This window comes from Pseudomonas sp. A39, assembly GCF_058145955.1.
Window position 1 is genome coordinate 1 of the sequence record NZ_JBYVMD010000052.1, and the last position, 40,496, is coordinate 40,496.

Here is a 40,496-nt window from a genome sequence, read left to right on the forward strand (position 1 = left end):
TTTCTTTCAGGCAGATCTATGTCGCTGGTTTTAGGGCCGCTGCGCAGCCCAGCGCGGGGCAAGCCCGCTCACCACAACAACCCGCTCACTCCCGAAAGGTATTTCAGCTTTTGGCACCGCGCTCAATCGCAAACCCAGCCCAGGTCTGACTCACCGGCATCAGCTCCAACCGATTGATATTCACGTGCGCCGGTGTGTTCATGACCCAGAAGATCGTGTCGGCAATATCCTGCGGCTGAATCGGCTCGGCACCGGCATAGGTCGCGTCATACCGTGCCTGGTCGCCACCGAAGCGCACCAGCGAGAACTCGCTCTCGCACAGGCCTGGCTCGATGTTGGTGACGCGCACGCCGGTACCTTGCAGGTCGCAGCGCAGGTTCAGCGAGAACTGCTTCACGAACGCTTTGGAGCCGCCATACACGTGGCTGCCTGGGTACGGGTAGCTGCCGGCGATGGAGCCCAGGTTGATGATCCCGGCGCCACGGCCGTGCGCAATCAGGCGCGGCAGCAGCAGGCTGGTGGTGGTCAGCAGGCCCTTGATGTTGGTGTCGACCATGGTTTCCCAATCGTCGAGGCTGCACTTGGGCGCAGGGTCAGTGCCCACGGCCAGGCCGGCGTTGTTGATCAGCCCACGCAACGTGGCGAACGAGGGCGGCAGGTTGGCGATGGCGTCTTCCATGCCCTTGCGGTCACGCACATCCACGACCAGGCCATGCACTTCGGTCTGCTTGGAAAGCTCTTCGACCAGCGCATTCAGGCGGTCGGCGCGACGGCCAGTGAGCACCAGTTTCCAGCCGGCGTCGGCAAAGCGACGGGCGCAGGCTTCGCCGAAGCCTGAGGTTGCGCCAGTAATAAACAGCGTGTCGGACATGGTGTTCTCCTTGCGGGCATCGGGAAAAAAATCAGCCAGCAGAATGCCTTTACGCGGCGCTTGCGGCAACCGCTACGCACACCCGTCCACGCCCAGCTGATCATTTTTTAATCGGCCCGAGCAACGCCATATGAACCGTGGCTTGCAGCCATATGCGCGCAGGTTATCCACAACTGCGCCCACAGTCTTTGGGGGCAAGTGCAAAAAGCCTCAGGCCTCTATACACAAGGCCTACAGGCGGTTTTAGAAAGTTTTTTGCTTGACCTCGGCCGGAGCGTATGTAGGCCCATGGGCATGAGGAAATTTCAGACGATGGCTCCAGGCCAGTCATTCCGGCCTCTGCGGCCGTCTTTCCAGAGTTTAGTCACAGACTTATCCACAGGATGAACAGACTTTTTCCGGTCACATACCTGTGTCTTTAAACAGGTTGACAAACCCCTCGATCGGTCGCAAAAAAGCCACTGATCAAAAAACAACCACAAGCCTGAAAGCCACGGTTTTAAAGGCGCTCAGCCAGCTACTCCCACGTTACCCACAGCCGGTTCCACAGTGGATGGGGACAAGTCAAAACTGTGACAAAACAGGGATTTGCGGCGGCTATATGTCGCGCTTTGGAGGCGGGCTGGATTTGTTTTCCACAATTTGGTGGAGCGCGTGTGGACACCCTAAAAACAAATCTGGATCTGCTCAATGTGGGAGGGGCACCGCCCCTCCCACAGGGGTCCTGCATTATGAGTTAGATCAGTGACCGCCGAGGTAGGCGTTGCGCACTTCCTCGTTCACCAGCAATTCCTTACCGGTACCGGTCAGGCGAATCTCGCCATTGACCATCACATAAGCCCGGTCCGACAGGCGCAGCGCATGGTTGGCGTTCTGCTCCACCAGGAAGATGGTCATCCCGGTGGACGCCAGCTCACGCAGTGTGGAAAAGATCTGCTTCACCACAATCGGCGCCAGCCCCAGGCTCGGCTCGTCGAGCAGCAGCAGCTTCGGCCGGCTCATCAGCGCACGGGCGATGGCGAGCATTTGCTGTTCGCCGCCGGACATGGTCATGGCACGCTGGTTACGCCGCTCCTTGAGCCGTGGAAACAGCTCGAACATGCGCTGCATGTCTTCCTGGGCAAACTTGTCGCCAATGGGGATGGTGCCCATCAGCAGGTTTTCCTCGACGGTCATGTCGGGGAACACCCGCCGCCCTTCCGGCGACTGCGCAATGCCGTTGGAGGCGATGTAGTGGGACGACTTGTGAGTAATGTCCACGCCGTTGTAGAGGATCTGCCCCGACTCGGCCCGTGGCTGGCCGAAGATCGACATCAGCAACGTGGATTTGCCCGCGCCGTTAGAGCCGATCAGGCTGACGGTTTCGCCTTCATTGATGTGCAGCGAGACTTTTTTCAGGGCCTGGATCGGGCCGTAGAACACGTCCAGGTCCTTCATTTCGAGGATAGGTCCGCTCATACCAGCTCCTCTTCGTCGGCGCCCAGGTAGGCAGCAATCACTTTCGGGTCGTTGCGGATCGCGTCCGGCCCCCCTTCGGCGATCACGTTGCCGTGGTCGAGCACCACGATGTGGTCGGAAATACTCATCACCATGCCCATGTCGTGTTCGATCAGCACCACCGTGAGGTCGTGTTCGTCGCGCAGCAGGCGAATCATCGCGCTGAGGGCTTCGGTTTCCTGGGGGTTGAGGCCCGCAGCGGGTTCGTCCAGGCAGATGATCTGCGGCCGGGTGCACATGGCGCGGGCGATTTCCAGGCGACGCTGCTGGCCGTAGGAGAGCTCACCGGCCAGGCGGTTGGCGCAGTCCACCAGGTCGACGACTTCCAGCCAGTAGAAGGCGTGGTCGAGGGCGTCGCTTTCAGCCTTGCGGTAGCCCTTGGTGTTGAGGATACCCGCGAGCATATTGCGGTTGACCCACATGTGCTGGGCCACCAGCAGGTTTTCCAGCACCGACATTTCCTTGAACAGGCGAATGTTCTGGAAAGTCCGCGCCAGACCGGCACGATTGACCAGGTGGGTGCCGCCGAACATCTTGTAGTACACGCGGCTGAAAAAGCTTTTGGGTGACACGAAGTCGATGGCCTTGAAGCGCTCGCCCAACAGCTGGATCACGTTGGTCTGCTGGCCACGGATGTTGAGTTCGATCTTGCCGCCACTGGCTTTGTAGAAGCCGGTGAGGCAGTTGAACACCGTGGTCTTGCCGGCACCGTTAGGGCCGATCAGGGCGAAAATCGAGTTGCGTTCGACCTTGAGGCTCACATCGCTCAAGGCCTTGATGCCACCGAAGTGCATCATCAGGTGTTCCACGGAGAGCACGACTTCCTTGCTCATGGCGCCACTCCTTTACGTGGGGTCACACCGGTACGGCTGATGCGGATCAAGCCGCGCGGTCGCCAAATCATCATCACCACCATCAACACGCCAAACAGCAGCACGCGGTATTCGGAGAAGCTGCGCAGCAGTTCAGGCGCAACGGTCAGCACGAACGCCGCAATCACCACGCCCACCGTCGAACCCATGCCCCCCAGCACCACGATGGCCAGGATCAGCGCTGATTCGAAGAAGGTGAACGACGACGGGTTGACGAAGCCCTGGTAGCTGGCGAAGAACACACCGGCCAAACCGGCAGTCGATGCACCGATAGTGAATGCCGAGAGCTTGACCAGCACGTGGTTCAGGCCCATGGAACGGCAGGCGATCTCATCTTCGCGCAGGGCTTCCCAGGCGCGGCCGACCGGCATGCGGGTCAGGCGGTGCTTGATGTACAGCACGGCCAGCACCACCAGGAACAGCACGATGTAGATGAACAGGAATTTGATATTGGGGTTGTAGTCGATGCCGAAGAACTCATGGAAAGGAATCCCGCCATCCTTCGCGCGCTTGCCGAACTCCAGGCCGAGGAAGGTCGGCGACGGCACCGGCATGCCGTTTGGCCCACCGGTAAACGACAGCCAGTTGTTGAGCACCAGGCGGATGATTTCACCGAAGCCCAGGGTCACGATGGCCAAATAGTCACCGTGCATTCGCAACACCGGGAACCCGAGTATGCACCCCGCCAACGCCGCAGCGATGGCCGCCAGTGGCAGCACCGTCCAGAAGCCCAGGCCCAGGTATTGATAACCTAATGCCAGCCCGTAGGCGCCGATGGCGTAGAACGCCACGTAACCCAGGTCGAGCAGGCCGGCCAGGCCCACCACGATGTTCAGGCCCAGGCCGAGCAATACGTAGATCAGCCCGAGGATCACCACCGTCAGCAGGTACTTGTTGGCGAAGATCGGGAACACGATGGCGATCACGATCAGTGCCGGGATGATCCAGCGCAGTCGCGACTTGTAGTCCGGGGCGAGCACGTGCACGCCAGAGCCACTGGTCTCGAAGCCCTGCAGGATCTTCAGGCCCTTGGGGGTTTGCAGGAACAGGCTCATGGCAAAGCGGCCGACCATGACGATGGCCACCAGCAGGCCCACGCGGGCCGGTTCCAGGTTGAAGCTGTAGCCGTCGAGTACAACGCCGACGATCGGACCGAACACGATCAACGAAATCAGCCCGGCGAGGACCGTATCAACCACACTTTTCTTGATATCGATGGGTTTGGCAGCAGACATGTTTACACCTTCGCCACGAGTGGGCGACCAAGCAGGCCCTGAGGACGGAAAATCAGAATCACCACCAGCAGGGAGAAACTGAACACGTCTTTGTAGTCAGAGTTGATCAACCCCGAGAACAACGACTCGGAGATACCGAGGATGATCCCACCCAGCATTGCCCCAGGCAGGGAGCCGATGCCGCCGAGTACCGCCGCAGTAAACGCCTTGATGCCGATGATGAAGCCGGCATAGAAGTCGAAGGTGCCGTAGTTGAGGGTGATGAGCACACCGGCCAATGCCGCCATGGCGGCACCGATGACGAACACGTAGGAGATCACCCGGTCGGTGTTGATGCCGAGGATCGAGGCCATCTTGCGGTCTTGCTGGGTTGCGCGGCACATACGGCCGAGCTTGGTGTACTTGATGATGTAAGTGAGCAGCGCCATGCCGGCAAACGCCGCCACGAGGATGAACACCTTGGTGTACGTGAGCTGCACGAACCCGCTGCCGATATCGACACGCCAGGCCCCGGCCAGCAGGGTGGGAATACCTTGTTGTTTCGCGCCCTGGGCGATCTGCGCGTAGTTCTGCAGGATTAGGGAGATGCCGATGGCGCTGATCAGCGGAGCCAGGCGGGTGGAATTACGCAGTGGTTTGTAGGCGACACGCTCGATGACCCAACCGTAGACGCCAGTGACGACGACAGTGAAGACCAAAGTGCCAAGAATGAGCAGCGGGAAGGATTCGATGCCGAAGTAAGCCAGCAGTGCCAGACTGATCGCCGCGAGGTAAGCGGAAATCATATAAACCTCGCCGTGGGCGAAGTTGATCATGCCAATGATGCCATAGACCATTGTGTAGCCGATGGCGATCAGGCCATAGACCGACCCGAGGGTCAGGCCGTTGACCAGTTGCTGCAGGAAAATACCATCCATAACGCAATCTCACGCGGTGAGCACCTGCACACCGGTGGGTGTGCGGCGCTTCTGGAGGAAAACAGAGGTTTGCTCCTGTCGGAGCATGCTTGTGTGGCGAGGGAGCTTGCTCCCGCTGGGCTGCGAAGCAGCCCCAAACTGGGCGATCGAGATACACCAGGTGTAACTCGTTGAATGGTTTGGGAGTGCTACGCACTCCAGCGGGAGCAAGCTCCCTCGCCACAGCAAGCCCGCTCCTACAAGGGATCAGGCGTTCTGCTTACTTCTGCTTTTCCAGCTGGTGGTATTTGCCGTCTTTATCCCACTGGTAAACCACGTAGTCGGAGACTTTCAGGTCGCCCTTGGCATCCCACGTCTTCTCGCCCATGACGGTTTTCACCGGGTGAGCCTTGAGCCACTTGGCGGCGTCTTCGCCTTTGTTGGATTTGGCACCGTTGAAGCCGGCAGCCAGGGCCTGGACCGAGGCGTAGGCGTAAAGGGTGTAGCCTTCCGGCTCGTAGCCAGCCTTACGGAAGTCATCAACGACCGCCTTGCTGTCTGGCAACAGGCGTGGGTCGGCACCGAAGGTCATGTAGACGCCATCGACGTACTGGTTGCCACCGGCGGTTTTCGCCAGTTCGTCGGTCACTACGCCGTCGTCGGACATGAATGCGGCCTTGAGACCCGCTTCACGGATCTGGCGAACCAGTGGGCCGGCTTCAGGGTGCAGGCCGCCGAAGTAGACGACGTCGGCACCAATGGAGCGGATCTTGGTGACCAGGGCGCTGAAGTCTTTCTCGCCACGGGTCAGGCCTTCTTCCAGCACCGGCTTGACGCCGCGCTTGGTCAACTGGGCAGCAGTGGCGTCGGCCAGGCCTTTGCCGTAGGTGTCCTTGTCGTTGATCACCGCGACTTTCTTGCCCTTCAGCACGTCGACGATGTAATCGCCGGCGACGATGCCTTGCTGGTCGTCGCGGCCGCACATGCGGAACATGGCGCCCAGGCCGCGCTCGGTCACTTGTGGGTTGGTGGAACCTGGGGTGATCGCGATGATGCCCGCTTCGTCATACACCTCGGACGCCGGAATGGTGTTAGAGGAGCAGAAGTGCCCGACCACGCCGATCACTTTGTCCTGGTCCGCCAGGCGGTTGGCCACGGCCACGGCCTGCTTGGGTTCGCAGGCATCATCGCCGGCAACCAGCACGATTTTCTCGCCGTTGATACCGCCGGCCTTGTTGATCACATCGGCTGCCGCCTGGGCACCCTTCATGTACTGCTCACCGAAAGCGGCGTTGGCACCGGTCATCGGCCCCGCAACGCCAATCTTCACATCAGCTTGAACAAACGTAGAAACACCCAGCGCCGCAGCAACGGCGAGGGCCAGAAAACCTTTCTTGTAAAACGTCTGGGACATGAGTGGTGCTCCGATATTTTTGATTTTTGGCACGACAACTTGCGTTCAAACTTTTCACTGAAAGCCCAGAGCAAAGCGCGTGCCATTAGGTTTTTATTCTTCAAAAAGACACGGTGTCATTGTTATTGCAGGCGTTTCGGCGCCTTTTGCCAGGACGTGCAACCGCCTGGCACACGGAGGTGCAACCAATGACTGCAAAAAGTACAACCCTGGAAGGTGGCACCTGCAACCAGAGGGATAAACGACAGCTCCTGCAGCTGTAACAGCATGCGTAACGGAACTGCACATTTACAGTGCGTGATTGCTACGACTTGCACCAATACAGATTAGTAGCCTGCTAAGAAAATGCAGGCTTTTGAGCGGTATTTCGTTGATCAGATCACGATCCTCAGGCATTGCCCGGCGTGATACAGCGAAAACCCAGCTTCATATAGACAGCTACGCAGGCCTACGCCGGCCAACGGTTGCATCGGCGCGAATGGAATCGGCAGCGCCTGGGGATTCTGGTGACACACATAGTCGGCAAACGCCTTGCCGACCACGCTGCCAGTGGTCACGCCGCGCCCGTTATAACCGGTGACGGCCAACAGTCCCGGAGCGGGTTCGAACAGGCGCATCAAGTGATCCGGGGTGAAGGCGATACAACCGGTCCAGGTGAACTCCCACTGCACCGATTTGAGGTACGGGAAGTAATGCCGCTGCACCCGATCAGCCCACGCCTTGAGGAACCAGGCGGGTTTCTGGTTGCCGTTGCCCAAGCTGCCGAGCAACAGGCGGCCATCGGCATCGCGGCGGATGCTGCTCAAGACCTGGCGTGTGTCCCAAGAGCCTTGGCCGCCGGGGAGGATTTGCCTGGCGGCGTCGTCGATCAGCGGGGCCGACGCGACCTGATAGTAATAGCCGGGGAAGAAATTACGCCGCAGCTCGGTCCATTCGCCTTCGGTGTAGGCGTTGGATGCAATCACCACCTGTGCAGCCTGCACTGAACCTTGCGCGGTTTGCACCGACCACTGCGCACCCTGGCGCTCAAGTTGGGTGACGGGAGAATGGTCGAACAGCTGCCCGCCCAGGTCGACTGCCGCGTTGGCCAAACCACTGGTGTAAGCCATCGGATTCAAGGTGCCGGCACGTCTATCCAGCAAGGCAGCGGCGATTTTGCGCGTGCCCGTAGCGTCCTCGCAGGCCTGGCCGGTGAGTAATTCCACCGGTGCGCCACGACGCTTCCATTGTTGTTCACGGCTGCGCAAATCTGCCTCGCCACGGGCGTTGTGCGCCATGTGCAAGGTGCCCTCGCGGCGCAATTGGCAATCAATGTTGTACTTGTCGATCAGGCTGAACACCAGCGACGGCGCCGCGCCCAACATCCGGTTGAGCTGACTGCCCACCGCCTCGCCGAAACCGGCTTCGATCTCGTCCGGCGGGATCCACATCCCCGCATTCACCAGCCCCACATTGCGGCCCGAACCGCCGTGGCCGGTACGATGGGCCTCCAGCACGGCAACGCTTTTACCCTGTTCCAACAAATGAATGGCCGCCGACAGGCCGGTGATGCCGGCACCAATCACGCACACATCGACCTTGACCTCGCCGCTGAGCGCAGCGCGATCCGGCCGGCTGGGGGTGAGGTGTTCCCACAAACATGTTTCGCGCAGTGCCATTGCCAGACTCCGATGAGACCTAACAAACAACAATCTTGATGTGTAAATGAGATCAAATGTGGGAGGGGGCTTGCCCCCTCCCACATTTTGACCTCACTCCAACTTAAGGGATCAGTCGAAGGTGATGCCTTGAGCCAAAGGAAGCTCCAGCGAGTAGTTCACGGTATTGGTCTGGCGACGCATGTACCCGCGCCACGCATCCGAACCCGACTCACGTCCGCCACCGGTCTCTTTCTCACCGCCAAACGCGCCGCCGATTTCCGCGCCACTCGGGCCGATGTTGACGTTGGCGATGCCGCAGTCGCTGCCGACCGCCGACATGAATTGCTCGGCTTCACGCACGTCGGTGGTGAAGATGCACGACGACAAGCCTTGCGGCACGGCATTGTTCAGGCGCAGGGCTTCGGCGAAGTCGCTGTAGCCCACCACATAGAGAATCGGGGCGAAGGTTTCAGTGCACACCACATCGCTTTGCTCGGGCATTTCCACAATGGCCGGCGACACGTAGTAGGCGTTGGGGAACTTGTCTTCCAGTTGACGCTTTCCACCGAACACCTTGCCGCCTTCGCTCAAGGCTTGCTCCAGGGCGTCCTGCATAGCGTCGAAACCATGCTTGTCGATCAGCGGGCCGATCAGGTTGCCTTCCAGCGGGTGGCCGATGCGTACTTTGGAATAGGCTGCCTTGAGACGCGTGACGATTTCTTCTTTGACCGACGCGTGGGCGATCAGGCGGCGCAAGGTGGTGCAACGCTGGCCGGCGGTGCCGACGGCGCTGAACAGGATCGCGCGTACGGCCATGTCCAGGTCGGCGCTTGGGCCGAGGATCATCGCGTTGTTGCCGCCCAGCTCAAGAATGCTGCGGGCAAAACGTGCGGCGACCTTCGGCGCCACTTCACGGCCCATGCGCGTGCTGCCGGTGGCGCTGATCAGGGCGACGCGCGGGTCATCCACCAGCGCGGCACCCGCGTCGCGGCCGCCGATGATCACTTGGCTCAGGTACTCGGGAGCGCCGTCGAATTGCTTCAACACGCGCTCGAACAGCGCCTGGCAGGCCAGGGCGGTGAGCGGGGTCTTTTCCGACGGTTTCCAGATCACCGCGTTGCCGCACACCAGGGCCAGGGTGGTGTTCCACGCCCACACGGCCACCGGGAAGTTGAAGGCGCTGATCACGCCGACCACACCCAGCGGGTGCCAGGTTTCACGCATGTGGTGGCCCGGACGCTCGGAGGCGATGGTCAAACCGTACAACTGGCGCGACAGGCCGACGGCGAAGTCGCAGATGTCGATCATTTCCTGCACTTCACCCAGGCCTTCCTGGGTGATCTTGCCGGCTTCCCAGGACACCAGCTCGCCCAGGTCGGCCTTGTATTCACGCAGTACATCGCCAAATTGACGTACCAATTCGCCACGGCGCGGTGCCGGCACTTTGCGCCAGGCTTCGAATGCATGCTCGGCGCGACTGACCTGTTGCTCCACCTCGGCCGCGCCCTCCCAGTCCACGGCGCCGATGCGACTGCCATCAATCGGCGAATGCACAGGCTGTTTGCCCGACTGGTACAGCGCCGGGTTTACCCCGAGACGATCAAGCAATGCGGCAACCATGGGTCACTCCTTCAATCTGCAAACAAAAAATTGCGCCGCGGCCCGCACGGCGATCCAGGCCTTATTTGTAGCTGGCCCAAGACTTGCCAACAAACGACGATTAGGCGAGATATCATTCCGTTTATTCATGCAAAGAATAAAAAGAGGCGTGCCGTGCTGAACAAAAGACATTTGCCCTCGATCACTGCCCTGCAGTGTTTCGAAGCCGCGACCCGCCACCTCAGCTTTACCCGCGCGGCCGAGGAGCTGAACCTCACGCAAAGCGCAGTGAGCAAGCAGGTGGCGCAGTTGGAAGAACTGCTGCAACACCTGCTGTTTCGTCGGGTGCGCCGCCGCTTGCAAATGACCCCGGCGGGCGACCTGTACCTGGTGGAGGTGCGCAAGATCCTTACGCAGGTGGAGATGTCCACCCACTATTTGCGCTCATATGGCGGCGAGACAGAAGTGTTGCGCGTCTCCACGCCCTACACCTTCGGCGCGCGCTGGCTGGTGCCGCGACTCAAGGGCTGGCGGCTGCGTCATCCGCAGATCCACCTGGACCTGTGCAACGAGCAGGACGCGGACGACCTGCTGCAAGGCAAGGCCGATATGGCCTTCTACTTCGGCCAGGGCTCACGTCCCGGCACCGAGAGCCTGAAACTCTTCAGCGAGGAGCTGGTGCCGGTGTGCGCGCCGGAGAGCTTGCCGGCGCAGCCGTTCACCGATCCCACGCAACTGAGCGACCTGGTGCTGCTGCAAAACGCCTCGCGGCCACAGGGCTGGCATGACTGGTTCGCCAGCCAGGGCTTCCACACCGAGCACAGCTATCACGGGCCGCGTTTCGACACCTTCTATATGTGCATTCGGGCCGCGCAGGTAGGGTGTGGTGTCGCGCTGCTGCCGCGGTTTCTGGTGGAGGAGGAATTGGCCGACGGTAAGTTGGTGATTCCTTGGCAGCATGCGATGCCGAGCCAGGACGCGTATTACCTGGCCTACCCGGAGCATTCGGCGGAAGTGCCCAAGGTGCGGGATTTTGTGAAGTGGATGATGGAGCAAGTTATTTAGTGCCTGGAATACCGCTATCGGGAGCAAGCTCCCTCCCACATTTGGAATGCATTTCAACTGTGGGAGGGGGCTTGCTCCCGATGGCGCCGGTGGCCTTGGCAAAAAAATCACTGGCAAACCGACCCACGTCTATGCGCCACTAGCCCCCTTCCTTAATTGTGCGTAAAGGTCGGCACCCATCGCCGACCTGTCTGGAGATTCCCGTTATGAGCGAGAGTGTGTTTGCCGATCGCATCGTGCAGAACTTGCTCGACACCGACTTCTACAAGCTGACCATGATGCAGGCGGTGCTGCACAACTACCCCAACGTGGAAGTTGAATGGGAGTTTCGTTGCCGCAACAGCGAAGACCTGCGCCCGTACCTGGCGGAGATCCGTTACCAGATCGAACGCCTCGCCGAGCTGAGCCTGAGCCCGGATCAGTTGGGCTTCCTGGAGCGCATCAGCTTCATGAAGCCGGACTTCCTGCGGTTCCTCGGGCTGTTCCGCTTCAACTTGCGTTACGTGCAGACCGGCATCGAGAACGGCGAGCTGTTCATCCGCCTGCGCGGGCCGTGGCTGCATGTCATCCTGTTTGAAGTGCCGATGCTGGCCATCGTCAGCGAAGTGCGCAACCGCTACCGCTACCAGACCGTGATCCTCGAACAGGCCCGCGAACAGCTGTACCGCAAGTTCGACTGGCTGACCGCCAACGCCAGCAGCGACGAGCTGTCCGAGCTGCAAGTGGCCGACTTCGGCACGCGCCGACGCTTCTCGTACCGGGTGCAGGAAGAGGTGGTCAGCGTGCTCAAGCATGACTTCCCTGGGCGCTTTGTCGGCACCAGCAACGTGCACCTGGCCCGCGAGTTCGATATGAAGCCGCTGGGTACCATGGCCCACGAATGGATCATGGCCCACCAGCAGCTCGGCCCGCGCCTGATCGACAGCCAGATCGCCGCGCTGGACTGCTGGGTCCGCGAATACCGTGGCCTGCTGGGTATCGCCCTGACCGACTGCATCACCACCGACGCGTTCCTCGGCGACTTCGACCTGTACTTCGCCAAGCTTTTCGACGGCCTGCGCCATGACTCCGGCGACCCGGTGCAGTGGGCGGAAAAAGCCATCGCCCACTACCACAAGCTCGGCATCGAACCGATGAGCAAGACCCTGGTGTTCTCCGACAGCCTGTCGCTGCCCAAGGCCCTGGAAATATTCCGTGCGCTGCGCGGTCGGATCAATGTGAGCTTTGGCATCGGCACCAACCTGACCTGCGACATTCCAGGTGTCGAGCCGATGAGCATCGTGCTTAAAATGACCGCCTGCAATGGCCAGCCCGTCGCGAAGATCTCCGATGAAGCGGGCAAGACCCACTGCACCGACCCGAATTTCGTCGCCTATTTGCGTCATGTTTTCAAAGTACCTGCCATCTCTAGCAAGGAGTGAATCATGCAAGCCGTACAGCGTGAGATTGCTGAACAGCTCAAGGTCCAAGCGCCGTTTAACGACCAGGCCGCCCTTGAGGCCGAGGTTGCCCGCCGCGTGACCTTTATCCAGGATTGCCTGCGCAATTCCGGGCTCAAAACGTTGGTGCTGGGCATCAGTGGTGGCGTCGACTCCCTGACTGCCGGCCTGCTCGCCCAACGCGCGATGCAGGAACTGCGCGCCAGCACCGGTGATGAGGCCTACCGTTTTATCGCCGTGCGCCTGCCCTACGAAACCCAGTTCGATGAGCTCGACGCCCAGGCCTCGGTGGACTTTATCGAGCCCGACGAGCGTCACACCGTGAACATCGGCCCAGCGGTGAAAGCCCTGGCCAATGAAGTGGCGGCGTTCGAAGGCAAGGCGGCGGTGTCCCGCGATTTCGTGCTGGGCAACACCAAGGCGCGCATGCGCATGGTGGCGCAGTACACCATCGCGGGCGCGGCGGGTGGGCTGGTGATCGGTACCGACCATGCGGCGGAAGCGGTGATGGGTTTTTTCACCAAGTTCGGTGATGGGGCCTGCGATTTGGCACCGTTGAGCGGGCTGGTGAAGAACCAGGTGCGTGCGATTGCACGGCACTTTGGGGCGCCGGAGTCGCTGGTGGAGAAGGTTCCGACGGCCGACCTGGAAGACTTGTCGCCGGGCAAGCCGGATGAAGCGTCCCATGGCGTGACCTACGCCGAGATCGATGCCTTTCTGCACGGTGAGCCGGTGCGTGAGGAAGCGTTCCAGATTATCTGCGAGACGTACCGCAAGACTGAGCACAAGCGGGTCATGCCGTTTGCGCCGTGAGGTGAACCAGATAGGCTGGTGTTGACTGTTATACCGCTATCGCAGGCAAGCCAGCTCCCACAGTTGACCGGCTTCCAGCATGAGAATGCGGTGGAATGTGGGAGCTGGCTTGCCTGCGATGAACGATGACGCGGTTCAACTGACCGCCCACAAAAAAGCGCCCTTCAGGGCGCTTTTTTTTCGACCGGCGTCGGCTTACTTAACGGTCACAGTGCCTTTCATCATCGAGATGTGGCCTGGGAACGAGCAGAAGAACGCATAGTCAGTCCCGGCGGCCAGCTTCGACACGTCGAAGGTCACCGAGTCTTTCTCGCCGGCACCGATGATTTTGGTGTGGGCGATGATGCGGTCGTCACCTGGCTTCAGGTAGTCCTTATCAATACCGGCAGCCATGCCATCGGTGGCCACCGGCTGCATGTTGGCCGCACTGGTCAGCACCCAGTTATGACCCATGACGTTTTTCGGCAAGTTGCCGGAGTGAGTCAGCTCGACGGTGAATGTCTTGCAGCTCTTGTCGATTTCAATGGCTTTGGTGTTGAAGGACATCTGGTCAGTGGAGTCGACGGTGACCTTGCACTCTGCAGCAAGCAACTGGCCGCTCGCCAGAGTCAGCAGGGAAACAGCAACGAGTTTGGCAAACATGTGAATCTCCAAGGCAGGGTTTAAACAATACGTCATGCGACAAGGGTGCCTGATACAGGCATAAATTCTTATGATCTGAATCAACAGATTGTATACAACTTTAGGCTATCAGACTGATCAACACAATCAACCAGCCAAAGTACTGCGACCTGCCTATGATCGGCCCATCACCCACTGGAGTCCGAGCCATGCACCTCAATCAACTGTTCAACGGCCTGTTGGCTGCCTACGCCTGCGGTAAGTGAAGGCCAAGCGCACCTTGAAGCTGCTACCATGTCGTCCCAAGGCAGCTGCGTGCCGCCACCCTCACCTTCGACCCTAGAGGATCGCCCATGGCCAAACCTAATTACTCCTTCGCCAAACGTCAGAGAGACTTGGCCAAGGAACAGAAGAAAGAGGAAAAACTGCAACGCAAGAAAGCCGCTGCAGATGAAGAAGCCGGCGCACTGAACCCGGATGCTGAGGGTGATGTTGAAGTAACGAATGACGCGACCGAAACACCAAAAGATCCGGCTGAATAATTTCCTTTGTGCTGAGCCGGCGCCTCCGGCTCGGCACAATCAACCGTTATTCCAACGGCATCACCGTCACCCGCACCTCCGGGTCATGGTTCCCCCCTCCCAGAATCACCCCTCGCAACGGCGACACATCAGAGAAATCCCGGCCCCAGGCCAGGGTGATGTGCTCCAGTGCCGGTTGCACATTGTTCGTCGGATCAAAATCCACCCAGCCCGACACCGGGCAATACACTGACACCCATGCATGGGACGCATCGGCGCCGATCAGCCGTGGCTGGCCGGGCGGTGGCTGGGTGAGCAGGTAGCCGCTGATGTAGCGCGCCGCCAGCCCGCGCGAGCGCAGGCAGGCGAGCATCAGGTGGGCGAAGTCCTGGCAAACACCGCGTCGGCGCTCCAGCACCTCTACCAGCGGCGTGGCAACCTGGGTGGCTTCGGCATCGAAGGTGAACTCGCTGAAGATTTTCTCCATCAGCGCCTGCACGCCCAGCAACAACGGTTTGCCCGGCGGGAAACAACTTTCTGAAAACTCGACGAAGGTTTTTTTCAGGTGCACGTAGGGCGATTCAAAACGGTAGCGGCAAGCCTCGATCAGCTCAGCGGACATGGCCTGGCTGCTGTAGGTGAGGCTATCGCGGGTCTGGTCCCAGGGCGGCGACTGCCGGAAATCCAATGCCGGCCGCGCCAGCACTTCCACGGTCAGCCCGGCGTTCACCAGCAATTCATCATGGGGTCGCTCAAAGGCCAGGCGCGTTATCGGGTTGCCGAACACATCCAGCTCATCGCGACGTGACGATGGCTGCGGGCTGATCTCCAACTGCTGCGAACTGCAGCGCTGCCAGGCGCACGGCCGAGGCCACAGGTGCGCCAACTGCTGGGCCAGGGACACCGCGCTGTCGTAGTGGTAATGGGTATCGTGGAAAATCTGGTAGCGCGCACTCATCACACCGACACCGTTTGCTGGCTGACATCATCCACATGGGCGAAATGGCGCAAGGCCAGGCGATCCGACACTTGCCCACTCTCATCGGCGACCGCTTGCAGCAGGTCCGCCAGGCCATCCAACGCGGCACGCACACTGGACTCGCCAAACAACGGGTTCTCCAGGCAGCCCAGGTCGAAACGCGCCAAACGTTCGATCAACGGGGCGAGACCGGTTTCCCGAGGCACGCCGAAATCATCGTTGAGCCGCCGCAGGGTGCGGCTCACCAGTTTCAATTGGAACAACACTGCATGGGGGTTCTGCTCGTCCAGCAGCAGCAGGTCGAGCACCGGGATCAACTGCGGCACGGCCAGGTAACGCGAGCGGTAAGTGATGCTGCTGTTGCCCAGCTCCAGCAACCACTCCAACCCCGCCTGATCAAACACCGCCACGCCACGCAAAAACGCCGCGAGGCTGCTGCTGAGGAATTGCAGGCGCTCGATGCGCCGGCCCATCATCAAGAAGCGCCAGCCTTCGTCGCGGGTCATGTCGTCCAGGGCAAACCCGGACAGCGCCGCCAGGGACATCACCAGGCGGTTGAGGAAATCCAGCAATTCGCCAAAGTCCGGGGTGTCGCTTTCCAGCTCCATGGCTTCGCGCTGCAGCTCTACCAAGGCCTGCCAGTTCTCCCTGGACAACTTGCCGCGCACCTGAGATGCCGCCCACTGCAAGCGTTGCAGGTTGGCGCGCAAGCTCGACGGCCAGTCGTCACCGAGCAGCGCAGCCAGCAGGCGTTCGGGCAACTCGCCCTCCTCCGGCAGCAGGCGCAGGTTTTCACCCAGCTCGACGGCCGCTTGCAAGGCCAACGGATCGTCGCCGTCCACATAGCGCGCCAGCACGATGCGCAACCAGCGCGCGCTGTCATCACAGCGCTCGCAGTAACGACCAAACCAGAACAGGTTTTCCACCACGCGGGACGGCAGATAAGGATCGCGGCGCACCAGGTCGTGGGCGCCGATCGCGCGCTGCGCGCGCCACTGCTCGCCACCGGCGGCGCGTTCACCCAGCACCCACGTGTCCTTGCTTGCCCCACCGCGCTGCATCGACACCACTTCGGCATCAGCCTCGGCGGCCACCCGCGTCAGGCCACCAGGCAGCACACGGTAACCCTCGGCGCTGGCCACGGCGTACACGCGCATGCCGATGGCGCGGTGCTGCAGGTGGTCATCCACGGTGTGCCATACCGGCGCCTGGGACAATTGCGCCAGTTCCTGGGCGACGTAGGCGTAAGGGCGCGCGCGCATGCGCTCGGCCAGGGCCTGGCGTTGTTCATCGTTCAGGTCACGGCCGAATACCGGGGCGAAACTTTGCGACGGAAACGCGGGCTTGATCAGCAGTTCCGGCAGTTTCTCCAGGGCTTCGGCAAGCACCGGTGCTTCACCGCACCACCACGTGGCGATAGACGGCAGGATCAGCGTTTCACCGAACAGGAATTCGTTGATCTTGGGTAAAAAGCCAAGCAAGCCCGGTGATTCCAGCACGCCACTGCCCAGGGCGTTGGCCACCAGCACATTGCCTTGGCGCACGGCATCGAGCAGGCCAGGCACGCCGAGGGCCGAGTCGGTGCGCAGTTCCAGCGGGTCGCAGAAATCGTCATCCAGGCGGCGCATGATCGCGTGTACCCGGCGCAGGCCGCTGAGGGTTTTCAGGAACACGGTGCTGTCGCGCACGGTGAGATCGCCGCCTTCCACCAACGGGTAGCCGAGTTGGCGCGCGAGGTAGAGGTGTTCGAAGTAGCTTTCGTTGAAACGGCCTGGCGTGAGCAGCACGATCAATGGCGGCTGGTCATCACTGGGCGCCTGGCGGGCCAGGGTTTCCTGAAGCGTGCGGAAAAAACCGGTGAGGTGCTGCACCTGCAGGTCACGGTACAGGTCCGGAAAGGCACGGGACACGATGGTGCGGTTTTCCAATGCATAGCCAGCACCCGACGGTGCCTGGGTACGGTCCGCGGTGACCCACCAACGGCCATCCGGGGTGCGCGCCAGGTCCACGGCGTACAGGTGCAGGAACGCACCGTCCGGCGGCTGGATGCCCTGGCACGGCCACAGGAAATTGTTATGCCCGAACACCAGTTCGGCCGGCAGCAAGCCCTCTTTGATCAGGCGTTGCGGACCGTACAGGTCGGCGAGCACGGCATTGAGCAGGCGCGCACGCTGGGCGATCCCGGCCGACAGGTGCCGCCATTCATCAGCGGCCAGCACATGGGGCAGCAGGTCCAGTTCCCACGGACGGTCGGCGCCCTTGGGGTCGGCGTAGACGTTGTAGGTCACGCCGTTTTCCTGGATCTGCCGCGTCAGCAGCGCCTGGCGCTGGGCCAGTTGCGCGGGGGTGCTGCGTTGCAGGTGGTCAAGCAGGCGTCGCCAATGAGCACGTACCGCGCCGCTGTCGTCCAGCAATTCGTGATAGGTGCCCGCGGTCAGCGGGTAACGGTCGAGCAAGTCGGACATGGAACGCTCGGCAGGGGCAAGGGGGCTCAGTTTAATTCAAATTCACCGAAATCTAATGTGGGCGGGGGCTTGCTCCCGACGGCAGTGAGTCAGTCAACTCATGTATCGGCTGATTCAGCGCAATCGGGAGCAAGCCCCCTCCCACATTTGTATCGTGTTTAGTCTTTTTTATTGGGGAAACGCCGTAGATCCAGGGTCATCGGCAACTCGTCGTTGATCACCAGGCTTGGCACGGGGAGTTTCCCTGGGCTGTGCCCCAAGCGGAAAAACCGCGCCATGCGCCGGCTTTCGGCCTCGTTGGCATTCACCGGCAAGCTGTCGTAATTGCGCCCGCCCGGATGGGCGACATGGTACTGGCAACCGCCCAGCGAGCGTTGCATCCAGGTGTCCAGCAGATCAAACACCAACGGCGCATGCACCGCGATGGTCGGTTGCAGGCAGTTGGCCGGCTGCCAGGCGCGATAACGCACGCCTGCGACGAACTCACCCACGCGCCCGGTCGCGTGCAGCGGCACCGGGATGCCGTTGCAGGTCAGCAGGTAGCGTTGCGGTGGCAGCCCGGTCAATTTGACTTGCAGGCGCTCCAGGGACGAATCCACATAGCGCACCGTGCCGCCCACCGCGCCCTCCTCGCCCAGCACATGCCAGGGTTCCAGGGCCTGGCGCAGTTCCAGTTCGATACCGCTGACGGCATAGTCGCCGACCTTGGGGAAACGGAATTCCAGGTGCGCGGCGAACCATTCGGCGCGCAGCGGGTAGCCGGCCGCGTTGAGTTCGACGATCACGTCGGCGAAGTCCTGCTCGATAAAGTGCGGCAACAGGAAACGGTCGTGCAGCTCGGTGCCCCAGCGCGCCAGCTTCGGCGGTGCATAGGGTTCGCGCCAGAAGCGCGCGACCAAGGCGCGCAGCAGTAGCTGTTGCGTGAGGCTCATGCGTGCGTGGGGCGGCATCTCAAAGGCGCGCAGCTCCAGCAGGCCCAAGCGGCCGGTGGCGCCATCCGGCGAGTAGAGCTTGTCGATGCAGAATTCGGCGCGATGGGTGTTGCCCGTTACGTCGATCAGCAGGTTACGCAGCAGGCGGTCGACCAACCATGGCGGGCATTCTTCACCGGGTTCGGGCATTTGCGCGAAAGCGATTTCCAGCTCGTACAGCGCATCGTTGCGCGCCTCGTCCACACGCGGCGCCTGGGACGTCGGGCCGATGAACAGACCGGAGAACAGGTAGGACAACGACGGGTGGTTATGCCAGTAGCTGATCAGACTGCGCAGCAAATCGGGTCGGCGCAGGAACGGCGAGTCCTTGGGCGTCGCGCCGCCGAGCACAAAGTGGTTACCGCCGCCGGTGCCGGTGTGGCGCCCGTCGATCATGAATTTCTCGGTGGTGAGGCGGGTTTGCCGGGCCTCTTCGTAGAGGAATTCGGTGCGCTCCACCAACTCATCCCAGGTGGCGGACGGCTGCACGTTGACCTCGATCACACCGGGGTCCGGGGTGACGCGGAAGTTGCTCAGGCGGTTGTCGGCTGGCGGTTCATAGCCTTCCAGCAACACCGGACAGTGCAGTTCCTCGGCCGTCGCCTCGATAGCAGCCACCAGTTCCAGATAGTCTTCGACGCGCTCCAGGGGCGGCATGAACAGATAGAGGCGCCCTTCCCGTGCTTCGGCGCACAGGGCCGTGCGGGTCAGCCAATCGGCGGACTCGTCCACCTTGGGCACGCGTTCATCAACCGGCGCGGGTTCGCCGTGGCTTTGCAGTTGGGAGGTGGTCGGCAGCTCCGGCTGGTCCTGGTTAGGGTCCGTCGGGTGCACAAATGGATATTCCGCCGCCGTCACCCAAGGCTGCGAGGCCAATGGCAGGCGGTAGCCCAGCGGCGAGTCGCCCGGCACCAGGCGGCAATGGTTGTCGCGCAGGTACCAGCGCCCGCTTTGCCAGCGGTCATTGGCCGCCGTGCGCGCCAGGGGCAGCACTTGGCCGATGATTTTATCCAGGCCCTGGGCGAACACTTTGCGCAGGCGCTCGCGTTCCAGGTCATCGCTCAGGCGCGGGTCCTGGGCGGTGACGTTTTGCGGCAGCGCGCCTTCACGCCACAGGTAGTAGAAATTGTCTTCGAAGGCCGGGAACACAAAGCGCGCCGGCAGTTTAAGGCGTTCAGCGACGCTGGCCAGGAAACGCCCGGCCAGCGCGCCGTCCGCACCATAGTCCTGCTGTTCATCGGCGATCAACGCGCTGTTGTGCCAGATCGGCACACCGTCGCGGCGCCAGTAGCAATTGAGCGACCAGCGCGGCAGCTGCTCGCCGGGGTACCACTTGCCCTGGCCGAAGTGCACCAGGCCCTTGGGCGCGTAGTGCTTGCGCATGCGCTGGAACAGTTCGGCAGACAGGCGGCGTTTATCCGGCCCGAGCGCAGCGGTGTTCCATTCGGCACCGTCGGGGTCGTCGATGGACACGAAGGTCGGCTCGCCCCCCATGGTCAGGCGTACGTCGTCCTTGAGCAGGTCACCGTCGATCTGCCGGCCCAAGGCCTGGATCGCCAGCCATTGGTCTTCGGTGTAGGGCTTGGTGACCCGTGGGGCTTCCCAAATCCGCTCTACCGACATTTCGTGGGTGAATTCGCACTCGCACGGCTCCACCAGCCCACTGATCGGTGCGGCAGACGAGGGATCGGGACTGCAGGCCAATGGAATATGGCCTTCACCCGCGAACAGCCCGGAGGTGGCATCCAAGCCGATCCATCCGGCGCCGGGCAAATACACTTCGCACCAGGCGTGCAGGTCGGTGAAGTCCACTTCCGTGCCGGATGGCCCGTCAAGGGCTTTGACGTCAGCGGTCAGCTGGATCAAATAACCGGAGACAAACCGTGCCGCCAACCCGAGGTTGCGCAGCAATTGCACCAGCAGCCAAGCCGAGTCGCGGCACGAGCCGGAGGCGTTTTCGAGGGTGAATTCCGGCGTTTGCACGCCCGGTTCCATGCGGATCAGGTAGCCGATATCGGCCGCCAGGCGCTGGTTGAGGCCCACCAGAAAGTCCACCGCCGGCAAAGGTGTGCGGTCGATACCCGCCAGGTACGCGGCAAACTTCGGCGTCAGCGGCAGGGTTTCCAGGTACGGCGCCAGCTCACGCTGTTCATCGGCGGCGTAGCGGAAGGGGATTTTTTCGGCATAGGGCTCGAGGAAAAAGTCGAACGGGTTGAACACCGCCATCTCGGCGACCAGGTCGACCTCAATGCGCAGTTCATCGGTCTTTTCCGGAAACACCAAGCGCGCCAGGTAATTGCCCTGAGGGTCTTGCTGCCAATTGATGAAGTGCTGCTCGGGCAGCACTTTCAGTGCGTAGGACAAAATCCGCGTACGGCTATGGGCAGCCGGACGCAACCGCACAATCTGCGGGCCGAGTTCGACCGCGCGGTCGTAACGGTAATGCGTAACGTGGTGCAACGCGACATGAATCGACACGGCGGCCTCCTGCGAGCCAGGGCATGGACACAAACCGCGCAAGACTTATGCCAGAGCGGCCGTCGTTGCGCTTTATCGTAAGACCCGGTGCAGTACAGCACCAAAACGGCGCCAGCGGGGGGTGCCATGATGCAAGTAACGCACATATTTGTGGCGTGCGTGTGAGGATCAGTGGTGAATCTACCCAGCTAGCGCGCTTTTTGCGTTGCGATGATGGCTTGGCGCAGCCGTCGCACTTCAACCAGTTTCTGGCGCATTTCGCGGTGACGCCTGCTGTTGAGCAACAGCAATCCCAGCAGGGGGAACAACACGCTCAAGCCATAGGACAGCCAATGCGGACCAAAGGCGATAGTGGGCAGCGCCGCCAGAACACAAAGCGCGAGCAGCATCACCAGCGGCCATACCCACTGCGGCCGCCCGCGCGCGATCATGAAATTGCACTGCACGATGCCCCACGTCAGCGCGAGGCCACCCAGGAAGGAATACTGGAGGTTATCGTCCAGCGGCAAGCGTGGGAAATAACTGTCGACAATCAGCGGCACCGCAAACACCAGGCTAAACACGGCCGCGAAAATCGCGCCCATGAAGACCGGAAAATAGTGCGCCAGAAAACTACGAATGCTGGGCAGCTCACTCATCGCTCATTTCCTCATACAACCCCACGGCAATGGTGCGCACATTCCCCGAAAGCGCACTGCCGGTAAACCCGATGGCAGCGCCAAGGGCATCCTGTATCTGGGTCACCGTTGCATGCTTGACCTGCGCCGGCGTGAAACGCTTGGTCGCCTCGCCGGACAACTGTTTCAACTTGAGCATTTTGGCGCTCATGCGCGGATCCTGGATGCTGAGCAGCTCCTTCGTCAGCTTGGCACGCTCTTGCCGGTTCAATCCGCGCAGCACTTCCCTCACGCTTTTACCGGTGGTGGCCTGGTTCAACCGCACCAGTTTTACCGTGGTCAACGTCGAGGCACCGACCCCGATCAAAGACGCAGCATCCAGCGCGATCATCGTGTATTGATACCACTCCGAGCTGTCGAGCTTGTCATTTTTGGCGGGATTACTGATCTCATTACTGACGCGATAGCCACTGGCAAAACACTGGAGTGTGCTGGCGGTGGCAGCGGTATAGCCGATAACCGTCACCACGCTGCTAGCGCCCGCCGTGAACGGCACGGCGACGGTGCCGCTGAGCACCACAAGCCAACCGAGGATCGCGCCTGCACAGGATAGGGAGGTGTTGATCGCCTCTCCCACCAGGCGCGATTCGCGGGGATTGTCCTGCACCTGTTGCGCAAACTGCGCCGGGGCGATGTATTTCTGCGCTTCACGCAAAATAATGCGTTTGGGGGCAATGCTGCAGATTGGCTGGAATTCGCGCAGGGTGACCACGTTGAAATCGGCGTCGATATACACAACACCCGCACCAACAATGCCGGGGTCGGCATCGATGGCGGCGAACAGGCGCGGCAGGTTGATCTGGCTTTCAATGCGCTGGCGCGCCATGAACTGCGAGCGGTTGGTGTCCATGCCGATGCCGGCCAGGGGGTTGCCCATGGGTGTTCTTCCTTGAAAGTAATAGTGGCCGGTGGGGCCTCATCGGGGGCAAGCCCCCTCCCACAGTTGACCGAGTTCCAGCATGAGAATGCGGTCGAATGTGGGAGGGGGCTTGCCCCCGATAGCGATTCAATGGCCGCCACCTTAACAAACAGGCTACCCATCGACTAGAAAGCAAAACGCCAGCACGAGGCTGGCGTTTGGCAGGTTCAGGCTGGACTCAACGCGGCACGACCGGCTTGCGCGCAGGCTTGCCACCCTTGCCCTTGGCCGCATCAGTGCGCTCTTTGGCTGCCTGCTTGTTGCGCGCCTGGGCCGCGGCCTTGGCTTGTTCCCGCTTGTCCCACGGGTTGCTGCCATCGCTGCCGCGAGGTGGCAGGCCCGTGTGCTGGGTGAGGATCTTGGTCGTCGTTTCCTTGGCCACTTTGTGGCTGCCGGCCGGCGTCGAATTCTTACGACGCGCACTCTGGTAGCTGTCCGTAGACGGCTGGTGCAACGGGATCAACTGGTCCTTACCCGGCCCAATCAGGTCGGCGCGGCCCATGCGGGTCAACGCTTCACGCAGCATCGGCCAGCCTTTCGGGTCGTGGTAGCGCAGGAAGGCCTTGTGCAGACGGCGCTGTTCTTCGCTCTTGACGATGGTCACCGCGTCACTCTTGTAGGTGACCTTGCGCAGCGGGTTCTTGCCCGAGTGGTACATCGCGGTGGCAGTGGCCATCGGCGACGGGTAGAACGCCTGCACTTGGTCGGCGCGGAAGCCGTTACCCTTGAGCCACAGGGCCAGGTTCATCATGTCTTCATCGGTGGTGCCCGGGTGGGCAGCGATGAAGTAAGGAATCAGGTACTGCTCCTTGCCCGCTTCCTTGGTGTACTTCTCGAACATGCGCTTGAACTTGTCATAGCTGCCAATGCCCGGCTTCATCATCTGGTTGAGCGGACCTTCCTCGGTGTGTTCCGGGGCGATCTTGAGGTAGCCACCGACGTGGTGGGTGACCAACTCTTTGACGTACTCCGGCGACTCAACGGCCAGGTCGTAGCGCAGGCCGGAAGCGATCAGAATCTTCTTCACACCCGGCAAGGCACGAGCGCTGCGGTACAGCTGGATCAACGACGAGTGGTCGGTGTTCAGGTTCGGGCAGATGCCAGGGAATACGCACGACGGCTTGCGGCACGCGGATTCGATCTCAGGGCTCTTGCAGGCGATGCGGTACATGTTCGCGGTCGGGCCGCCGAGGTCGGAGATCACGCCGGTAAAACCTGGGACCTTGTCGCGGATCTCTTCGATTTCGCGAATGATCGACTCTTCGGAGCGGTTCTGGATGATGCGACCTTCGTGCTCGGTGATCGAGCAGAAAGTGCAGCCGCCGAAGCAGCCACGCATGATGTTCACCGAGAAACGGATCATGTCGTAGGCCGGGATTTTTTCCTTGCCGTACGCCGGGTGCGGGACGCGGGCGTAAGGCATGCCGAACACGTAGTCCATTTCTTCGGTGGTCATCGGAATCGGTGGTGGGTTGAACCACACGTCGACTTCACCGTGCTTCTGCACCAGGGCGCGGGCGTTGCCTGGGTTGGTTTCCAGGTGCAGCACGCGGTTGGCATGGGCATAGAGCACCGCATCACCACGGACTTTTTCCACCGATGGCAGGCGGATCACGGTCTTGTCGCGGGTCATACGCGGGCTGGCCAGGATCTGCACGACCTTGGCTTCTTCCGGATCATCAACCGGGCCCTTTTCCTGCTCGATGGCGCAGGCCTGGGTGTCCTGGGTGTTGACGTACGGGTTGATGATCTTGTCGACCTTGCCCGGACGGTCGATACGCGTGGAGTCCACTTCGTACCAGCCGGCAGGCGTATCACGACGAATGAACGCGGTGCCGCGCACGTCGGTGATGTCTTCGATCTTGTGGCCCCACGACAGGCGCTGGGCAACTTCGACGATAGCGCGCTCGGCGTTGCCGTACAGCAGGATATCGGCGGTGGCATCGATCAGGATCGAGTTGCGCACACGGTCCTGCCAGTAGTCGTAGTGGGCGATGCGGCGCAGGGAGGCTTCGATGCCGCCGAGTACGATCGGCACGTTCTTGTAGGCTTCCTTGCAACGCTGGCTGTACACCAGGCTCGCGCGGTCCGGGCGTTTGCCGGCCATGCCGCCGGGGGTGTAGGCGTCGTCGGAACGGATTTTCTTGTCGGCAGTGTAGCGGTTGATCATCGAGTCCATGTTGCCGGCCGCGACACCGAAGAACAGGTTCGGCTCGCCGAGCTTCATGAAGTCGTCTTTGGACTGCCAGTTCGGCTGCGCAATGATCCCGACGCGGAAGCCCTGGGACTCCAGCAGCCGGCCGATGATCGCCATGCCGAACGACGGATGGTCAACGTACGCATCACCGGTGACAATGATGATGTCGCAGGAATCCCAGCCAAGCTGATCCATCTCCTCCCTGCTCATCGGCAGGAATGGCGCAGGACCGAAACATTCGGCCCAGTACTTGGGATAGTCAAATAACGGCTTGGCTGTTTGCATGACGGTGACCGGTGTTGAGATGAAAAATCGCGGGCGCGGAATATAGCACAAATTTTGACCAATTCCGACGATAATGGTCGGAATTGAGCAGACGGGTTACTCGTCGTCGTCGAAGTTGTAGCTGCCCGGCGCAAGGTTTTCGAAGCGGGTGTACTTACCAATGAAGGCCAGCCGGATAAACCCGATGGGGCCGTTCCGCTGCTTGCCGATGATGATCTCGGCGATGCCCTTGTGCTCGGTCTCGGGGTGGTACACCTCGTCGCGGTACACGAACATGATCACGTCGGCGTCCTGCTCGATCGCTCCGGATTCCCGCAAGTCGGAGTTCACCGGGCGCTTGTTGGGACGTTGTTCCAGGGAGCGGTTGAGCTGCGACAACGCCACCACCGGGCAGTTGAATTCCTTGGCCAGGGCCTTGAGGGACCGGGAAATTTCGGAAATTTCGTTGGTCCGGCTGTCACCGCTGGAGCCCGGGATCTGCATCAACTGCAGGTAGTCGATCATGATCAGCGCGATGTCGCCGTGCTCACGCACCAGGCGGCGGGTGCGCGCGCGCATTTCCGAGGGGCTGATACCGGCGGTGTCATCGATAAACAACTTGCGATCGTTGAGCAGGTTGACCGCCGACGTCAGGCGCGGCCAATCGTCGTCTTCCAACTGGCCGGAGCGCACCTTGGTCTGGTCGATACGGCCCAGGGACGAGAGCATCCGCATGATCAACGATTCACCTGGCATCTCGAGGGAGTACACCAGGACGGTCTTGTCGCTGCGCAATACGGCGTTTTCCACCAGGTTCATCGCAAAGGTGGTCTTACCCATGGACGGACGGCCGGCGACGATGATCAAGTCGGAAGGCTGCAGGCCACTGGTTTTCTCGTCCAGGTCGGCATAACCGGTGGAAATACCGGTAATCGCGGCATCGGTGTTGAACAGCGTATCGATGCGGTCGATGGCCTTGGTCAGCAGGTCGTTGACGCTGACCGGCCCGCCGGTTTTCGGGCGCGCTTCGGCGATCTGGAAGATCTGGCGCTCGGCTTCGTCGAGGATCTCGGCGGCGGTGCGGCCTTCGGGGTTGAAGGCGCTGTCGGCGATCTCGGTGCTGATGCCGATCAACTGCCGCAGGGTGGCCCGCTCACGGACAATCTGGGCATAGGCTTTGATGTTGGCGACAGATGGCGTGTTTTTCGCCAGTTCGCCCAGATAGCCCAGGCCGCCAACTTGGGAGGTCTGGCCTTCCTTGTCCAACTGCTCGGCCAGCGTCACCACGTCGATCGGCGAGTTCTGGTCGGCCAGCTTAGCGATGGCCCGGAAGATCAGGCGGTGGTCATGACGATAGAAATCACCGTCCGAGACTTGATCCAGCACGCGTTCCCAGGCGTTGTTGTCCAGCATCAAACCACCGAGCACGGCCTGTTCGGCCTCGATGGAATGCGGCGGCACCTTCAGGGCAGCGGTTTGCAGATCGTATTGCTCAGGAGCTGAAATATCGTTCATGGCCACTTGGAATTAGGGGTGTGTAGAAAAACAAAAGGCACGACCTGTAAACAGGATCGTGCCCGATGTTAACTGCCTGACACGCGAGGTGCCAGTCAGTTAGGTGCTGCTTAAGCTGCTACCACGACAACGCGTACGGTGGCTTCAACTTCGGCGTGCAGGTGCACGGCTACGTCGAATTCGCCTACGTTGCGGATGGTGCCGTTCGGCAGACGAACTTCGCTCTTCTGCACTTCAACGCCGGAGGCGGTCAGTGCATCAGCGATGTCGTGGGTGCCGATCGAACCGAACAGCTTGCCTTCGTCACCGGCGGTGGCAGTGATAGTCACTTCCAGCTCAGCCAGTTGGGCAGCGCGAGTTTCGGCCGAAGCTTTTTTGTCTGCTGCTGCTTTTTCCAGCTCAGCACGACGCTCTTCAAACGCAGCCAGGTTGGCAGCGGTTGCAGCGGTGGCTTTGCCGTATGGCAGCAGGTAGTTACGACCGTAACCGGCCTTAACGTTCACTTTGTCGCCCAGGTTGCCCAGGTTGGCGACTTTTTCCAGAAGGATCAGTTGCATGTGAAAATCCTCTAACTTTTAACCTTCACCGTTCGCGTTATCGGCGTCTTTCGGCGCCAGACGACCGCGAAAATCAATCAGGCCGTCGACAATGGCCAGAACCACGAGTAACGGATAGATCAGCTGCATGAACAGCAACATCGTTACGTACATCCCCACCAGCCAAAACTTGGCCAGGCGCTTCTGCGCGACCAGCCCATGAATCAGGGCCAGCCCGGCAAACACCAGCGGTACGCTGCAAAACAGCACCATCAAGGCCATCTGCGAACCGAGGTTCGGCCCGATAACCATGAGAGCCAGCAGCAACATCGCCGGGCCCACGGGGATTCTGATACTGCGAAATTCGCGACCAAAACCACCCGGGTTGTACAACAACGCCTGCCAATATCGCCCAAGCATCAGGCTCAGCACGCTGACGATCTGCATCATTACCGCCATCAGGCCGATCAGGGCCGGTGCAATCAGTGTTGCCAGTCGCGCTCGCTCTTCTACCGACAGCTGCTGGTAGAGTTCCCCGAGGGCCATCGGCAGGATCTTGACGATCTCTTGCGACAGCGCCTCGATTTGCGGGCGGAAAGCCGCGTCAATCAACACCGAAAACACCAACCCCAATGCCACGCTGACCAGCAGCGTGCGGACCCAGGACTCACTTGCGCGTAAAACCAACGCAAGGCTCGACGACCCCAGCAGTACCAAAAGTACCTTGGGTTCGCCCAATTGCAGCCACCAGATCAAGGCGGCCAGCAATCCCAGGGCCAGGACGCCAAAGGCGTCCCGCAAACCGCGCCGCAGGAGCACAAGGCATCCAGCGGCAGCACCCAACCAATACAACAACGGCAATGCTGCACATCCAGCCACTACCAGAGTGGCCTGCACGCGACCGCGCATGATGAACTCAGCTAAGGCGCGCATGCATTCAATCCCTTACTACTTGTCGACTGCCCGGTCTCAGCGGCCGTGGCTGTCGGTGTAGGCCAGCAGGGCCAGGAAGCGGGCGCGCTTGATAGCGGTGGCCAGCTGACGCTGATAACGTGCTTTGGTACCGGTGATACGGCTTGGAACGATTTTGCCGGTCTCGGATACGTAGGCTTTCAGAGTGTTGAGATCTTTGTAATCGATCTCTTTCACGTCTTCAGCGGTGAAGCGGCAGAATTTACGACGACGGAAGAAACGTGCCATTTGATAGGCTCCTTAAAAGGTCCGTGGATTACTCGTCAGCGTTATCGCTGTTGTCGCTGTCATCACTGTCAGCGCTATCAGCGCCTTCGTGCTCAGGACGGTCGCGACGCTCACGGCGCTCACTGCGGTTTTCTTCAGCCTTGAGCATCTCGGATTGGCCGGTAACGGCTTCTTCGCGACGGATGACCAGGTTACGGATCACTGCATCGTTGTAGCGGAAGTTGTCTTCCAGCTCGGCCAGGGCCTTGCCAGTGCACTCAACGTTCAGCATCACGTAGTGAGCCTTGTGAACATTGTTGATTGCGTAGGCCAGTTGACGACGGCCCCAATCTTCCAGACGGTGGATTTTGCCGCCGTCTTCTTCGATCAGCTTGGTGTAACGCTCAACCATGCCGCCGACTTGCTCGCTTTGATCCGGGTGGACCAAAAAGATGATTTCGTAATGACGCATGAATGCTCCTTACGGGTTGTAGCCTGCCGCTCAAAAACGGTCAGACAAGGAGTGAATGACACTTATGGATCTTGCCGCAGGGAGGCACATCGGTGCCCGCCAGGAAGGCAAGGGGCGCAATTGTAGAGAAGGGGGAGGAAGCGCGCAAGGTGATTGGTGATTATTTGAACAACCCCCCAAACACCACAAACGCAAATGTGGGAAGGGGCTTGCTCCCGATTACGAAGGATCAGCCACATTATCTGCAACTGAGACACCGCTATCGGGGGCAAGCCCCCTCCCACATTGAGTCTTGCGCCAGGCCTGACTACTTCTTGGTCTTGGCCTTGGCACCCCGTTGGCGCCGGGCTTCAAACAGGCACACGCCGGTCGCGACCGACACGTTGAGGCTGCTGACACTGCCGGCCATTGGCAAATGCACCAGGTAGTCGCAATGCTCGCGGGTCAGGCGACGCATGCCCTTGCCTTCTGCACCCATGATCAGGATGGTCGGGCCGGTGAGGTCCTGGTCATAAATGCTGACCTCAGCCTCCCCCGCCGTACCCACGACCCACAGGCCGCGTTGCTGGAGCTTCTCCAGGGTGCGCGCCAGGTTGGTCACGGCGACCAGCGGAATCACTTCGGCCGCGCCACAGGCGACTTTACGCACAACCGGCGTCAGGGTCGCCGACTTGTCTTTAGGCACGATCACCGCCAACGCGCCGGCAGCATCCGCCGAACGCAGGCAGGCGCCGAGGTTGTGCGGGTCGGTCACGCCGTCCAGCACCAGCAACAGCGGCGCGCCTTCGGTGCGGTCGAGCAGCTCGTCGAGCATGGCTTCGCCCCAGACCTGGCTAGGACTGACGTCCGCCACCACACCCTGGTGAACGCCTTCAACCCACACGTCCATTTCACGACGCTCGGCCTGGCCGATGGCAACTTTGTTTTGGGTGGCCAACTCGACCAGCGCTTGCACGCGCGGCTCGCTGCGACCTTCTGCCAACCACACTTGCTTGACGCGTTTAGGGTGGTGACGCAGCAGTGCTTCTACGGCGTGTACGCCGTAGATTTTTTCCAGACTCATGACTTGGCCTTAGGTTTGCGCGACCCGCCGCTTTTCGCGGGAGCCGAACCCGCCTTGGGCGGGCCTTTACGGTGTTTACTTGGCTTGCTCGACGGTTTTTCCGCCTCGCGGGACTTTCCCCCAGACGCCGCTTTACCACCGCTTTTGGCTTCGTTGAGCAACTGCTGCTTCAACTCACGGCTCTTGCGCAGTTCGGCGTTCTTCGCCGCTGCGTCGCTTGGGCGGTAGGCTTCGGGGGCCTTGTCCTTGGCAGAAGAACGACGACCGGCCTTGGCCGGCGCAGGCTCGGCAGCCGCTGCTTTCGCAGGAGCGCCCTTGCCTTTGCTGGCTGGCGCAACAGGTTCGCTGCCACGCTTTTTACGGCTGTTCGGCGCTTCGGCGGGCTTGTCAGGCATGCCGAAATCGATCTTGCGCTCGTCGAGGTCGACGCGCATCACCTGCACTTCAACCGTGTCGCCCAAGCGGAAGCTGCGACCGGTGCGCTCGCCCGCCAAGCGGTGATGCACAGGGTCGAAGTGGTAGTAGTCGCCCGGCAAGGCGGTGACATGCACCAGACCCTCGACGTAGATATCGGTCAGCTCGACGAACAGGCCAAAGCCGGTCACGGCGGTGATCACACCTGGGAACGACTCGCCCACGCGGTCTTTCATGAACTCGCACTTGAGCCAGTTCACGACGTCACGGGTGGCTTCATCGGCGCGGCGCTCGCTCATGGAGCACTGCTCGCCCAACTGTTCCAGGGCCGCTTCGTCGTACGGATAGATCCGTGCCTTCGGAATGGTCATGGCACCGGCGCGCTGGACGTGCGGCGTGTTCTGCTTGGAGTGGATCACGCTGCGGATCGCGCGGTGCGTGAGCAGATCCGGGTAACGGCGAATCGGCGAGGTGAAGTGGGTGTACGCCTCGTAATTCAGGCCGAAGTGGCCCTGGTTGTCGGCGCTGTACACCGCCTGGCTCAGGGAGCGCAGCATGACGGTCTGGATCACATGGTAATCCGGACGGTCCTTGATGCTCGCCAGCAATGCCTGGTAATCCTTGGGCGTCGGGCCGTCCTTGCCTTTGTGCAGGGACAGGCCGAGCTCACCGAGGAACGCGCGCAGTTTTTCCAGACGCTCCGGCGGCGGACCGTCGTGTACACGGTACAACGCAGGGATCTCGTGCTTCTTCAGGAATTCAGCGGTGGCCACGTTGGCCGCCAGCATGCATTCCTCGATCAGTTTGTGTGCGTCGTTGCGCGTGGTCGGGGTGATGGCGGCGATTTTGCGCTCGGAACCGAAGACAATCCGGGTTTCCTGAGTTTCAAAATCGATCGCACCCCGCACATGACGTGCGCCCAACAAGACTTTGTACAAAGCGTAAAGCTGCTTGAGGTGCGGCACGACATGCCCGTACTCGCCACGCAGCGCTTTGGCTTCGCTGGTTTTTGGCTGTTCCAGGATGGTGCTGACCTTGTTGTAGGTCAGGCGCGCCTGGGAATGGATCACCGCTTCGTAGAACTGGTAATCGGTCATTTCGCCGGTTTTCGAGATGGTCATCTCGCACACCATGGCCAAACGGTCGACTTTCGGGTTCAGGGAGCACAGGCCGTTGGACAACTGCTCAGGCAGCATCGGGATCACGCGCTCAGGGAAATACACGGAGTTGCCGCGCACCTGAGCCTCGTTGTCCAGGGCCGAACCGATTTTCACGTAGCTGGACACGTCCGCAATCGCGACGAACAACTTCCAGCCGCCGGAGAACAGGCGCAGCTTGCCAGGCTTGGCTTCGCAGTAGACCGCATCGTCGAAGTCGCGGGCATCTTCGCCGTCGATGGTGACGAACGGCAGATGGCGCAGGTCGATGCGTTTTTCTTTGTCTTTCTCTTCAACTTCCGGCTTGAGCTTGGCGGCTTCTTTCAGCACAGCCTCAGGCCAGACGTGAGGAATATCGTAGGTGCGCAGCGCGACGTCGATTTCCATGCCCGGCGCCATGTAGTTGCCGACCACTTCAACGATATCGCCTTGAGGCTGGAAGCGTGCCGTTGGCCAGTGGGTGATTTTCACCTCGACGAACTGGCCGACCTTGGCGGCGCCATTGCGGCCCGGGGTAATCAGCACTTCCTGCTGGACCTTCGGGTTATCCGGCACCACAAAGCCGATGCCGCCTTCTTCGAAGTAACGGCCGACGATGGACTCGTGGGCACGGGACACCACTTCGACGATCACACCTTCGCGACGACCGCGACGGTCCAGGCCCGACACGCGCGCCAGGGCACGGTCGCCATCGAACACCAGGCGCATTTGCGCCGGGCTCATGAACAGGTCGTCACTGCCGTCGTCCGGGATCAGGAAGCCGAAGCCGTCACGATGGCCGGCAATGCGGCCCAGGATCAGGTCGAGCTTATCCACCGGCGCGTAAGTACCACGGCGGGTATAGATCAATTGAGCATCGCGCTCCATGGCACGCAAACGGCGGCGCAGGGCTTCGAGCTGGTCTTCGGTGGTCAGACCGAACTCTTCAACCAGCTGCTCGCGGCTAGCAGGCGAACCCCGATCGGCGAGGTGCGCCAGGATCAGTTCGCGGCTAGGAATAGGGTTTTCATATTTTTCCGCTTCACGAGCGGCCTCGGGATCGAGGGACTGCCAATCGGCCATTAGAGAGTTTTCACCTTGTCTATATGCGGGTTAGTTTGGCATACGCGTATTGAAACGGGAAATTTCAGACGTCAACAAGCCTTTTAAAGCCCCCAGCGCACACCTTGCACGACCACTGGCGAAATTTTCCAGGCTTTTTTCATGGCGGGGGTTTACAGCTTAAAATCCCCTCCGTATAGTGCGCGCCATCGACGACGGCAACGTTGTTGATGCTGCCCAGGTGGTGAAATTGGTAGACACGCCAGCTTCAGGTGCTGGTGATCGCAAGGTCGTGGAAGTTCGAGTCTTCTCCTGGGCACCAAATTCAGATCAAACCCGCGAAAGCGGGTTTTTTCGTTTCTGGGGTTTGAAAAAATCAGCGTGGAAACTTCCCCAGCGATTTGCCCCTCGTCCGCACTTGAGAAGTTTTATCGTTTATCCTTGTAAGTATTTGTTGCATACAAGTGAGGAACACCCCGGATGATGATCCGCGATACCCGTCTCAAGACATCCCTTCTGCGTGGCCTGACCATCACCCTGCTCGGCTTGACCCTGCTCTCGCCTACCGCCTATTCCGCCGACAAGGTCTCATTGACCCTGTACAACGGCCAGCACAAAGAGGTCGGCGACGAACTCGCCAAGGCCTTTGAGGCCAAAACCGGTATCCACGTCAACGTGCGCAAAGGCAGCAGCAACCAGCTGGCCAGCCAGGTCGTCGAAGAAGGCGACCGCTCCCCCGCCGACGTGATCTACACCGAAGAGTCGCCCCCGCTGAACAAACTCGGCGAGCAAGGCCTGCTGGCCAAGATTGACGCCAGCACACTCGACGTATTGCCCAAGGACTATGTTGGCGCCCATGGCGACTGGATGGGCGTGACCGCACGCACCCGCGTCGTGGCCTTTAATCCGAAACTGATTGCTGAAAAAGACTTGCCCAAGTCGGTTCTGGATTTCGCCGGTCCCGAGTGGCAAGGCAAAGTCGGCTTTGTCCCCACCAGCGGCGCCTTCCAGGAACAAGCCGTGGCGATCATCAAGCTGCACGGTCGCGAGGCGGCTGAAGAATGGCTGACCGGTTTGCGCGCTTTCGGCAAGGTGTACAGCAACAACATGGTCGCCCTCAAGGCTGTGGAAAATGGCGAAGTGGCCACTGTGCTGGTGAATAACTATTACTGGTTTGCCCTGAAAAAGGAAAAAACCAACCTGGATTCCCAACTGCATTACTTCACCAACGGCGATGCAGGCGGCCTGATCACCGTGTCTTCCGCCGCCGCGCTGAAGTCCAGCAAACATCCCAAGGAAGCCCAGCAACTGCTGGCGTTCATGGCCAGTGAAGAAGGCCAACGCGTGATTACCAACACCTCGGCGGAATACCCGCTGCGTAAAGGCATGGAATCCAACCGCGGCCTCAAGCCTTTCAGTGAGCTGCAACCGCCGAAAGTCACCCCCGCCGACCTGGGCAACGCCGAAGAAGCCCTGGACCTGGAACGTGACGTTGGCTTGAACTGATGAACCCATCGCTACCCGCTTCCGCCCTGCACGGGGGGCTGCGCCCAAGGCGCAAGCGCCCGTCGATCTGGCTGGTGCTGCCCGTCCTGTTCCTGGTGGGCCTGAGCCTGCTGCCGCTGGTGTATGTCGGACTCAAGGCCTGGCAGGCCGGCTGGGCGGAGGCGGTGCATCTGCTGTGGCGGCCGTATGTGTTCGGGCTGCTGCGCAATACCCTGGCATTGATGGTCGGCGTGACGCTGGTATGCGGCGTGGTCGGCCTGTCCCTGGCCTGGTTGCTGGAACGCAGCAACCTGCCGGGGCGACGTATCTGGGGCGTGGTGCTGTGCCTGCCGTTTGCGGTACCCGCCTTTGTCAGCAGCTTTACCTGGGTGTCGCTCAGCGCCCATTTCGAAGGGCTGGGCGGCGCCATCCTGGTGATGAGCCTGTCCAAGTACCCGCTGGTGTTTCTGCCGGTGGCGGCGACATTGCGCAATCTTGATCCATCCCTGGAGGAGTCTGCACGAACGCTGGGACTGAATCGCTGGGGCGTGTTTTTTCGGATTACGCTGCCTTTGCTGTGGCCTTCGCTACTGGCGGGAGCCCTCTTGATCGCCTTGCATATGCTGGTGGAGTTCGGCGCCTTGTCGATCATCGGCCTGCAGACCTTTACCACCGCGATCTATCAACAATTCGAGCTGGAATTCAGCAATGCCAATGCCGCGATGCTGTCGGCAGTGCTGCTGATGATGTGCCTGACCCTGCTATGGCTGGAGCTACGGGTACGCGGCAAGGGCCGACATGTTCGTATCGGCCAGGGCGCTGCGCGGCATGCAGAGCAGGTGCGACTAGGCAAGTGGGCACCGCTCGGCCAAGCCTATTGCCTGGCGCTGGCAATCATCGGCAGTGGCATTCCGCTGGGGATGCTCGGTTATTGGCTGGCGGTGGGCTCTTCCGCCGCATTCCCGGTCGCCGAGATCAGCGAGGCACTGCTGTCCTCCCTGGCGCTGTCGCTCGGCGGCGCCGCACTGTGCCTGGTATTGGCGGTGCCGGTGGGGCTGCTGGTGGTGCGCCACAAAGGCCAACTGGCGATCTGGGCCGAGCGTCTGCCGTACTTGCTGCACGCGCTGCCCGGTTTGGTGATTGCGCTGACGCTGGTGTACTTCGCACTGCATTACGTGCCGGCGCTGTATCAGACGTCGGCATTGTTGCTGATCGCGTATGCGTTGTTGTTTCTACCGCTGGCTCAGGCACCGATTCGTACGGCCCTGAACAAGGCGGCGCCGCAACTGGAAGAGGCCGCACGCACGCTGGGGGCGTCGTCGTTCAGCGCGTTTTGTCGGGTTACCTTGCCGATTATTTTCCCGGCCTTGGGCGCGGCGTTTGCGCTGGTGTTCCTGGATGCGATGAAGGAATTGACGGCGACATTGCTGCTCAGTCCGACAGGGTTGAATACATTGGCGACAGCGGTGTGGGCGCACACCTCGAATGTGGAATTCGCGGCGGCGGCGCCGTATGCGGCGCTGTTGATAGTGGTGTCGGGGTTGCCGGTTTACCTGCTCACGACACGGATGTATTTGAGCCGCTGAAACCGCTATCGGGGGCAAGCCCCCTCCCACAGTTGACCGAGTTCCAACGCTGGAATGCAGGTAAATGTGGGAGGGGGCTTGCCCTCGATGAGGTCGGTACAGGCGATACTAGGCCCTGAACTGCCCCAAGCTCGCCTTCAACTGCGCTGCCAACCCATCCAGCACCTTGCCACTGGCCGTCGTTTCCACCACCGCCTGCGCAGCCCGCTCGGCCTGGGCGTGGATCACCTCAACCCGCCCACGCACCGCATGCGCACCTTGCGCCTGATGCTCAGCCGCGCGCGTCGCCAAGCCAATCGCCGCATGCACCTGCTCCACCGAAGCCTGCACCGTCTGTTGCAGGCGCACGCTGTCGCGCAGCACCAGCAAACCTTCGCTGGCCTGGCGCCCGGCCTTACCGATGGTTTCCACCGCCTCGCGCGCGCCCTGCTGCAACGCCACGATATGCGCCTGAATATCGCCCGTGGAGCTTTGCGTCTTGCTGGCCAGCGCACGCACCTCATCCGCCACCACCGCAAAACCACGCCCGGTCTCGCCGGCACGCGCTGCTTCGATGGCCGCGTTGAGCGCCAACAGGTTGGTCTGCTCGGCGATGCCGTGAATCACGGTCAGCACCACCTCGATCTGCTCACTTTGTTGAGCCAGCCGCTCGATGACCTGAGAGCCTGCCTGCACCTGGCCCGCGAGCGCCTCGATCAGGCTGCCGACTTCGGCTGACGTGCGCGAGTTCTCATCCGTGGCCTGGCGAATATCCACCACCTGCTGCAACGCCGCCTGCATCGCATGGCTTTCGGCCTGCGCCTCGTCGGCCATTTGCGACAGTGCGCGCAGGCTTTCAGCCACCTCATCACGCTGCAAGCCGGCCGCTGCGTCAGCACCGGCATTGCGCAAGGTCATTGCACCGATTTCCACGCCGGTACGCTGGGCAACATCTCCCGCCTCACGCACGATAGGCTGCAACTTATCCACAAAGCGATTGACCGCCGAGGCCATATCGCCGATTTCGTCCTTGCTGCTGATCTGCACGCGCTTGGTGAGGTCCCCCTCGCCCGCCGCCAAATCATCCATGGCTGCGATCAGCAGCTTCAGGCGGTTGACCACACGGCGGCCCAGCACGATGGCGATCAACAGCAATACGCCTAGACCGACCAGCGCAAGCCCCATGCCGATGCGCCAGCGCAAGGTGCCAGCAGCGTCCTGAACGGCGCTGGTGGTGTTGGCGGTCATCTGGGTGGCGGTGGCTTGGGCGGACTGCAAACGGGCGCCCATGGCAGCAGCGCTGTCGGCTGCCGCACCCTTGAGGCTATCGCCGACGAGTTGATCACCGCTGGCGATCAGGGCTGCGAAGCGCTTGTCGAGCGCTTGCAGATCCGCTTCAACCGAGGCGGTCGAAACGCCCATGCGCACCTTGCCGATCTCTACCCCATTGGGGCTGATGGATGCTTCCACGTAGTAAACAGAAGAGTCGCTCTTAGCCGCATCCAGCACTTTATCCAGTGCACGGTCACCGGCGCCCTTTGCCAGCAGCGCCTGATTGATCGGGTTTTCACGGTTGAGGTAGCGGGTCAGGTGCTCGCCAGCCGCGTCGTCGTAGACCACAAACAGCACATTGGGATTGCGCTGGGCGCGTCGAGCAAACTCCGACAACGTCGGCACGTCGCTGTCCCACATGGCGCGGGGCGCCACTGAGGCCAGTAACTGCGCCATGTCATTGGCGGAGTCCTGCAGGTCTTTTTCCAAGGTCGCACGCAGTTGCTTCTGCTCTTCCTGCAGGCGGGTCGACAGCCCCGCCGTCAGACGCTGACGGGTGCTGGTGGACAGGCTGTCCAGGCTGGAGGTGACTTCCTTGCCGGCCTGGGCCAATTCGCCGGACAGCTTCTGGCTGTCGATTCCCAGGCGATTGCCCAAATCCGCTTCCAACGCCGTGACCGTGCTCCGGGTTAGAGCGACGGCCACCAGCACTTGCACTAAAAGAGCGATACCTAGGGTAACGAACACCGGCCGCAACAGACGGCTTTGTAACAATGAGAGAACGGCAGACATCGGGAATCCCTCCACCACGGGTGCCATTAATTTGATAGCACCGCGAAAAAGAGAAACACAGCAAGGGTCGTGCCGCTTGGCGAGCAGATACGACAAAGGGCTCCCGAAGGAGCCCTTTGCTTTTTACATCAACAGCTTATTAAGCGAACGGGTGACGCAGAACGATGGTCTCGTTGCGGTCCGGGCCCGTCGAAATAATGTCGATCGGTGCGCCGATCAGCGCTTCAACGCGCTTGATGTACGCACGGGCGTTAGCCGGCAACTCTTCCAGGGTCTTGGCGCCCACGGTCGATTCGGTCCAGCCCGGCACTTCTTCGTACACCGGCTGCAAGCCCACGTAGCTGTCAGCGTCAGTCGGGGCAACATCGTTACCGTCTGCGTCTTTGTAGCCGACGCAGATGTTGATGGTTTCCAGACCGTCGAGCACATCCAGCTTGGTGAAGCAGATGCCCGAGATGCTGTTCACATCGATAGCGCGACGCAGGATAACCGCGTCGAACCAGCCGCAACGACGCGCACGGCCAGTGGTCGCACCGAACTCATGACCTTGCTTGGCCAAGTGCGCACCGACTTCGTCGAACAGCTCAGTCGGGAACGGACCCGAACCCACACGCGTGGTGTAAGCCTTGGTGATGCCCAGGATGTAGTCCAGGAACATCGGACCAACACCCGAACCGGTCGCAACGCCGCCCGCGGTGGTGTTGGAGCTGGTCACGTACGGGTAGGTGCCGTGGTCGATGTCCAGCAGGGACCCCTGGGCGCCTTCGAACATGATGTCTTTGCCGGCGCGACGCAGGTCGTGCAGCTCAGCCGTCACGTCGAGCATCAGCGGCTTGAGCAGCTCAGCGTATTCCTTGCACTCAGCCAGGGTCTTTTCAAACTCGATGGCCGGCTCTTTGTAGTAACCCACCAGCATGAAGTTGTGGTAATCCACCAGTTCACGCAGCTTGTCTTCAAAGCGCGGCATGTTGAGCAGGTCGCCCACACGCAGGCCACGACGTGCAACTTTATCTTCGTAAGCCGGGCCGATACCGCGACCGGTAGTGCCGATCTTCAGCTCGCCACGGGCCTTTTCACGGGCCTGGTCCAGCGCAACGTGGAAGGACAGGATCAGCGGGCAGGATGGGCTGATACGCAGGCGCTCGCGCACCGGTACGCCTTTCTCTTCCAGCTTGGTGATCTCGCGCAACAGGGCGTCAGGTGCAACCACCACGCCGTTGCCGATCAGGCACTGCACGCCTTCGCGCAGTACGCCCGACGGAATCAGGTGCAAAACGGTTTTTTCGCCATCGATGACCAGGGTGTGGCCAGCATTGTGGCCACCTTGGTAGCGCACTACGGCGGCAGCATGTTCGGTCAGCAGATCAACGATCTTGCCTTTGCCCTCATCACCCCATTGGGTGCCCAGGACTACGACATTCTTACCCATAACACTTGTCCTCATTCGCGCAAACTTGGTGCCGGCGATGGGCCGGCAGGAAAACTCAAGAAGCCAGTGGCGATACTTGCCAAAGCCCGTTCTGCAGAATCAATTGCCGGTCGCAGTCCGCTTCACGGGCGGCGGCCAATGGCTGGCCAGGCAAGGCCTGGACAACACGCTGACCCTCACTGCGCAACTGGCAAACCTGCTGCCAGAGTGCTGCGTCCGTACTGTCGGGCATCCAGATGCCACCAGACGGCAGCTCGACCTCAGCACGCCCCAGGGTCACCAGGGTTTTCAAATCGGTGGAAAAACCGGTGGCCGGACGCGCACGACCGAAGTCGGCGCCGATATCGTCATAACGACCGCCTTGGGCGATGGCTTGGCCAACACCCGGTACAAATACCGCGAACACCACACCGGTGTGGTAGTGGTAGCCGCGCAACTCACCCAGGTCAAAATACAGCGGCAACTGCGGGAAGCGCGCCGACAGTTGCTCGGCAATGGCCAGCACGTCGTCCAGTGCCGCCAGTACCGGCGCCGGCGCATTGGCCAGGCGCTCACGCGCAGCTACCAGCACTTCACGGCCGCCACACAGGTTCACCAGCGCACGCAGCATGCCGGCGAGATCCGCAGGCACGCCCTCGGTCAGCGCGATAACTTCATCGATAGCCTTGCGTTGCAGGGCATCGAACAACTGTTGCTCCACTTCACCGGACAACCCGGCCGCACGGGCCAGGCCACGGTAGATACCGACGTGACCCAGGTCCATGTGGACATCCGGCACGTCAGCCAGTTGCAGCATGGCCAGCATCAGGCTGATCACTTCAACGTCGCTGCTCGGGCTGGCGTCACCGTACAACTCGGCGCCCAACTGGATCGGACTGCGTGAAGACGACAATGCACGCGGCTGCGCATGCAGCACGCTGCCGGCATAGCACAGGCGGCTCGGACCTTCACGGCGCAGGGTGTGCGCATCAATGCGCGCCACTTGCGGCGTGATATCGGCACGGAACCCCATTTGCCGGCCCGATTGCGGGTCGATGACCTTGAAGGTGCGCAGATCCAGGTCCTGGCCCGCGCCGGTCAGCAGGGATTCCAGGTACTCGATATGGGGGGTCACGACAAACTCGTAACCCCAGCTCTGGAACA

At 61.1% G+C, this 40,496-nt stretch carries 31 protein-coding genes and 1 tRNA gene; 7 read left to right on the top strand and 25 right to left on the bottom strand.

Features of this window, described 5'->3' with window-relative positions:
* Positions 1 to 103 precede the first annotated feature (103 nt).
* The 8 genes from AC3ZU9_RS27025 to amaB form a co-directional block, all read right to left on the bottom strand.
* Positions 104 to 871, bottom strand: a complete 768-nt coding sequence (locus AC3ZU9_RS27025) for an SDR family oxidoreductase (RefSeq protein WP_064054088.1) — start codon at positions 869 to 871, stop codon at positions 104 to 106.
* 741 nt (positions 872 to 1,612) lie between these two features.
* Entirely contained in the window at positions 1,613 to 2,329 is a 717-nt protein-coding gene (locus AC3ZU9_RS27030; RefSeq protein WP_012721942.1) for an ABC transporter ATP-binding protein, read from the bottom strand.
* Positions 2,326 to 3,201 carry an ABC transporter ATP-binding protein gene (locus AC3ZU9_RS27035; protein WP_012721941.1) on the bottom strand — a complete coding sequence of 292 codons (876 nt, stop codon included), beginning with the start codon at positions 3,199 to 3,201 and terminating at the stop codon, positions 2,326 to 2,328. The genes AC3ZU9_RS27030 and AC3ZU9_RS27035 overlap by 4 nt, the downstream gene beginning before the upstream one ends.
* On the bottom strand, positions 3,198 to 4,475 hold the full coding sequence (livM, locus tag AC3ZU9_RS27040) for a high-affinity branched-chain amino acid ABC transporter permease LivM (protein WP_012721940.1): 1,278 nt from the start codon (positions 4,473 to 4,475) through the stop codon (positions 3,198 to 3,200). Before livM ends, AC3ZU9_RS27035 begins: the two co-directional genes overlap by 4 nt.
* 2 nt (positions 4,476 to 4,477) lie before the next feature.
* Complete coding sequence (locus AC3ZU9_RS27045) at positions 4,478 to 5,392, bottom strand: ABC transporter permease subunit (RefSeq protein WP_012721939.1); 915 nt, start codon at positions 5,390 to 5,392, stop codon at positions 4,478 to 4,480.
* 259 nt (positions 5,393 to 5,651) lie between these two features.
* Complete coding sequence (locus AC3ZU9_RS27050) at positions 5,652 to 6,785, bottom strand: branched-chain amino acid ABC transporter substrate-binding protein (protein ID WP_012721938.1); 1,134 nt, start codon at positions 6,783 to 6,785, stop codon at positions 5,652 to 5,654.
* Positions 6,786 to 7,159: 374 nt separating this feature from the next.
* The gene (gene amaA / locus AC3ZU9_RS27055) at positions 7,160 to 8,443 is read right to left on the bottom strand and encodes an L-pipecolate oxidase (RefSeq protein WP_490091584.1); all 1,284 of its coding nucleotides are present in this window, start codon (positions 8,441 to 8,443) and stop codon (positions 7,160 to 7,162) included.
* A 111-nt stretch (positions 8,444 to 8,554) separates the two neighbouring features.
* A complete protein-coding gene (gene amaB, locus AC3ZU9_RS27060) occupies positions 8,555 to 10,045 on the bottom strand; it encodes an L-piperidine-6-carboxylate dehydrogenase (RefSeq protein ID WP_012721936.1) in 1,491 nt (496 codons plus the stop codon).
* Positions 10,046 to 10,198: 153 nt separating this feature from the next.
* Here amaB and AC3ZU9_RS27065 point away from each other — a divergent pair, with 153 nt between their 5' ends.
* The 3 genes from AC3ZU9_RS27065 (at position 10,199) to nadE (ending at position 13,341) form a co-directional block, all read left to right on the top strand.
* On the top strand, positions 10,199 to 11,089 hold the full coding sequence (locus AC3ZU9_RS27065) for a LysR family transcriptional regulator (protein WP_012721935.1): 891 nt from the start codon (positions 10,199 to 10,201) through the stop codon (positions 11,087 to 11,089).
* Between the two features lie 206 nt (positions 11,090 to 11,295).
* Positions 11,296 to 12,510, top strand: a complete 1,215-nt coding sequence (gene pncB / locus AC3ZU9_RS27070; RefSeq protein WP_012721934.1) for a nicotinate phosphoribosyltransferase — start codon at positions 11,296 to 11,298, stop codon at positions 12,508 to 12,510.
* Between the two features lie 3 nt (positions 12,511 to 12,513).
* Positions 12,514 to 13,341 (top strand): NAD(+) synthase, encoded by an 828-nt coding sequence (nadE, locus tag AC3ZU9_RS27075; protein WP_064053969.1) that lies wholly within the window; start codon positions 12,514 to 12,516, stop codon positions 13,339 to 13,341.
* 195 nt (positions 13,342 to 13,536) lie between these two features.
* Here the strand turns inward: nadE and azu are convergent, their stop codons facing one another.
* Positions 13,537 to 13,983: an azurin gene (azu, locus tag AC3ZU9_RS27080; RefSeq protein WP_010213586.1), complete on the bottom strand. Its 447-nt coding sequence runs from the start codon at positions 13,981 to 13,983 to the stop codon at positions 13,537 to 13,539.
* A 332-nt stretch (positions 13,984 to 14,315) separates the two neighbouring features.
* On the opposite strand from azu, the gene AC3ZU9_RS27085 reads away from it, so the two are divergent.
* Positions 14,316 to 14,504 carry a hypothetical protein gene (locus AC3ZU9_RS27085; RefSeq protein WP_064053970.1) on the top strand — a complete coding sequence of 63 codons (189 nt, stop codon included), beginning with the start codon at positions 14,316 to 14,318 and terminating at the stop codon, positions 14,502 to 14,504.
* A gap of 46 nt (positions 14,505 to 14,550) precedes the next feature.
* Here AC3ZU9_RS27085 and AC3ZU9_RS27090 read toward each other — a convergent pair whose 3' ends face one another.
* From AC3ZU9_RS27090 to rnr, 13 genes are all read right to left on the bottom strand, one after another.
* Positions 14,551 to 15,441: a transglutaminase family protein gene (locus tag AC3ZU9_RS27090; RefSeq protein ID WP_046033929.1), complete on the bottom strand. Its 891-nt coding sequence runs from the start codon at positions 15,439 to 15,441 to the stop codon at positions 14,551 to 14,553.
* Entirely contained in the window at positions 15,441 to 17,927 is a 2,487-nt protein-coding gene (locus tag AC3ZU9_RS27095; RefSeq protein WP_012721931.1) for a circularly permuted type 2 ATP-grasp protein, read from the bottom strand. The genes AC3ZU9_RS27090 and AC3ZU9_RS27095 overlap by 1 nt, the downstream gene beginning before the upstream one ends.
* 158 nt (positions 17,928 to 18,085) lie before the next feature.
* A complete protein-coding gene (locus tag AC3ZU9_RS27100) occupies positions 18,086 to 21,376 on the bottom strand; it encodes a transglutaminase family protein (RefSeq protein WP_046033928.1) in 3,291 nt (1,096 codons plus the stop codon).
* A gap of 188 nt (positions 21,377 to 21,564) precedes the next feature.
* Positions 21,565 to 22,014 (bottom strand): hypothetical protein, encoded by a 450-nt coding sequence (locus AC3ZU9_RS27105; RefSeq protein WP_490091585.1) that lies wholly within the window; start codon positions 22,012 to 22,014, stop codon positions 21,565 to 21,567.
* The gene (gene ssp4, locus AC3ZU9_RS27110) at positions 22,007 to 22,930 is read right to left on the bottom strand and encodes an Ssp4 family T6SS effector (protein WP_093542818.1); all 924 of its coding nucleotides are present in this window, start codon (positions 22,928 to 22,930) and stop codon (positions 22,007 to 22,009) included. Before ssp4 ends, AC3ZU9_RS27105 begins: the two co-directional genes overlap by 8 nt.
* 220 nt (positions 22,931 to 23,150) lie before the next feature.
* Entirely contained in the window at positions 23,151 to 25,454 is a 2,304-nt protein-coding gene (locus tag AC3ZU9_RS27115) for a YgiQ family radical SAM protein (protein ID WP_012721927.1), read from the bottom strand.
* 96 nt (positions 25,455 to 25,550) lie between these two features.
* Positions 25,551 to 26,948 (bottom strand): replicative DNA helicase, encoded by a 1,398-nt coding sequence (gene dnaB / locus AC3ZU9_RS27120; RefSeq protein WP_012721926.1) that lies wholly within the window; start codon positions 26,946 to 26,948, stop codon positions 25,551 to 25,553.
* 110 nt (positions 26,949 to 27,058) lie between these two features.
* Positions 27,059 to 27,505 carry a 50S ribosomal protein L9 gene (gene rplI, locus AC3ZU9_RS27125; RefSeq protein ID WP_003171376.1) on the bottom strand — a complete coding sequence of 149 codons (447 nt, stop codon included), beginning with the start codon at positions 27,503 to 27,505 and terminating at the stop codon, positions 27,059 to 27,061.
* Between the two features lie 18 nt (positions 27,506 to 27,523).
* Positions 27,524 to 28,417: a YybS family protein gene (locus AC3ZU9_RS27130; protein ID WP_012721925.1), complete on the bottom strand. Its 894-nt coding sequence runs from the start codon at positions 28,415 to 28,417 to the stop codon at positions 27,524 to 27,526.
* Positions 28,418 to 28,453: 36 nt separating this feature from the next.
* Positions 28,454 to 28,684, bottom strand: coding sequence for a 30S ribosomal protein S18 (gene rpsR, locus AC3ZU9_RS27135; protein WP_002551829.1), 231 nt, complete (start codon positions 28,682 to 28,684; stop codon positions 28,454 to 28,456).
* A gap of 28 nt (positions 28,685 to 28,712) precedes the next feature.
* On the bottom strand, positions 28,713 to 29,135 hold the full coding sequence (rpsF, locus tag AC3ZU9_RS27140; protein ID WP_003236224.1) for a 30S ribosomal protein S6: 423 nt from the start codon (positions 29,133 to 29,135) through the stop codon (positions 28,713 to 28,715).
* Between the two features lie 307 nt (positions 29,136 to 29,442).
* Entirely contained in the window at positions 29,443 to 30,198 is a 756-nt protein-coding gene (gene rlmB / locus AC3ZU9_RS27145) for a 23S rRNA (guanosine(2251)-2'-O)-methyltransferase RlmB (protein WP_012721924.1), read from the bottom strand.
* Positions 30,195 to 32,831: a ribonuclease R gene (gene rnr, locus AC3ZU9_RS27150; RefSeq protein WP_490091586.1), complete on the bottom strand. Its 2,637-nt coding sequence runs from the start codon at positions 32,829 to 32,831 to the stop codon at positions 30,195 to 30,197. Before rnr ends, rlmB begins: the two co-directional genes overlap by 4 nt.
* Before the next feature lie 214 nt (positions 32,832 to 33,045).
* On the opposite strand from rnr, the gene AC3ZU9_RS27155 reads away from it, so the two are divergent.
* From AC3ZU9_RS27155 to AC3ZU9_RS27165, 3 genes are all read left to right on the top strand, one after another.
* A tRNA-Leu gene (locus AC3ZU9_RS27155) sits at positions 33,046 to 33,132 on the top strand.
* A 158-nt stretch (positions 33,133 to 33,290) separates the two neighbouring features.
* A complete protein-coding gene (locus AC3ZU9_RS27160) occupies positions 33,291 to 34,316 on the top strand; it encodes an iron ABC transporter substrate-binding protein (protein ID WP_012721922.1) in 1,026 nt (341 codons plus the stop codon).
* Positions 34,316 to 35,881 (top strand): ABC transporter permease, encoded by a 1,566-nt coding sequence (locus tag AC3ZU9_RS27165; RefSeq protein ID WP_093542822.1) that lies wholly within the window; start codon positions 34,316 to 34,318, stop codon positions 35,879 to 35,881. The genes AC3ZU9_RS27160 and AC3ZU9_RS27165 overlap by 1 nt, the downstream gene beginning before the upstream one ends.
* A gap of 108 nt (positions 35,882 to 35,989) precedes the next feature.
* Here AC3ZU9_RS27165 and AC3ZU9_RS27170 read toward each other — a convergent pair whose 3' ends face one another.
* The 3 genes from AC3ZU9_RS27170 to AC3ZU9_RS27180 form a co-directional block, all read right to left on the bottom strand.
* Positions 35,990 to 37,924, bottom strand: coding sequence for a methyl-accepting chemotaxis protein (locus AC3ZU9_RS27170; protein WP_012721920.1), 1,935 nt, complete (start codon positions 37,922 to 37,924; stop codon positions 35,990 to 35,992).
* Positions 37,925 to 38,063: 139 nt separating this feature from the next.
* Positions 38,064 to 39,353: an adenylosuccinate synthase gene (locus tag AC3ZU9_RS27175; RefSeq protein WP_012721919.1), complete on the bottom strand. Its 1,290-nt coding sequence runs from the start codon at positions 39,351 to 39,353 to the stop codon at positions 38,064 to 38,066.
* A 55-nt stretch (positions 39,354 to 39,408) separates the two neighbouring features.
* On the bottom strand, positions 39,409 to 40,496 hold a 1,088-nt coding region (locus AC3ZU9_RS27180; RefSeq protein WP_490091587.1), incomplete at its 5' end, for an ATP phosphoribosyltransferase regulatory subunit.

What these genes read in the sequence shown, in the direction of transcription:
- AC3ZU9_RS27095 (WP_012721931.1), bottom strand. Translation starts at nt 17,927, where the DNA reads ATGTCCGACTTGCTCGACCGTTACCCGCTGACCGCGGGCACCTATCAC.
- AC3ZU9_RS27165 (WP_093542822.1), top strand. Translation starts at nt 34,316, where the DNA reads ATGAACCCATCGCTACCCGCTTCCGCCCTGCACGGGGGGCTGCGCCCA.
- AC3ZU9_RS27045 (WP_012721939.1), bottom strand. Translation starts at nt 5,392, where the DNA reads ATGGATGGTATTTTCCTGCAGCAACTGGTCAACGGCCTGACCCTCGGG.
- rlmB (WP_012721924.1), bottom strand. Translation starts at nt 30,198, where the DNA reads ATGAGTCTGGAAAAAATCTACGGCGTACACGCCGTAGAAGCACTGCTG.
- AC3ZU9_RS27085 (WP_064053970.1), top strand. Translation starts at nt 14,316, where the DNA reads ATGGCCAAACCTAATTACTCCTTCGCCAAACGTCAGAGAGACTTGGCC.
- AC3ZU9_RS27090 (WP_046033929.1), bottom strand. Translation starts at nt 15,441, where the DNA reads ATGAGTGCGCGCTACCAGATTTTCCACGATACCCATTACCACTACGAC.
- AC3ZU9_RS27130 (WP_012721925.1), bottom strand. Translation starts at nt 28,417, where the DNA reads ATGCGCGCCTTAGCTGAGTTCATCATGCGCGGTCGCGTGCAGGCCACT.
- livM (WP_012721940.1), bottom strand. Translation starts at nt 4,475, where the DNA reads ATGTCTGCTGCCAAACCCATCGATATCAAGAAAAGTGTGGTTGATACG.
- AC3ZU9_RS27115 (WP_012721927.1), bottom strand. Translation starts at nt 25,454, where the DNA reads ATGCAAACAGCCAAGCCGTTATTTGACTATCCCAAGTACTGGGCCGAA.
- dnaB (WP_012721926.1), bottom strand. Translation starts at nt 26,948, where the DNA reads ATGAACGATATTTCAGCTCCTGAGCAATACGATCTGCAAACCGCTGCC.
- AC3ZU9_RS27170 (WP_012721920.1), bottom strand. Translation starts at nt 37,924, where the DNA reads ATGTCTGCCGTTCTCTCATTGTTACAAAGCCGTCTGTTGCGGCCGGTG.
- azu (WP_010213586.1), bottom strand. Translation starts at nt 13,983, where the DNA reads ATGTTTGCCAAACTCGTTGCTGTTTCCCTGCTGACTCTGGCGAGCGGC.
- ssp4 (WP_093542818.1), bottom strand. Translation starts at nt 22,930, where the DNA reads ATGGGCAACCCCCTGGCCGGCATCGGCATGGACACCAACCGCTCGCAG.
- AC3ZU9_RS27105 (WP_490091585.1), bottom strand. Translation starts at nt 22,014, where the DNA reads ATGAGTGAGCTGCCCAGCATTCGTAGTTTTCTGGCGCACTATTTTCCG.
- rplI (WP_003171376.1), bottom strand. Translation starts at nt 27,505, where the DNA reads ATGCAACTGATCCTTCTGGAAAAAGTCGCCAACCTGGGCAACCTGGGC.
- pncB (WP_012721934.1), top strand. Translation starts at nt 11,296, where the DNA reads ATGAGCGAGAGTGTGTTTGCCGATCGCATCGTGCAGAACTTGCTCGAC.
- AC3ZU9_RS27175 (WP_012721919.1), bottom strand. Translation starts at nt 39,353, where the DNA reads ATGGGTAAGAATGTCGTAGTCCTGGGCACCCAATGGGGTGATGAGGGC.
- AC3ZU9_RS27050 (WP_012721938.1), bottom strand. Translation starts at nt 6,785, where the DNA reads ATGTCCCAGACGTTTTACAAGAAAGGTTTTCTGGCCCTCGCCGTTGCT.
- AC3ZU9_RS27035 (WP_012721941.1), bottom strand. Translation starts at nt 3,201, where the DNA reads ATGAGCAAGGAAGTCGTGCTCTCCGTGGAACACCTGATGATGCACTTC.
- rnr (WP_490091586.1), bottom strand. Translation starts at nt 32,831, where the DNA reads ATGGCCGATTGGCAGTCCCTCGATCCCGAGGCCGCTCGTGAAGCGGAA.
- rpsR (WP_002551829.1), bottom strand. Translation starts at nt 28,684, where the DNA reads ATGGCACGTTTCTTCCGTCGTCGTAAATTCTGCCGCTTCACCGCTGAA.
- AC3ZU9_RS27160 (WP_012721922.1), top strand. Translation starts at nt 33,291, where the DNA reads ATGATGATCCGCGATACCCGTCTCAAGACATCCCTTCTGCGTGGCCTG.
- amaB (WP_012721936.1), bottom strand. Translation starts at nt 10,045, where the DNA reads ATGGTTGCCGCATTGCTTGATCGTCTCGGGGTAAACCCGGCGCTGTAC.
- AC3ZU9_RS27030 (WP_012721942.1), bottom strand. Translation starts at nt 2,329, where the DNA reads ATGAGCGGACCTATCCTCGAAATGAAGGACCTGGACGTGTTCTACGGC.
- nadE (WP_064053969.1), top strand. Translation starts at nt 12,514, where the DNA reads ATGCAAGCCGTACAGCGTGAGATTGCTGAACAGCTCAAGGTCCAAGCG.
- amaA (WP_490091584.1), bottom strand. Translation starts at nt 8,443, where the DNA reads ATGGCACTGCGCGAAACATGTTTGTGGGAACACCTCACCCCCAGCCGG.
- rpsF (WP_003236224.1), bottom strand. Translation starts at nt 29,135, where the DNA reads ATGCGTCATTACGAAATCATCTTTTTGGTCCACCCGGATCAAAGCGAG.
- AC3ZU9_RS27025 (WP_064054088.1), bottom strand. Translation starts at nt 871, where the DNA reads ATGTCCGACACGCTGTTTATTACTGGCGCAACCTCAGGCTTCGGCGAA.